60 protein-coding genes (1 of these 60 running past the window's edge) are annotated in these 55,820 nt (G+C 64.2%); 29 read left to right on the top strand and 31 right to left on the bottom strand.

From position 1 onward, the window contains the following. Positions 1-838: the 3' portion of an XdhC family protein gene (locus WFP78_RS18125; protein ID WP_139181622.1), read on the top strand. Its footprint begins 140 nt before the window's first position; only the last 838 of its 978 coding nucleotides appear in the window; its start codon lies beyond the left edge, outside the window; its stop codon occupies positions 836-838. A 502-nt stretch (positions 839-1,340) separates the two neighbouring features. Then, a complete protein-coding gene (locus WFP78_RS18120) occupies positions 1,341-2,609 on the top strand; it encodes a nucleoside deaminase (RefSeq protein WP_191225136.1) in 1,269 nt (422 codons plus the stop codon). A 61-nt stretch (positions 2,610-2,670) separates the two neighbouring features. Here the strand turns inward: WFP78_RS18120 and WFP78_RS18115 are convergent, their stop codons facing one another. Beyond that, positions 2,671-3,579: a LysR family transcriptional regulator gene (locus WFP78_RS18115; RefSeq protein WP_070932360.1), complete on the bottom strand. Its 909-nt coding sequence runs from the start codon at positions 3,577-3,579 to the stop codon at positions 2,671-2,673. Between the two features lie 242 nt (positions 3,580-3,821). Between WFP78_RS18115 and WFP78_RS18110 the strand changes: the two genes are divergently transcribed. From WFP78_RS18110 to WFP78_RS18015, 20 genes are all read left to right on the top strand, one after another. Further along, positions 3,822-4,556, top strand: a complete 735-nt coding sequence (locus WFP78_RS18110; protein ID WP_191225137.1) for an ABC transporter ATP-binding protein — start codon at positions 3,822-3,824, stop codon at positions 4,554-4,556. Beyond that, positions 4,546-5,343 carry an ABC transporter permease gene (locus WFP78_RS18105; protein ID WP_191225138.1) on the top strand — a complete coding sequence of 266 codons (798 nt, stop codon included), beginning with the start codon at positions 4,546-4,548 and terminating at the stop codon, positions 5,341-5,343. The genes WFP78_RS18110 and WFP78_RS18105 overlap by 11 nt, the downstream gene beginning before the upstream one ends. Before the next feature lie 34 nt (positions 5,344-5,377). Then, positions 5,378-6,394, top strand: coding sequence for an ABC transporter substrate-binding protein (locus WFP78_RS18100; RefSeq protein ID WP_336965537.1), 1,017 nt, complete (start codon positions 5,378-5,380; stop codon positions 6,392-6,394). 1 nt (position 6,395) lies between these two features. Continuing rightward, positions 6,396-7,223: a nucleoside phosphorylase gene (locus WFP78_RS18095; protein WP_070932367.1), complete on the top strand. Its 828-nt coding sequence runs from the start codon at positions 6,396-6,398 to the stop codon at positions 7,221-7,223. Between the two features lie 82 nt (positions 7,224-7,305). Continuing rightward, complete coding sequence (gene deoC, locus WFP78_RS18090) at positions 7,306-7,965, top strand: deoxyribose-phosphate aldolase (protein ID WP_070932369.1); 660 nt, start codon at positions 7,306-7,308, stop codon at positions 7,963-7,965. A gap of 321 nt (positions 7,966-8,286) precedes the next feature. After that, positions 8,287-12,849 carry a molybdopterin cofactor-binding domain-containing protein gene (locus WFP78_RS18085; RefSeq protein ID WP_070932371.1) on the top strand — a complete coding sequence of 1,521 codons (4,563 nt, stop codon included), beginning with the start codon at positions 8,287-8,289 and terminating at the stop codon, positions 12,847-12,849. 284 nt (positions 12,850-13,133) lie between these two features. After that, positions 13,134-13,313, top strand: a complete 180-nt coding sequence (locus tag WFP78_RS18080) for a DUF4089 domain-containing protein (protein WP_070932373.1) — start codon at positions 13,134-13,136, stop codon at positions 13,311-13,313. Then, positions 13,310-14,683: an AtzE family amidohydrolase gene (locus tag WFP78_RS18075; RefSeq protein WP_070932375.1), complete on the top strand. Its 1,374-nt coding sequence runs from the start codon at positions 13,310-13,312 to the stop codon at positions 14,681-14,683. The genes WFP78_RS18080 and WFP78_RS18075 overlap by 4 nt, the downstream gene beginning before the upstream one ends. Further along, complete coding sequence (locus WFP78_RS18070) at positions 14,680-16,260, top strand: gamma-glutamyltransferase family protein (protein ID WP_070932377.1); 1,581 nt, start codon at positions 14,680-14,682, stop codon at positions 16,258-16,260. Before WFP78_RS18075 ends, WFP78_RS18070 begins: the two co-directional genes overlap by 4 nt. Beyond that, entirely contained in the window at positions 16,254-17,495 is a 1,242-nt protein-coding gene (locus WFP78_RS18065; protein WP_070932379.1) for an allantoate amidohydrolase, read from the top strand. The genes WFP78_RS18070 and WFP78_RS18065 overlap by 7 nt, the downstream gene beginning before the upstream one ends. Positions 17,496-17,536: 41 nt before the next feature. Beyond that, complete coding sequence (locus tag WFP78_RS18060; protein WP_084653437.1) at positions 17,537-18,724, top strand: pyridoxal-phosphate-dependent aminotransferase family protein; 1,188 nt, start codon at positions 17,537-17,539, stop codon at positions 18,722-18,724. Then, positions 18,721-19,593: an allantoinase PuuE gene (gene puuE / locus WFP78_RS18055; RefSeq protein WP_070932382.1), complete on the top strand. Its 873-nt coding sequence runs from the start codon at positions 18,721-18,723 to the stop codon at positions 19,591-19,593. Before WFP78_RS18060 ends, puuE begins: the two co-directional genes overlap by 4 nt. Positions 19,594-19,616: 23 nt before the next feature. Further along, positions 19,617-19,997: an oxalurate catabolism protein HpxZ gene (gene hpxZ, locus WFP78_RS18050; RefSeq protein ID WP_070935437.1), complete on the top strand. Its 381-nt coding sequence runs from the start codon at positions 19,617-19,619 to the stop codon at positions 19,995-19,997. Continuing rightward, positions 19,994-20,449: a 2-oxo-4-hydroxy-4-carboxy-5-ureidoimidazoline decarboxylase gene (uraD, locus tag WFP78_RS18045; protein WP_070932384.1), complete on the top strand. Its 456-nt coding sequence runs from the start codon at positions 19,994-19,996 to the stop codon at positions 20,447-20,449. Before hpxZ ends, uraD begins: the two co-directional genes overlap by 4 nt. After that, the gene (locus tag WFP78_RS18040) at positions 20,446-21,867 is read left to right on the top strand and encodes an NAD(P)-binding domain-containing protein (protein WP_070932386.1); all 1,422 of its coding nucleotides are present in this window, start codon (positions 20,446-20,448) and stop codon (positions 21,865-21,867) included. Before uraD ends, WFP78_RS18040 begins: the two co-directional genes overlap by 4 nt. Beyond that, entirely contained in the window at positions 21,864-22,205 is a 342-nt protein-coding gene (uraH, locus tag WFP78_RS18035) for a hydroxyisourate hydrolase (RefSeq protein WP_070935439.1), read from the top strand. The genes WFP78_RS18040 and uraH overlap by 4 nt, the downstream gene beginning before the upstream one ends. A gap of 76 nt (positions 22,206-22,281) precedes the next feature. After that, on the top strand, positions 22,282-23,259 hold the full coding sequence (locus WFP78_RS18030; RefSeq protein WP_070932388.1) for a bile acid:sodium symporter family protein: 978 nt from the start codon (positions 22,282-22,284) through the stop codon (positions 23,257-23,259). Between the two features lie 27 nt (positions 23,260-23,286). Beyond that, positions 23,287-23,751 (top strand): beta/alpha barrel domain-containing protein, encoded by a 465-nt coding sequence (locus WFP78_RS18025; RefSeq protein WP_139181626.1) that lies wholly within the window; start codon positions 23,287-23,289, stop codon positions 23,749-23,751. Positions 23,752-23,787: 36 nt separating this feature from the next. Then, on the top strand, positions 23,788-24,699 hold the full coding sequence (locus tag WFP78_RS18020) for a LysR family transcriptional regulator (protein ID WP_070932390.1): 912 nt from the start codon (positions 23,788-23,790) through the stop codon (positions 24,697-24,699). Positions 24,700-24,784: 85 nt separating this feature from the next. Beyond that, positions 24,785-25,120, top strand: a complete 336-nt coding sequence (locus WFP78_RS18015; RefSeq protein WP_473829056.1) for a hypothetical protein — start codon at positions 24,785-24,787, stop codon at positions 25,118-25,120. A gap of 19 nt (positions 25,121-25,139) precedes the next feature. On the opposite strand, the gene WFP78_RS18010 is transcribed toward WFP78_RS18015, so the two are convergent. The 30 genes from WFP78_RS18010 to WFP78_RS17865 all read right to left on the bottom strand — a co-directional run bounded on the left by WFP78_RS18010 (position 25,140) and on the right by WFP78_RS17865 (position 50,588). Then, positions 25,140-25,352 carry a DUF2274 domain-containing protein gene (locus tag WFP78_RS18010; protein WP_070932394.1) on the bottom strand — a complete coding sequence of 71 codons (213 nt, stop codon included), beginning with the start codon at positions 25,350-25,352 and terminating at the stop codon, positions 25,140-25,142. Then, positions 25,349-26,572, bottom strand: coding sequence for a TraB/TrbI/VirB10 family type IV secretion system protein (locus tag WFP78_RS18005; RefSeq protein ID WP_070932396.1), 1,224 nt, complete (start codon positions 26,570-26,572; stop codon positions 25,349-25,351). The genes WFP78_RS18010 and WFP78_RS18005 overlap by 4 nt, the downstream gene beginning before the upstream one ends. Continuing rightward, entirely contained in the window at positions 26,572-27,594 is a 1,023-nt protein-coding gene (gene trbG, locus WFP78_RS18000; RefSeq protein ID WP_070932398.1) for a P-type conjugative transfer protein TrbG, read from the bottom strand. Before trbG ends, WFP78_RS18005 begins: the two co-directional genes overlap by 1 nt. Beyond that, positions 27,591-28,274, bottom strand: a complete 684-nt coding sequence (gene trbF, locus WFP78_RS17995) for a conjugal transfer protein TrbF (protein WP_070932400.1) — start codon at positions 28,272-28,274, stop codon at positions 27,591-27,593. Before trbF ends, trbG begins: the two co-directional genes overlap by 4 nt. A gap of 5 nt (positions 28,275-28,279) precedes the next feature. After that, entirely contained in the window at positions 28,280-29,632 is a 1,353-nt protein-coding gene (gene trbL / locus WFP78_RS17990; protein ID WP_070932401.1) for a P-type conjugative transfer protein TrbL, read from the bottom strand. After that, positions 29,629-30,027: a putative entry exclusion protein TrbK-alt gene (gene trbK-alt / locus WFP78_RS17985; RefSeq protein ID WP_070932403.1), complete on the bottom strand. Its 399-nt coding sequence runs from the start codon at positions 30,025-30,027 to the stop codon at positions 29,629-29,631. The genes trbL and trbK-alt overlap by 4 nt, the downstream gene beginning before the upstream one ends. 13 nt (positions 30,028-30,040) lie before the next feature. Then, positions 30,041-30,760 carry a P-type conjugative transfer protein TrbJ gene (gene trbJ / locus WFP78_RS17980; protein WP_336965504.1) on the bottom strand — a complete coding sequence of 240 codons (720 nt, stop codon included), beginning with the start codon at positions 30,758-30,760 and terminating at the stop codon, positions 30,041-30,043. Beyond that, positions 30,757-33,246, bottom strand: coding sequence for a conjugal transfer protein TrbE (trbE, locus tag WFP78_RS17975; protein WP_336965501.1), 2,490 nt, complete (start codon positions 33,244-33,246; stop codon positions 30,757-30,759). Before trbE ends, trbJ begins: the two co-directional genes overlap by 4 nt. Continuing rightward, a complete protein-coding gene (locus tag WFP78_RS17970) occupies positions 33,243-33,524 on the bottom strand; it encodes a VirB3 family type IV secretion system protein (protein WP_021244356.1) in 282 nt (93 codons plus the stop codon). Before WFP78_RS17970 ends, trbE begins: the two co-directional genes overlap by 4 nt. Continuing rightward, positions 33,521-33,832 carry a TrbC/VirB2 family type IV secretion system protein gene (locus tag WFP78_RS17965; RefSeq protein WP_070935441.1) on the bottom strand — a complete coding sequence of 104 codons (312 nt, stop codon included), beginning with the start codon at positions 33,830-33,832 and terminating at the stop codon, positions 33,521-33,523. The genes WFP78_RS17970 and WFP78_RS17965 overlap by 4 nt, the downstream gene beginning before the upstream one ends. Before the next feature lie 53 nt (positions 33,833-33,885). Then, positions 33,886-34,872 carry a P-type conjugative transfer ATPase TrbB gene (gene trbB / locus WFP78_RS17960; protein ID WP_070932410.1) on the bottom strand — a complete coding sequence of 329 codons (987 nt, stop codon included), beginning with the start codon at positions 34,870-34,872 and terminating at the stop codon, positions 33,886-33,888. 229 nt (positions 34,873-35,101) lie between these two features. Continuing rightward, positions 35,102-35,530, bottom strand: coding sequence for a ribbon-helix-helix domain-containing protein (locus WFP78_RS17955; RefSeq protein WP_070932411.1), 429 nt, complete (start codon positions 35,528-35,530; stop codon positions 35,102-35,104). Between the two features lie 9 nt (positions 35,531-35,539). Next, positions 35,540-37,522 carry a conjugal transfer protein TraG gene (locus tag WFP78_RS17950; RefSeq protein WP_070932413.1) on the bottom strand — a complete coding sequence of 661 codons (1,983 nt, stop codon included), beginning with the start codon at positions 37,520-37,522 and terminating at the stop codon, positions 35,540-35,542. A 15-nt stretch (positions 37,523-37,537) separates the two neighbouring features. Continuing rightward, complete coding sequence (locus WFP78_RS17945) at positions 37,538-39,304, bottom strand: relaxase/mobilization nuclease domain-containing protein (protein WP_070932415.1); 1,767 nt, start codon at positions 39,302-39,304, stop codon at positions 37,538-37,540. A 238-nt stretch (positions 39,305-39,542) separates the two neighbouring features. Then, positions 39,543-40,124 carry a hypothetical protein gene (locus WFP78_RS17940; protein ID WP_070932417.1) on the bottom strand — a complete coding sequence of 194 codons (582 nt, stop codon included), beginning with the start codon at positions 40,122-40,124 and terminating at the stop codon, positions 39,543-39,545. Next, entirely contained in the window at positions 40,121-40,765 is a 645-nt protein-coding gene (locus WFP78_RS17935; RefSeq protein ID WP_254684530.1) for a lytic transglycosylase domain-containing protein, read from the bottom strand. Before WFP78_RS17935 ends, WFP78_RS17940 begins: the two co-directional genes overlap by 4 nt. A 246-nt stretch (positions 40,766-41,011) precedes the next feature. After that, positions 41,012-41,344: a DUF736 domain-containing protein gene (locus tag WFP78_RS17930; RefSeq protein ID WP_070932419.1), complete on the bottom strand. Its 333-nt coding sequence runs from the start codon at positions 41,342-41,344 to the stop codon at positions 41,012-41,014. Beyond that, complete coding sequence (locus WFP78_RS17925) at positions 41,325-41,903, bottom strand: S26 family signal peptidase (RefSeq protein WP_070932421.1); 579 nt, start codon at positions 41,901-41,903, stop codon at positions 41,325-41,327. The genes WFP78_RS17930 and WFP78_RS17925 overlap by 20 nt, the downstream gene beginning before the upstream one ends. Further along, positions 41,900-42,487: a DUF2840 domain-containing protein gene (locus WFP78_RS17920; RefSeq protein WP_084652898.1), complete on the bottom strand. Its 588-nt coding sequence runs from the start codon at positions 42,485-42,487 to the stop codon at positions 41,900-41,902. The genes WFP78_RS17925 and WFP78_RS17920 overlap by 4 nt, the downstream gene beginning before the upstream one ends. Beyond that, entirely contained in the window at positions 42,484-43,827 is a 1,344-nt protein-coding gene (locus WFP78_RS17915; protein ID WP_084652900.1) for a DNA cytosine methyltransferase, read from the bottom strand. The genes WFP78_RS17920 and WFP78_RS17915 overlap by 4 nt, the downstream gene beginning before the upstream one ends. Further along, positions 43,827-44,975, bottom strand: coding sequence for a phosphoadenosine phosphosulfate reductase domain-containing protein (locus tag WFP78_RS17910; protein WP_070932425.1), 1,149 nt, complete (start codon positions 44,973-44,975; stop codon positions 43,827-43,829). Before WFP78_RS17910 ends, WFP78_RS17915 begins: the two co-directional genes overlap by 1 nt. A gap of 304 nt (positions 44,976-45,279) precedes the next feature. Further along, the gene (locus tag WFP78_RS17905; RefSeq protein ID WP_070932427.1) at positions 45,280-46,161 is read right to left on the bottom strand and encodes a replication initiator protein A; all 882 of its coding nucleotides are present in this window, start codon (positions 46,159-46,161) and stop codon (positions 45,280-45,282) included. Next, the gene (locus tag WFP78_RS17900; RefSeq protein WP_070932429.1) at positions 46,158-46,424 is read right to left on the bottom strand and encodes a helix-turn-helix transcriptional regulator; all 267 of its coding nucleotides are present in this window, start codon (positions 46,422-46,424) and stop codon (positions 46,158-46,160) included. The genes WFP78_RS17905 and WFP78_RS17900 overlap by 4 nt, the downstream gene beginning before the upstream one ends. A gap of 130 nt (positions 46,425-46,554) precedes the next feature. Continuing rightward, positions 46,555-47,103, bottom strand: a complete 549-nt coding sequence (locus WFP78_RS17895; protein ID WP_419722997.1) for a DUF2285 domain-containing protein — start codon at positions 47,101-47,103, stop codon at positions 46,555-46,557. Between the two features lie 13 nt (positions 47,104-47,116). Beyond that, positions 47,117-47,320: a transcriptional regulator domain-containing protein gene (locus WFP78_RS17890; RefSeq protein WP_084652902.1), complete on the bottom strand. Its 204-nt coding sequence runs from the start codon at positions 47,318-47,320 to the stop codon at positions 47,117-47,119. A 155-nt stretch (positions 47,321-47,475) separates the two neighbouring features. Next, positions 47,476-47,742 (bottom strand): DNA -binding domain-containing protein, encoded by a 267-nt coding sequence (locus tag WFP78_RS17885; protein ID WP_070932432.1) that lies wholly within the window; start codon positions 47,740-47,742, stop codon positions 47,476-47,478. 480 nt (positions 47,743-48,222) lie between these two features. After that, positions 48,223-48,447, bottom strand: coding sequence for a hypothetical protein (locus WFP78_RS17880; protein WP_139181628.1), 225 nt, complete (start codon positions 48,445-48,447; stop codon positions 48,223-48,225). Positions 48,448-48,482: 35 nt separating this feature from the next. Then, positions 48,483-49,154 carry a DNA methyltransferase gene (locus tag WFP78_RS17875; RefSeq protein ID WP_070932435.1) on the bottom strand — a complete coding sequence of 224 codons (672 nt, stop codon included), beginning with the start codon at positions 49,152-49,154 and terminating at the stop codon, positions 48,483-48,485. 476 nt (positions 49,155-49,630) lie between these two features. Then, on the bottom strand, positions 49,631-50,158 hold the full coding sequence (locus WFP78_RS17870) for a DUF736 domain-containing protein (protein ID WP_254684350.1): 528 nt from the start codon (positions 50,156-50,158) through the stop codon (positions 49,631-49,633). A gap of 7 nt (positions 50,159-50,165) precedes the next feature. Further along, on the bottom strand, positions 50,166-50,588 hold the full coding sequence (locus WFP78_RS17865; protein ID WP_336965463.1) for a DUF6429 family protein: 423 nt from the start codon (positions 50,586-50,588) through the stop codon (positions 50,166-50,168). A gap of 142 nt (positions 50,589-50,730) precedes the next feature. Here WFP78_RS17865 and WFP78_RS17860 point away from each other — a divergent pair, with 142 nt between their 5' ends. The 7 genes from WFP78_RS17860 to WFP78_RS17830 all read left to right on the top strand — a co-directional run bounded on the left by WFP78_RS17860 (position 50,731) and on the right by WFP78_RS17830 (position 55,671). Beyond that, positions 50,731-50,973 carry a hypothetical protein gene (locus WFP78_RS17860; protein WP_336965461.1) on the top strand — a complete coding sequence of 81 codons (243 nt, stop codon included), beginning with the start codon at positions 50,731-50,733 and terminating at the stop codon, positions 50,971-50,973. Continuing rightward, positions 50,970-51,380, top strand: a complete 411-nt coding sequence (locus WFP78_RS17855) for a type II toxin-antitoxin system TacA family antitoxin (RefSeq protein WP_217494707.1) — start codon at positions 50,970-50,972, stop codon at positions 51,378-51,380. The genes WFP78_RS17860 and WFP78_RS17855 overlap by 4 nt, the downstream gene beginning before the upstream one ends. 3 nt (positions 51,381-51,383) lie before the next feature. Then, positions 51,384-51,893 carry a GNAT family N-acetyltransferase gene (locus WFP78_RS17850; RefSeq protein ID WP_070932442.1) on the top strand — a complete coding sequence of 170 codons (510 nt, stop codon included), beginning with the start codon at positions 51,384-51,386 and terminating at the stop codon, positions 51,891-51,893. A 45-nt stretch (positions 51,894-51,938) separates the two neighbouring features. Then, complete coding sequence (locus tag WFP78_RS17845) at positions 51,939-53,621, top strand: recombinase family protein (protein WP_336965451.1); 1,683 nt, start codon at positions 51,939-51,941, stop codon at positions 53,619-53,621. A gap of 94 nt (positions 53,622-53,715) precedes the next feature. Further along, positions 53,716-54,600, top strand: a complete 885-nt coding sequence (locus WFP78_RS17840; protein WP_336965448.1) for a hypothetical protein — start codon at positions 53,716-53,718, stop codon at positions 54,598-54,600. Positions 54,601-55,111: 511 nt separating this feature from the next. Further along, the gene (locus tag WFP78_RS17835; RefSeq protein ID WP_336965446.1) at positions 55,112-55,390 is read left to right on the top strand and encodes an antitoxin of toxin-antitoxin stability system; all 279 of its coding nucleotides are present in this window, start codon (positions 55,112-55,114) and stop codon (positions 55,388-55,390) included. Then, positions 55,387-55,671, top strand: a complete 285-nt coding sequence (locus WFP78_RS17830) for a type II toxin-antitoxin system RelE/ParE family toxin (RefSeq protein ID WP_336965444.1) — start codon at positions 55,387-55,389, stop codon at positions 55,669-55,671. The genes WFP78_RS17835 and WFP78_RS17830 overlap by 4 nt, the downstream gene beginning before the upstream one ends. Positions 55,672-55,820 lie beyond the last annotated feature (149 nt).

The following is a 55,820-nucleotide window of genomic DNA, read 5'->3' as shown; positions in this document are numbered from 1 at the left end:
TCAACATGCCTTAAGGCACGCGGCGATCGCGCCGGCCGCCCTCTGCACGATCGTCGGAATAGACGGCAGCTTCTCCCGCCGTTGTGGCGCCCAACTTGCCATCGGCCAAGACGGCGGGATTGTCGGCAGCCTCGCCGACAGTTGCCTCGAGGCCGAACTCGCTAACCAAGCCAGCATCGCCTGGTCTGAAGGAAAAGCTCGGTTGCTGCGTTATGGGAGGGGCTCGCCATACATCGATATTCGCTTGCCCTGCGGCGGCGGACTGGATGTCCTCATCGATCCTTTTCCCGACCAACGATCCTTGCAGGAGGCTGTGGACCGGATCGACGCTCGGGCCGTCACGGGTATCAAACTTGCGCTTCCCGAACATGCGTCGCCGGGATTATTGACCACACGATGTTATTTACCGCCGCTGCGCATCGCCATATTGGGAGCGGGTCCGGAATGCTGGGCACTTAAAAAGCTCGCGGCCGCCTTCGGTATCGATGCGATCGTGCTTGGCCCGGAAACCGGCCTTGCACTCGGAAGGGAACCTACCTCTCTCCGCGTCGATCGTTGGACGGCTCTCGTGATGCTATTCCATGACCACGATTGGGAAGATGCTTTGCTGAAGTGGGCGCTGCAGACGCCCGCATTCTTCATCGGAGCGCAGGGAGGAGCAGGCGTGCGTGAGGCGCGGCGCCGCCGATTGGTCGAAGCAGGCTATGGCTTGGGTGAAATCGCGCGGATCAACGGCCCAATCGGCGTGATCCCCCATGCCAGGGATCCGGGGGTGCTGGCATTATCAGTCCTTGCGCAAGTGGTCGACGCCTATCAAGCGCTGCATCCCCACCCGTAGGCTATTGGAAAGCGGTAAAATCCCCTATCTGACGTTGGAGCGATGCCGCACTTTGACGGATGAGGCGGCGCTTTCGATCTGCTCGTTTCGAACGCGGCTTGTGCAGCGTTGGTCTCGCCCCAAGTCGTACAAGATCACGTCGTCAATCGGATCGGTGTCTACGCAAGTGCGGTCGTATGCACCGTCAGCAAATAGATGCTTGGTTCAGAGCCATTGTTTAGCAGCGGACGCGACGATCGCTTGAGCGTCAGGCCTGTCGGAGACGCCGGCGGCGGTAAGATTGACCATGAGCATCCCAGAACCGTAAGATATTGCTTCGCTTTAGGAGCTTCCGTGTCAGGCGCTAAGACGTCATAGACGCCGCGTGACAATTTCGAGCAGTCGATTTCTTCGAGCAGGTCGCGCTCAAAACTGTTCTAGCCCTCCGTCGCGCCCTTTGCTCTCCTTGAGGAAGGAGGCCCTGTGGGGAATCCCTTGGGCGTGCATTTATGAGGAGATGGAAATGGCATCGGAGAAGGCGACAATCAGTTCAGTCGATGAAGCCGCCAAGCTCTCAGCGGAACAAGCTATCATTGCCTATTGCAGCGGCACATTCAGTGTCGGTGGCATCATGGTAGCCAAGGATGGAACCATCGTTAAGCAGATGCACAATGCCGTAATCGTCGATGGATTTCCCCACGATCCAACCGCGCACGGCGAGAGGCAAATGGTCGACTGGTACTATCAGCAGATATATGGTGGCGTGATGCTCCCGCCGCCGGAGGATCTCACCATAGTGACTTCCCTAGATCCGTGTTGCATGTGTACCGGCGCAATTCTCACCGCTGGTTTTCGGGCTGTTACGGTTGCCGAAGATAATACCTCCGGTATCAATTTCGACAGTTCAGATACGTTCAATACGCTGCCATCGGTACTCCGACCCCAAGCCAAGGCGACATTTTCCTACCCCGCTATCGGTGGAGAGACCTGCTTTGCCCGGCCAAGCAAAGGCGCTTCTATCTTGTTCCCGGTGGGCGATGGGGTGATCGATGACCAGACCGCTGCACTTTGCGAGGTTATCTTTGATGATACGCTGCAGACTGTGCGTGACGATATCAATCATGATCTTCCACCCGACAAGCTCAAAAACATCGCCGATCTGCCAGAGGATAACTATATTCGAAAAGCCGTTTCTGACGTTGATGAAAGGGCGCTACAATATGAATTCCATGGAGAAGCCCAGCCACGCGATCAGGTAGCATTTGCGAATGCAATGGCCGACACGATGCGACAAGATCATGCCAATGGAGGGCCGGGCGAGGCCATAGCACTTATAGACCCCTTTGATAACTTTCTCTTCATGACCTCTGGGGCCTTGAATGTCAGCAAGATAATGACGGCCTTCATGATCCTCACTCGCGGTTATGCGAAGCTAAGGTACACTCTTCATCAGGCGCATCAGGCCGATCCCGACCAGTACCCAGAAGATCCACTCGAATATCTCGCTCATCCGAAGTATTGTAGATTCTTAACGGCCCTTAGCCCCAACGAGTCCAGCCAAAGCTACATGGGACTCGGTGCCTACGGCTCTACCATGGAGGGCCCCTTCGACACAGTGAAGCAATATCAGTACGCTGTGCCTCGCATATCGCAATCGGCCATTGATGCAATAACTCAGGGCATGCCGCCGCTTTACAGCCAAATAATCAAAGTCAAATTGAGCGAGATAGAAGGGGTCGGATTCTTCCGGCAAATAATTCAAGATACTTGGATTTCATTGGGAGGCGGATAATTTATATTGAGGAGGACTGCGAAACCCCGCCATTTCGTGACTGCACGAGGGAAGTCACTGCCTAACTTTCTTGTAAATTTCTCAGCTCTTCCTTGAGAATTTCAATGAATACACTCGTGTAGATAGACGGCGACTTCCCCCGGGCGATCATCAGCGCCACGATGGAGGGCTTAACGATCCCCGGGGCCATAGGCGTCCATGCAAGCTTTCCTTCCTCTACGTCTTGCTTGACGCCAAGAGACGATAGGAATGCAATGCCCAAGCCAGCTCTGACAAGCGATTTCAGCATTCCCGGACGTTCGGCTCGGGCGACTACACGACGAGCCGTGGCATCCTGGGCGAAGAGATCTTCCAATCCGCTATGCCGAAGCCAGTCATCACCCGGCGCAATAATTGGAAATGCGGCACAATCCGCCAACGAAATTCTATCTAATTTGCTCAAAGGATGATCAAGTGTGGTTACGACACCGATATCAGACGTGATAGTATATATTATGTCAGCGCGCCTACTTGCCTTTGCATCATAGGCAAGAACGATGTCCGCTTCCTTGGCAAGTAATTCAGATGTGATCCGATAATTGTCGCCCGATATAAGCGAAAAGTCGACAAGCGGAAAGCGGACTTGGAGCGCACTCATGGCATGGGGCAGCACTTGCTCCGTCAGGCTCTCGGCGGCCGCTATCCGGATCGTACCCCGGATACCACCCCGCAGCCCGCCGATCTCTTGCTTGAGCGCGATCGCCTCCCGGTTCCATCGACGGACATATCCTAAGACCGCCTCACCAGCGGCGGTTGCCCTTATTCCCCTCGGAAGACGTACGAACAGCTCAACACCGAGTTCATGTTCAAGCTGAAGAAGTTGTCGATTCACGGCGGAAGACGCGACATGCAGGTTGTCCGCAGCCTTTCGGATCGAACCATCCTTCACCGCTTGATCGAAATACAGCAACGCCGTTCGGATCATTGCCATCGACGATTCCCTTCTTTCATTCCGCTGCTAAAATTCGAGCACTTTGTCGCAAAAATGCTGCTGGTGCGAAAGGGCGAAAATGCTTCATTATCGTGAGCATGTTTAGTGCGGATCGGTCACGATGCGCGCGGAGCTATGTGTGTGAGCTACAAATGGGGGCGCTAGTGCAGTCTGATTCCGTCTCAAATATCGCTCCCACTTCTTCATCGGCGGTTCCTGCGGTAGCGCTAAGGCATGTGTCGATGTCCTTTGAAGGACGCAGCGGTCCCGTCCAAGCGCTGTCGGAAGTCAACCTCGAAATTCAGCAAAGAGAGATTGTTTCTATCGTCGGCAGAAGCGGCTGTGGAAAGTCAACGCTGCTCCGGATCATTAGTGGTCTGGCTAAATCATCGGGAGGGCACCTGTCGATTATGGGAACAACCACCGAGGATTATCAGCGCCATACCAAATTCGGCTTTGTCTTCCAGGAGGCCGGGCTCTTTCCATGGAAGACCGTTCTTCAGAACATCCTCTTGCCTCTCGACATTGCAGAAATCGGCCAGCCACATACACGCCTTGATCGTGCGCGATCGCTGCTTGACATGATGCGGCTTGGCGATTTCGCCAATCACTATCCGGCTCAGCTTTCGGGCGGCATGCGCCAGCGCATCTCGATTGCTAGGGCGATCTCCTACGAGCCGGAGATCCTGCTCATGGACGAGCCGTTCGGTGCTCTCGACGATTTCACGCGCCGTGAAATCCATGATGAGCTGATTCGGATATGGAGCAGGCGGCCAATGACGATCATCCTCGTCACCCATTCACTCCCGGAAGCACTGCATCTGTCGGATCGGATCGTCATCATGGCGCCACGGCCGGGCAGGGTTCGAGAGATCGTGGCGGTGCTCAACCCGCGTCAGGCAAGCGGACGGGGCCAGCATGGAGAGAACTACCTCGCCCAGCTCGACCAACTCGAGGCGTCGATCCATGCGGCCTGAGCAGTCCGCCTTTATGCCGCGCTTTGCATCGCAACTCCGAAGTTCCGCGCCAGCGTTCGCCCTGTTCCTGTCAGTCGGCGTAGCGTGGGAACTGATCGTCCGCACCTTCAATATCGCAACCTACCTTCTGCCGGCGCCTAGCGCGATCCTGACGAAGATGATCGAAGCGCGTGCGATGCTCTTTCAGAATCTCGTTTCGACGATGGCGGCAAGCATGGCCGGCTTCCTGATCGGTACCCTTCTAGCGATCCTGACCGCGGTGGTTTTTCTCTATTCGCGGACGCTGGAACGTGCGCTCTTCCCATGGGCGCTTATCATCAAGGCGGTTCCAATCCTGGCGATTGCGCCACTGCTTACCATATGGCTTGGTTTTGGGCTCGCACCGAAAATCGCGATCTCGGCTATCGCATGCTATTTCCCGGTTCTCGTCAACGCAGCAAAGGGCTTGAGGACGGTCGGACGCCCGGCAATGGAGTTTCTAGCCATAGTCGGAGCGAGCAAACGCCAGAGTTTTTTCCATGCCCGCTGGTTCGCGGCGCTCCCTTACATCTTCGCCGCAGCGAAGATCAGTTCAAGCACCGCAGTAATCGGCGCCATCGTCGCAGAGTTCACAGGAGCAAATCTCGGCATCGGAACGGTAATCGTCACAGCCGGCTATCAGCAAGACACCACCATGCTTTTCTCAGCAATCGTGATCTCTTCCATAGCCACGATCATCCTCTTCTACATCGTGGTTCTGGCGGAAAAACTCTGCCTCTATTGGCCTGAAGCGCAGGCGGAAGATTGATGGTCTGGCAAGTTCTCGGCGGGGCGCATCGGATATGAGCCGCTATCGCAAGCTCGGCCTGACCGCCCTCGCATTGGCGTTTCTGATTGCGATGGGACTGGCGCTGCGCGCGACCGAGATGGCCGGCGTCCGATCGGGCGCGAATGGCAAAGCAATCTCGCTCCGGTTGCCCTGGCTCATCAACGCGCAGGCTGCTGGCTATATCATGGCCAGAGAGAAGGGATTTTATCGACAAGTCGGCCTCGATGTCGACATCCTGCCCGGCGGGCCAAACCTGAATTCCGCCGCATTGGTGGCCTCAGGAGCCAATACCTTTGGCACCAACGATATTGGGAACATCATTCTTGGCGTCAGCCAAGGGATGGACCTCAGGATCATTGGCGCCTGCTTTCAACGCTATCCCGTTGGCGTCATTTCACTAGCGAAGTCGCAGATACATACTCCTCAGGATCTGGTCGGCCGAACGCTAGCCTATAATGAGGGTGGCCCATGGACGTTCATCAAAGCCATGCTGGCGAAGCAGAAAGTATCTCTGAGCAAGATACATCTGGTGGTTTCCCCCAGCACCGAACTGCTCATAAACGGTAGCGTCGACGCCCGAACCGGCTTTACTGTGAATCAGCAACTGGCGCTGGAGCGCATGGGATACAGCACGTCTGCGATCCTGCCTTCAGACTATGGGGTGAATAGTTACGCCGAGGCCATTTTCACCCGCCCGCAAATCCTCAAATCCGACCCCGATCTGGTACGCCGGTTCGTCGCGGCCACCGTGCGCGGTTACGATTATGCCTATAGCCATCAGCAGGAAACTGTAGGCGCGCTGATGCTCGCGAACCCTCAACTCGATCCGGCTCAGCAGGCCGCCCAACTCAAGCACCAGGCCGCCTACATCTACACCGAATTCTCGCGCGCCCATGGCACCTGCGCATTTCAGCCAAGTGTTATTAGCCAGACGCAGGACATTCTGACGCAATTCGGTGGATTGAAGCGACGGGTCGATATCCAGAACATCTATTCCACCGATTACCTGCCATCGAAAAAAGGACAATAGAATGAGCGTTACCGATTCCCCTCTTCACCCGGGCGGCCTACAGATGCATCTGAAGATTCGTCCGGGAGATGTTCCGCGATACGTCCTCACCCCGGGCGATCCCGGTCGCGTACCGGTTCTGGGCAAGGCGTGGGACAGCTACGAGGACGTCGCTCATTTCCGTGAGTATCGAACCGCGCGCGGGACGATTGATGGCGTCGAGATTGGCGCTTGCTCACATGGTGTTGGCGGCCCGTCCACCGACATCGCCATTGTCGAGCTTTCGAACTGTGGTGCCGACACTTTCATCCGCGTCGGATCATGCGCGGCGCTACAACCGGAGATGGAGCCTGGTGACCTTATCATCTCGACGGGTGCTCTCAGGCTCACCGGAACGGTCGATGCCTATGTCGACAAATCCTATCCGGCGATCGCTAGCTACGAAGTCGTAATGGCCTTGATCCAGGCTGCAGAAGAACTTGGCGAGAAGTACCATGTCGGCCTCTCCGCCAGCGTTGACAGCTTTTACGCAGGCGAGGTGAATCAGATGCCGGGGGGGTTCCGGCAGGCTCGCATGGATCATGTGATTGACGACCTAAGGCAAGCGAAGGTCGCCAATTTCGAGATGGAAGCAGCGACGATTTTCACGCTCGCTCAGTTGTTTGGTTTCCGGGGCGGCATGATCTGCTCCGTCGGTGCCAATCGAATCACGGAGCAGCGCGCGGACACCACTCCTTCGATCGCGAGGTGCGCGAAAGTTGCCGCCAGGGCCGTTGCTATTCTCGCGGGGTGGGACAGTAAGAAGGCGGAGAAGGGCAAGGCGTACCTGTATCCGGCCATAGCCGCTTAGTCCCCAGGCCCTTTGTAAACCAAGCATGTCGTAGTTCCGGCTCGCCCTGCATGGGCGGGCCGTGATCCAACAGGAAGAATGAATGTCGCTTACGCGAGAGGCCCTGGCGGCCATGATCGATCACACCCTCTTACGCCCCGACGCGAGAGGAAGCGAGGTGGAGCACTATTGCCGTGAGGCCCTGACCCACGGCTTCAAGGCAGTGTGCGTGAACCCTCTGTACATCCCGCTGGTTGCCAGCAGCCTGCAAGGCAGCACCGTACTCCCATGCGCGGTCGTAGGTTTTCCGCTCGGTGCCGTGCCGAGCGTCCTCAAGGCGTTCGAAACCGAATGGGTCATTCAGCAGGGCGCCCGCGAAGTTGATATGGTGATCAATATCGCCGCCGCGAAGGAAGGAAATTTTGCAGCGATCACGCAGGAGATCGCTCTGCTAAAATCGATTTGCCACGGCGTATGCCTCAAGGTCATTCTTGAGACGTGCCTGCTGACAAATGCGGAGATCGCCTCGGCCTGCCACGGGGCGGTCGAGGCCGGCGCCGATTTCGTGAAGACGTCCACTGGATTTTCTCATGCTGGGGCTTCGCCTGAGCATGTGTCGCTTATGCGCGCCGCCGTCGGCCCATCCGTGGGCGTTAAAGCTTCTGGAGGCATCCGAGACCGCTCACAAGCAGAGGTGCTGATTGATGCTGGAGCCAATCGTATTGGCACGAGTAAGAGCGTTGAACTCATCGGAATAAATTAAGCCAAAGCTTCGTGAACAGCGGTAGTTCTAACGCTACCTCGTCCTTGAATTCGGATACCAAAACCCTACCGGTCTCACAGCAAGAAAGCGATCCACCGCTTGCGCAGAATTGGTGCCGAGCGAGCGAATTGATAGAGCAGGCTGGCCGCAAAATGGCGCTGGTGAATAACATTCTGAGGGCACAATTTCCTTCAGAGGAGCCAACTTCGCGCGTCCGCAAGCGCCGTAATTTTTCAAACCAGGAACAAGCTAGAGCTATTTCCGGCAGGCCCACGCGATTGTTGCTACTTCATTGAAGGGTTACCAAAACAGGAGCGGCAGATGTCGGGTGAGCTTCACTTTATTCTAAACGGGAAAGATATATGGATATCCAACCCCTCGCCCGAAACGCTGCTGGTTGATTACCTGCGGTCGCCTGACGTGGGGCTTACCGGAACGAAGAAGCCATGTGGCCAAGGCGGCTGTGGTGGTTGCACTGTTATCTTGTCCACGCCGATATTTGGCGGGCAAGCCGGGCAAGATGGCAGAGTGGAGCATCGCGCCATCAACTCCTGTCTCAGGCGGCTCTGTTCTCTCAACGGTCTGGCAATCACCACCATTGAGGGCACCGGCTCCATCCCACCCAACCCAAGCCGCTACTTGCTCCACCATCCGACAGGTTCCCGTGCCGGCCCGAGGATAGACGATCCTATCGCGCCAGCGCTTCTCGACACGATCACACTTGCCCGACAGCAGAATGCAACAGCCTCGGCGAGTATTGCAGGGCAAAAAGCGGTGGCAGCTAGCGATCACCCCAATCCCGTCGCTCACGCACTGGCTAAGAACAACGGTAGTCAGTGCGGTTATTGCAGCGTAGGTTTTGTGATGAACATGTCCGAGTTCATCAGGACCAACCCGTCACCGAGCAAGAAAGAGATCGAGGACATATTCGACGGAAATCTATGCCGATGTACGGGATATCGTCCGATTCTCACCGGCATGAAAAGTTTTGCCAAAGACTGGGAGGAAGACCCTGAATCGCAAACGGTAATGCAGTGCCTGGAGGACCCGCCGGTCGATGATCCCCTTGGTAGCACCGTCTCGATCCCCGTTCCGAACAAGTGGCCGAAGGTCATCCCGTTGTCCACGGACGGTGCCGACGGCATTCCGGCTTGGCATGCTCCGACCACTGTAGAAGAACTGATGGTCCTCTGGCAGGACGATTGGTGGAAAAACCCACCGCGCTTCATTCATGGGGGAACATCTTTCGGGATATATGACCAATGGTTTACCCGTGACGATGCTCCGGCGGTAGTTGATCTGCGAGGCATATCGGATATCAATATTGCTCCTAGTTTTGCAGGAGATTCATTCTATTTCGGGGCGACGTTAACATACAGCCAGTTCATAGATCATGTTCTGACCTATCCCGGCATTGGACAGGTAATTGACCCGTCTCTTGAAGCATTGCTCTACATGGCACGTCGTACCGCTGGACGGATTGTCCGCAATGCCGCAACAATTGGCGGCAATACAATGCTCGTGCTCCATAACATCCACGGAGATACGCCATTTCCGTCCGACTTCGTGACAACACTGTTCGCGCTCGACGCGGAGGTTGAATATTATGAAATCGTCCTGCAGCCGGATGGCAGTGCACAGGCTGTCAAGCAGAGCAGTACGCTTGAGGCAATGGTGCAGAAGATCGTCGCCAACCCTCCGCCATCGGAACAGAGTCAGAACCTGCGGCGCTATATTCTAATGTCATATTCTGTTCCGCTAAGCAAAGACAATGGGGTGGTCCTCTCGCAAAAGGTGGCGCTTCGTGAGGTGAATTCCCATGCGATCGTTAACGCGGCTACCAACCTCTCTTTTGGTGATGGCCTCAATGTTGCTACGGCCAGGTTGATCTTCGGCAATATCGCTTCTTTCCCTTGGCGTGCGTCTAGGACGGAAAGCGCTCTCCAGGGCAACGAGCTTTCCCTGGACCTCATAAGCAAACTTTGCAGCATACTCGATGAAGAGGTTCGGGCCGCACTTGCACAGTGGCAAGATGCATTTGCCAATGTTCCTGACGAAGGATTTACGGACAATTACAAAGCCTCGTCAGCAGTCAGCATGTTTTACAAGGCGATGCTGAACGCTCTCGTTAAACGAGGCGGGAAGGTTCCGCCGCATCTGGAATCGGCTGGAAACGAATATTGGGGAAACTGGCCTAGCAGCACTGGGCGCCAATATTATACCGTTCAGGATTTCAAGAAGCCTGTATCCCAACCCTATATTAAAGGTACCGCTCTGGCTCAATGTTCTGGACAGACCCACTATACACAGGAGATCGCGCCACCTCCCCGCACGCTCTATGCGGGCGTGGTTCAGGCGAATGCCGCATTGGGCAAGGCCGCTTTTAAGCGGCCTGGTGACCTAGACGCCACACTGACCATGGATGATCTCTCTGAATATTTACGAGAACAGTTCCCCGAATTTGTTAGTATTATATCATATAGCGACATACCAAAATACGGCGTCAACTATCAAGGAATTGGACTGGATCAACCGCTATTTGCAGACGCCATTGTTCTATATGTCGGCCAATGTCTCGGGCTTCTTATTGCAGAAACAGAAGAGGCAGCGCTAAGAATCACCCGGTTGGTCAATGAGCAGTGCGTGGATGTGACGCAGGCCGAGTGGGATCAGCCTTGGAACTTGCCTGTCCTGACGCTTGAAGATGCCATCGATCGCGGCAGCATCTTCCCGGATTCGCCCGCGACTGCGCCATGGGTGATGCACGTCTGGAAGATTACCCGACCACACAGCCAATTTGATTGGATGGCCACCGAAGATGGCGCTCCGCGACACCCCGATATAGTTGTCGCCGAGCATATCGACGTTGGCGGCATATCCTGCACGCGTATTGCGAATAGCCAACGGACCGGTGGGCAAGCGCATTTTTACATGGAAACGCAGGCGGCTCTGGCGATCCCATCGGACGAAGGGCGCATGGTTGTGCATTCCTCCACCCAAAGCCCACTTGAGATACAGCAGTCTGTCGCAATGGCGCTGAGCAGCCACTATAACAAGGTCAAGATCCAAACTGCCTTGCTGGGAGGGGGCTTCGGAGGCAAGACTGAGCAGACCAGGTTTGTTGCTGCGCCAACAGCGGTCGCGGCCCGCGTATTGAACCGGCCTGTTCGTTTGATCGTGCCGAGAGATCAGGACACGGCCCTCATCGGCAAGCGCCATGCCCTCTATGGCGAATGTCAGATCGCCGTGGACGATGGTACGGTTGACAACAAGAACAAGGGGCTGATCCGCGGCCTTCATCTCACTATGTGGGCCGACGGCGGAGCCTATTATGATTGCTCCTATATCGTCTCGAATTGCATCCAGACGCGCATTGACAACGCATACATGATCCCGAATTTCGAAAGCCAGATCGACGTTTGCCGCACCAACACCGCTCCCAACACGGCAATGCGCTCCTTCGGAGATATTCAGGGAAAGACGGTCCTCGAAAACGCGATCGATGATGCGGCCGCTCAGCTTGGTATTCGTCCGGAAGAAATACGCGAAAAGAACTTCTATGTTCGAGGAGATATGGCTCCCTACGGGCAGGTACTCACAGCCTGTTATATCAAGGAGGTCTGGGCTTATCTCAAGGAGAAATGCGACTACGACAAAAAGGTGTCGGATGTAGAGGATTTCAATAGTAAAAATAAATGGCGGAAGCGCGGCATATCGATGATACCGGTGAAATATGGTTCAGGCTACAACTTCGAGCAGCTGAAACAATCCACCGCCATCATTGTTGCGAACCAGGCGGATGGCTCGATTGTGATCCATCAAGGCGGAGTCGAAATGGGACAAGGCCTGCTGACTCAGGTTCAGCAAGTGGCTGCCTATGTCCTCAACATTCCTCTTGATCTCATTCACGTCGAGAGCCCGCAGACGGATACCACCCCGAATACCACCAGCAGCGGCGCCTCGACGGGAACGCCATACAGCTGCGAAGCAGTGAAGCGCACCGCTGAAATTCTGCGCAAACGACTTATGGATTTCGGATATCAATTGCTAAAGGACAATGGCGACGATTGGTGTAAAGCTCATGGCATTGATTTCTGGAATTATGGCTTGCAGGGCTGGGCGGCAGAAGTCAGCCCTCCGAATATGGCACCCGCGCTTATCTGGCAGAATATTGTTAATCTAGCCTATGTTTACCGATTGGGCCTGACCGCTACCTTTAACATTGATATTCCGCAAGGTGATTTCGACATGCCGGTACTTGGGTTCAAGCCGGCGGACAAGCAGCCGCAAATCCCAGGGATCACACCGAGTTCGACAGATCCGAGCGGGGTACTTAATCAGTTCGTCGGCTACACCTACTCGGCTGCCTGCTCGGTCGTCGAAATCGACGTGCTCACTGGTGAGACGAAAATCCTGAGTTCGGACATCGTCTATGACATGGGCTGGAGCCTCAATCCGGCACTCGACATTGGCCAGGTCGAAGGCGCTTTCATACAGGGAGTGGGTTACCTTCTGACAGAAGAACTGGTCACACAATCGAAGCCCATCGCCGCGAACTACCGTGAGGGCAAGCTCAATACGGTAAACACCTGGCGGTACAAAATACCTGCTCATGTAACCATCCCACTGGAAATGAATGTCTATCTTTTCCCACGCAACGATCCATCGGTCATAAACATTCCGCCTGATGATCAGGGAATTTTTTCGGCCAAGGAAGTCGGAGAGCCGCCGCTCGTTCTGGCTATTTCTGTATTCTTTGCCGTCAAGGACGCGGTCCGCGCTTCTCGTAAGGAGCGTGGCAAACTGGCGCTGTTTCGTCTTGACGCTCCCGCCACGCCGCAGGAGGTCAGGCGTGCATGTGACGTCACATTGAGCGATCTATGAGTTTGGTGCGACTAATTCGGGGCGTCGCGTCAGTGAGGAAAGTCTGCTCCCATGGAGCGGATTCAGTTTTCCGAGCCAATACCCTGTATTGCGGTGCGGCAGTGAAACCACTGCCGCCAGTTGGGGTCTGATACAACCCGAATCGAAGGCGCGGCGTGTCAAACCCTCCACCGCACTAATTTTGGCATCGATGAGAGCGAGAAGTTGAGCTTCTTGGCTGAGAGGACTTTGGGCACATCTATACCCGGTTGCCGACTTGGTGTGAGTGCGGTCAGGGTGAGTAAATGTTGCGCGAGAACCATCCGGAATATGTTCTGGCTACGGCACGGCTGCTGGACTTGACGATACCGCCGGAGTGCATGACGGGGGTTCTGGCTAACCTCGCTCTCCTTTTGAGCCACGCCACGATAGTCGCCAAGGGTGATGATGCGCTGCTCGATCCTGCGGAAGTGCTGCAGCCGTGAGCGCACGTTCGATCATCGCAAAAATCCGCAGCGCCGGAACGGCTTCGAGCTGGGCCAGAGACGCGCTTTGTCATATCGAAGCCGACCGGCATCTCAATTGCTTCACCGCCGTTCTCGAAACACGGGCCACCGAAATGGCCGCCCGGATCGACGCTGAGCCTCATCGCTTTCCTTTGGCGGGTCTACCTTTCGCCGCGAAGGACTTGTTCGATGTCGCTGGCCGGCCGACGCTCGCCGGTTCACGGATCAATCTCGACCATCCGCCCGCGCGGAGAGACGCCACGGCGATCGGCCGTTTGACAGACGCTGGCGCGAACCTGGTCGGTCTGACCAACATGGACGAATATGCCTACGGTTTCAGCACCGAGAACGCCCATTATGGTCCCACACGCAATCCCCACGATCCCACGCGCATAGCAGGAGGATCTTCAGGTGGGTCGGCCGCCGCCGTCGCGGCAGGAATCGTGCCAGCAGCGCTTGGCTCCGATACCAACGGGTCGATTCGCGTACCGGCCTCCCTATGCGGCATATATGGTTTGAAGGCCACTTATGGCCGGCTTTCGCGCGGAGGCTCCTTTCCCTTCGTGGCGGATCTCGATCATATCGGTCCGTTAGCGCGCGACCTCAACCTGCTCGCTGTGGTCTATGACCATCTGCAGGGCCCCGATCCCCTGGATCCGGCTTGCGCGGAGCGACCGTGCGACCTCGTCGCGCCGCTGCTGGAAAGGTCATTGCCGGACTTGCAAGTGGGGGTTCTGGAGGGATGGTTCCGCCAAGGCGCGAGTGACGAGGCATTGGCCGCCGTCGACCATGTAGCCTCGGCTTTTCCGCAAATCAGGAAGGTCGTGCTCGAAGGGACCGAGGCCGCACGCTCCGCCGCCTTCTGCCTGACCGGCATGGCTGGCGGAAGCCTGCATGCGAATCGCTTGAAGAACCGGGCCATGGATTTCGATCCGGCAGTACGCGATCGTCTTCTTGCCGGTCTGATGCTTCCTGCAAATCTCACGTTTCAGGCGCGTCGTGTGCGCCGGAAATTTATGCGGGAAGCGGTAGACCTCTTTCGCGAGGTCGACGTCCTGCTTGCACCGGCGACGCCTTGCACCGCGCCCAGGATCGGTGAATCGACCGTCATGATCGCCGGCCGTGAGATTCCCGTCCGCGCCAATCTCGGCCTCTATACACAACCGATCAGCTTCATCGGGTTACCCGTGATCGCTGCTCCGGTCCGGCTGCCGGGACTGCCGATCGGCGTGCAGATCATCGGCCCGCCCTGGGGGGAGGTGAAGATTTTTCAGGCGGCCGCCATACTCGAGCGCAGCGGCCGCGTCGGTACAACTGCTCTCCCGAGCCGAGGCGAGGCGAGCACATGACCGGCACCAGAGCGTCCAGTCACGGCATCGTCACCGCGCCGCACTATCTTGCGGCGGAGGCTGGGTTATCGGTGTTGCGCGACGGTGGGACGGCAGTGGAAGCCTGCGTCGCCACCGCTGCAACCTTGGCTGTAGTCTATCCGCATATGACCGGGATCGGCGGCGACGGCTTCTGGCTGATCCATGAGCCGGACGGGCATGTTCATGGAGTCCATGGCTGCGGGGCGGCGGCCAAGGCGGCGACGCTAGATCTCTATGCCGGGCTGGATGCGATCCCCTGGCGCGGGCCACTGGCCGCGAACACGGTCGCGGGCACCGTCTCGGGTTGGGCGGTGGCGCTTGGAGGCGACAGCGGCACCCTGCCGCTCGGCCGGCTGCTGCGCGACGCCATCCATCATGCGACCGAGGGCGTCGCCGTCACTATTGGTGGAGCGGGCATCGCGGCGGCCAAGAGCGCAGAACTGCGCGTCCAGCCCGGCGCCTACACCGCAATCTTCGAGCCGGAAGGCCGTCCGTTGACGAAGGGCGACCGTATCCGCCAGCCCGCGCTGGCCGCCACGCTGCACAGGCTGGCAGAAGAAGGACCGGAGAGCTTCTATGCCGGCGCGCTGGCCGCCGACATCGCTGCGGACCTCGCCGGGCTGGGCAGCCCGGTGTCCGCCGATGACCTCGCCCGCCACCGCGCCACCCGGTCGGCGCCTCTGCATGTCGCCATCCGCCAAGGCACCCTCTTCAACAGCGCACCGCCGACGCAAGGCATCGCTTCGCTGCTGATCCTCGCCCTATTCGACCGGCTGGAGGTAAAAGCGGTGGACGGGTTGGCCCATATCCATGGGCTGGTGGAGGCGACCAAGCAGGCCTTTCTCTGGCGCGACCGTCATTGCGGCGACCCGGCCTTCATGAAAGCCGATCCGCAAGCCCTGCTTGACGATGGCGCCGCGCTGGACGCCATGGCGGCGCGGATCGATCCGGCGACGGCCCTGCCCTGGCCGCCGCCGCCGCAATGGGGCGATACCTGCTGGTTCGGGGCGGCGGACGCGCGCGGACAGGTCGTGTCGTGCATCCAGTCGACCTATTTCGAGTTCGGCTCCGGGCTGGTGCTGCCCCGGACCGGCATCACCTGGCAGAACCGGGGCGCGAGCTTCCGGCTGGCAAAAAGCGGCTGGAACGCCCTGAAGCCTGGACGCAGGCCGTTCCACACGCTCAACCCCGCGCTCGCCAAGTTCACCGATGGACGGGTGATGGCCTATGGCACGATGGGCGGCGAGGGACAGCCGCAGACGCAGGCCGCCCTGTTCAGCCGTTATGCGCGCTTCGGCGTGGATTTGCAGGAGGCGATCAGCGGCCCGCGCTGGCTGCTCGGGCGGACCTGGGGCGAGCAGTCGACCAGCCTCAAGATCGAGGATGGGTTCGCCGACGCGCTCTATGAGGAGCTGGCGGCGGCCGGGCATCAGGTCGAGCGCGTCGGGCCGCCGACCGCGACGATGGGTCATGCCGGCGCCGTGGTGCGCCATGCCGACGGACGGCTGGAAGGGGCGACCGATCCGCGCAGCGATGGTGGCGTCGCGGCATGGTGAGCGATCCGGCCCCCGGCGGCGCGCGGGCCGTGGCACGGTGCACCGCACTGGCCGTCGCACCTTATAGCGACATGGACGGCCGCCTTTATCGCGGCTGGCTGACCCCGGCATGGCGCGCCGCAACGGAAAGACTGGCGGAATGGATGGCGGAGGCCGGCATGACCGTCTCCACCGATGCGGCGACCAACATCATCGGTCGCTACGAAGGCACGCAGGACGGCCCCGCACTCATCATCGGCAGCCACATCGACAGCGTGCGCGACGGCGGCTGCTACGACGGACCGCTGGGCGTGCTGCTGGGGATCGAGACCGTGGCCGCGCTCCATGCGGGAGGCCGACGGCCGCCCTTCCCCATCGAGGTGATCGCTTTCGGGGATGAGGAAGGCTCGCGCTTTCCCGCCGCGATGCTGACCAGCCGCGCGGTCGCGGGGACGCTGGACCCCGTTCCCGACATGGCGGATGCGGCCGGCGTAACGCTGGCCGACGCGCTGGAGGCGGTCGGCGCTACGCCGGACGGCATGGCCGAGGCGCGGCACGCTCCTGCGCTCGCCTATCTGGAAACGCATATCGAGCAGGGTCCGGCGCTCGAAGCGCAAGGTCTACCGGTAGGAATCGTCACCGGCATAGCCGCGCAACTACGCTATGTCGTCACCCTCACCGGGACGGCGGGCCACGCCGGCACCACGACGATGCCGCTGCGCCGCGACGCGCTGGCCGGCGCGGCGGAGATGATGCTGGCGGCAGAGCGGATCGCGCGCGACGACGCCTCCGATCTTGTCGCGACGGTCGGGCGGATCGAGGTCGCACCGGGGGCGCCGAATGTCATCCCCGGCCGCGCTGTCTTTACGCTGGACATACGCGCCGGGAGCGATGCCCGGCGCGACGCGGCGGCGGCATCGATCCTCGCCGGGCTCCGCGCGATCGCCGACCGGCGCGGACTCGCCATCGCGATCGAGCAGACCAATGATCTTGCCGCGTCTCCTTGCGATCCGGCGCTGACCGATCTTCTGGAAGCGGCGGTGGCGGAACAGGGCATCGCGCCTTTCCGGCTCGTTTCCGGCGCCGGGCATGACGCGATGGTCATGGCGGCTTTGTGCCCGACGGCGATGCTGTTCGTCCGCTGCAAGGGCGGGATCAGTCACAACCCAGCCGAACATGTCGAGGCCGCGGATTCCGACGCCGCGCTGGCGGTCATGCTGGGCTTTATCGAACGACTGGAAGGACGCGTCTCGTGACTGCGACCTATGGCGAGATCGACCCGCCGCAGCGGCTGCTGATGGGACCAGGCCCCGTCAACGCACACCCGCGCGTGCTGCGCGCGATGTCGGCCGACCTGCTGGGCCAGTTCGACCCGGAAATGACCGCGTACATGAACGAGGTCATGGCGCTCTATCGCCCAGTGTTCGGGACGCAAAACCGCTGGACCTTCCTCGTCGACGGCACAGCGCGGGCGGGGATCGAGGCGGCGCTGGTCAGCATGGTGGCGCCAGGCGACACGGTGCTGGTGGCCAATTTCGGGCGCTTCGGGCTGCTCCTCACCGAAATCCTCGGCCGCATCGGCGCGCGGATCGAGACCGTGGACGCGCCGTGGGGCGAGGTGGTGCCGCTCGGCGCCATCGCCGATGCGATTGCCCGCACGGGACCGAAGCTGGTGGCGACCGTCCATGGCGACACATCGACGACGATGGCGCAGCCGCTCGACGGGCTGGGCCGGCTCTGCGCTGACGCAGGCGCGCTTTCCTATGTCGATGCCACCGCGACCATCGGCGGCATGGAGATCGCCGCCGATCGCTGGGGTGTCGATATCGTCACCGGCGGCTTGCAGAAATGCCTCGGCGGTCCCTCCGGCTCGGCACCGATCACCATCTCGGATCGCGCGGCGGCGCACATTCAGCGCCGCAAACATGTCGAACAGGGAATCCGCCGCGACGACATCGACGATGGCGAGGGCGTGCGCATCGGCTCCAACTATTTCGATCTCGCGATGATCATGGATTATTGGAGCGAGAAGCGCCTCAACCACCATACAGAGGCGACGACGATGCTCTACGGCGCGCGCGAATGCGCCCGGCTGATGCTCGAGGAAGGGCTGGAGGCCCGTTACCTGCGCCATCGCCGGGCGGGTGCGGCGATGACGGCGGGGCTGCGCGCGCTGGGGCTGCCGGTGTTCGGCGACGATCGTTACCGCATGCCCAACGTCACTGCCGCCAGCATTCCTGACGGCATCGATGGCGAGACCGTGCGCCGCCGGATGCGGGAGGATTTCGAGATCGAGATCGGCACCGCCTTCGGCCGTCTCGCCGGCAAGATGTGGCGCTTCGGCGCGATGGGCTACAATGCGCGCAAGCACAAGGTGCTGCTGACGCTGGGCGCGCTGGAGGCGGTGCTGCGCGCGGAAGGCTATTCCTGCCTGGTGGGCGAGGCGGTGCCGGCGGCGCTGGCCGCGTGGGAGGCGGCGCCATGAGCGCGCGCGATCTCGTCGGCTATGGTGCCACGCCTCCACAAGCCCGCTGGCCTGCGGGCGCGCGCGTCGCAGTCAACATCGTCGTCAATTATGAGGAAGGCGCTGAAAACAGCGTCCTCAACGGCGACGCGCTGTCGGAAGGTTTCCTGTCCGAAATGGTCGGCGCCGCGCGCCACTCCGCGCGCGCGATGGCGATGGAGAGCCTCTACGAATATGGCAGCCGCGCCGGCTTCTGGCGGCTGCACCGCATGCTGACCGAACGCCGCGTGCCGGTGACGGTATTCGGCGTGGCGAAGGCGATGGAGGCCAACCCGGCGGCGGTCGAGGCGATGCTGGCCGCAGACTGGGAAATCGCCAGCCATGGCCTGCGCTGGATCGACTATCAGGACGTGCCCGAGGAAGTGGAACGCGCGCATATTGCCGAGGCGATCGCGCTCCATACGAAGCTCACTGGCCAGCGCCCACTCGGCTGGTATCAGGGGCGCACCTCGCCCAACACCGCGCGGCTGGTGCGGGAGGAAGGCGGCTTCGCCTATGATGCCGACAGCTATGCCGACGATCTGCCCTATTATTATCGCGGCCAGTTGATCGTGCCCTACACTCTGGACGCCAACGACATGAAGTTCGTGGCGCTCAATGGCTTCACCGAGGGCGAGCAGTTCTTCCGCTACCTGCGCGACACGTTCGACCAGCTTCGCGGGGAAGGCGGGCGGATGATGTCGGTCGGGCTGCATGGCCGCATCGCCGGGCGCCCCGGCCGCGCCCGCGCGCTGGCGCGCTTCATCGACCATGTCATCGCCAGCGGTGACGCCTGGATCGCCCGCCGCATCGATATCGCCCGACACTGGCTGGAGGTTCACCCGCAATGATCGACCCGGCAATGACCGATGACGTGACGATCGACGATCCCGTGCTTCTCACCGAAGTGACGGCGGCGTCCCACGAATATGAGCGCGCGCTGATGGAAGACGACATCCCGGCGATGGACCGGCTGTTTCACGATGCGCCGACCACCAATCGTTTTGGCGTCGGCGAAGTGCTGTATGGCATCGAGGAGATCCGCGATTTCCGCAAGGGGCGTGGCGGATCGCCGCAGCGCAAGCTGGGGAAAGTGGCGATCACCGTCTATGGCGACCGGTTTGCGACGGCGGACGCGGAATTCTTCCGCGAAGGCTCCGACCGGCGCGGCCGGCAGACGCAGAGCTGGGTGAAGTTTCCGGATGGCTGGAAGATCGTGTCCGCGCACGTCAGCCTTGAGGGCAACACGCATTGAGCGCCCCAAACCATCAGGCATTGTTCGAGCATTCCCCCTGGGTGGAGCAGCGCGCCGACGCACGGGCCTCGTCCGGCGACCGCCATGCGGACCTGATGGCGGTGGTGGCGGAAGCGACCGATGAGGAACGTCTGGCGCTGATCCGCGCGCACCCGGAGCTGGCGGGCAAGACGGCAATCGACCGCACGCTGACCGATGCGTCAGCGGCGGAACAGGCGTCGGCCGGACTCGATCGGCTGACGCCTGAGGAGTTCGCGCGGTTTAACGACCTGAACGCGGCTTATCGGACTCGTTTCCGCTTCCCCTTCATTATCTGCGTCCGGCTGACCGACAAGGCGGGCATCCTCGCCGCGATGGAACGCCGCCTCGCCAACGACCGCGACACAGAAATCGCCACCGCCATTGCGGAGATCGGCAAGATCACCGCCCTGCGCCTGAAGGATATGCAATGACCCTCGCCGACCTCGATGCGCGTGTCGCGCGCGATCTGGAACTGATCCAGTGGCGCGGCCCCGACTGGACGATCGCGCGCGACCGACCAGGCGGCCATATATATGACGTGCTGATTGTCGGCGGCGGACAAAGCGGGCTGGCAGCCGCGTTCGCACTGCAGCAGGAGCGCGTGAACGATGTCCTGATCCTCGACGAAAATCCGCAAGGGCTGGAGGGACCGTGGCTGACCTATGCGCGCATGCGCACGTTGCGCACGCCCAAGCAACTCACCAGCATCGACCTCGGCATTCCCAGCCTGACCTTTCGGGCCTGGTATGAGGCGCAGTTCGGCGTCGAAAGCTGGACAGCGTTAGGCAAGATCCCGCGGGCGCAGTGGATGGACTATCTGCGCTGGTATCGCCGGGTGCTCGCCCTTCCGGTGCGCAACGAGGCAAAGGTGGTGGCAATCGAACCGGTCGAGCCGGTTCTGTTCCGTGTGGCGCTGGCAACCGGCGAAACGCTGCTGGCGCGCAAGGTGGTACTGGCGACCGGCATCCAGGGCGGCGGCGAATGGCATGTGCCCGATTTCGTGAAGACCGCGCTGCCGGCCCATCTCTATGCCCATACGTCCGCAGCGATCGATTATGCCGCGCTCGCGGGTAAAAGGATCGGTGTGCTGGGGATAGGCGCCTCGGCGTTCGACAATGCCAATGCCGCGCTGGAGGCTGGCGCGGCGCAGGTGGATGTGTTCGCGCGGCGCAGCGAGCTACCGCGCATCAATCCCATCCGTTTCATGGAGCGGGTCAACCTGGCACCGCGCTATCCCGCGCTGAGCAATGCCGACAAATATCGCGCGATGGCCGATTTCCTCGCCAAGAACCAGCCACCGACGACCGATATGTTCGAAGCAGCCTCGGCGCATGACGGCTTCGCGCTGCATCTGGGCGCGCCCTGGCTGGCGGTGGAGCAGGTCGGCGAAGGCGCGCGAGTGACGACACCGCTGGGCACGTTCGATTTCGATTTTCTTGTGCTGTCGACCGGCCTGCTCTCCGATCCCGGCCTGCGCCCGGAACTGGCCGCGCTGGCGCCCAGGATCGCGCGCTGGGCCGATCGCTACACGCCGCCTGAAGGTCAGCGAAATGCGCTGCTCGATGCGCACCCCTATCTGGGACCGGCATTCGAACTGCTGCCGCGCGATCCTGCGGATGCAGACCTGCTCCACGGCCTGTTCGCCTTCAACTATTCCGCGCTTGCCAGCATCGGGCTGTCGGCATCGGCACTGTCCGGGCTGCGCCACGCGCTGCCACGCCTTGCAAGAGGGGTCGCCGACCAGCTGTTCCTCGACGATGCCCCGGCGATGGTCGACGCCTTCCTCGCCTATGACGAGATCGAGTTCACAGCGACCTGGCCGTGCGACACTACGGGGGCGGCGGCATGAGTGGCGCGACCCTCTCCACCCATGTGCTCGATACCGCCGATGGCGTGCCCGCCCGCGATATGGGCGTTACGCTTCTCGGCCCGGAAGGTCCGATCGGCGCAGGAAACACCGACAATGATGGACGCTGCCCCGGCCTCGTACGTGCGCCGTTGATGCCCGGTCGCTACCGGCTGGAGTTCGATGTCGCGGGTTATTTCCGGAAACGCGGCGTCTCTCTCCCCGCCCCGCCGTTCCTCGACCTGGTGCAGATCGATTTCGGCATCGCGCCGGGCGGCGGCCATTATCATGTGCCGCTGCTGGTCTCGCCCTATGGCTATTCGACTTACAGGGGAAGCTGATGGTGATCCGCTTCCTCGACGATGTAGCCATCGTCGACCAGCTTGCCGGGCTCGATGCCTTTGCAGCGGGCGCCGCATGATTCGTCGCATTCTTGCTTTTGTCGAACCGTTCATCATTGCACTGCTGGGCACGGTGCTGCTGGCAAGCGTTTTTCCCGCACGCGGAGTCTGGGCAACGGTGGCGGATCGCACCGCGGATGCGGGGATCGTGCTGCTGTTTTTCCTGCATGGCGGCAAGCTGTCACGCGAAGCAATTCTGACGGGGATGCGCAACTGGCGGCTGCATCTCGCAACCCTCGGCGTGACGTTCCTGCTGTTCCCCTTGCTCGGACTGGCGTTCCGGCTGCTGCCCTTCGTACCCGCGACGTTCGCCGCCGGTCTACTGTTCCTGACTCTGCTGCCATCCACGGTTCAATCCTCGATCGCCTTTACCGCCATCGCACGCGGAAATGTTGCTGCGGCAGTCTGTGCAGCCTCTTTCTCCAACCTGTTCGGCATTATCGCCACGCCCGCGCTCGTCGCGCTACTGATGGGCGGGACGACGGGCGGAGTGTCCTGGGCGTCGGTCCAGAGGATCCTGCTCCAGCTCCTGCTGCCGTTCGTTCTCGGCCATCTGCTGCGGCCGTGGATTGGCGGCTTCGTTGTACGCAACAAACAATGGCTGGGGCGGGTGGATCGCGGGTCGATCCTGCTGGTGGTCTACGCCGCATTCGGCGCAGCGGTGAAAGAGGGACTTTGGCAACGCATTGCGCCGAGCGGCCTAGCCCTGCTCACCGTCCTCTGCCTGATCCTGCTCGGCATCGTCCTTTGGATTACGACTCTGCTTGGTCGTGCCATGGGTTTATCGCGCGAGGATGCCGTAGTGCTGCTGTTCTGCGGATCGAAGAAGAGCCTCGCGTCCGGCGTGCCTATGGCGGGCGTGCTGTTCCCGGCAGCGCAGGTCGGGATCGTGCTGCTACCCGTCATGCTGTTTCACCAGTTGCAACTCATCGCCTGTGCATTGATTGCGCCGCGTCTCGCCGCACGCGCCTACGCGGTCGCAACACCGGACTGAACAACGCCCAGGGAGAGGCAGAAAACCATGAAGTCCTTTGTTGATACCGCCGACAAGCAGGAGATCCGCGACCTGGCCACGACCGATCTCCTCGATGGCGTCCCCATCAATCCAAGCCCCATTCACAAATCGACCTACAAATTTCTTGAACTGGAAGAGATTGGCGGCATCCTCTCCAGTGCCCGCAGAGTTCATCGCGCGCGATCATACAACGACGATGAAGGAAGACGCCACTCTACGGTAGATCGACCACAACGTGATCAAGGTACGCTCACCATCCACGGACTCAAGACCTACAAATCGATGTCCGCAAACGGTCTTATGGTCAATGTACCGCTCCACTTCTCGGCCAAACGGGCGCTGTTCGAGGCCGGGGGCGCGCGCAACTTTCATTTCGCCGTTCGGCGGCCGCCACAACGGCGGGCGCAAACACGCCCTCGTCGCGCCCGTTGGCTCCCATCGGGCGCTCTCATCCCTGCGATCGCCATATAGCAGCCACTCTCAATCACTGCATTTCTTGAGATACTCGTGCCGTTCGACATCCGCCAGCTTCGCTACGCAATTGCAGCCGCCGATCACGGCAGCTTCTATCGCGCATCCCGAGCATTAGACGTCGAGCAATCAACTCTGAGCCGAGCCATCCTGAAGCTGGAGCGCGTGGTCGGTGGCCGGATTTTCAACCGCTCGCAAGGCGGCGTTAGCTTGACGCTTGCCGGTGCGCAGTTCATCCGCGCGGCGCGACCGATGGTGGCGAGCGCAGAGAAGATAGTAGCAACGATGCGGGCAGCGGGCCAGGGTCGCGCTGGCGGCCTCATGATTGGCCACAACAGCGCGATCTCGGCTGGCCATCTGCGCGCGACGATGATGGGCTGGCGGGCGGGCCATCCCGATGTCGAAATGGACGGCGTGGAAGCCGACCGGAGCGCGTTGCTCGCGGGTCTCGACACAGGCGAGATCGACATCGCCATCCTCATCGGCGAAGCGAGCCATGCCGATCTCCGGCGCGCGGCCTTCTGGAACGAGCGCCTGATGGTCGCCATTCCGGCCGATCATTCACTTGCCGCCCACGATGCCGTCCATTGGACCGATCTGCGGCGAGAGCGCTTCCTGCTACCCGCCGCCGATCCCGGCCCTGAAATCCGCGATCTGCTGCTCGGCCGGCTGATGGTGGCGGGCGAGCCTCCCGACATCAGGATGTACCAGGCGAGCCGCGAGGCGATCCTGAGCGTGCTGGGCGGCGGCCTGGGCGTCTCGATCGTTTGCGAGGGCGCGACGGGCGCGCGCTATCCCGACGTCGTTTATCGTCCCGTCCTGGGCGAGCAGGGACCGGCGTTCGTCCATTATTCCGGCTACTGGCGGGAGGACAACTGCAATCCTGCGTTGCGGCGGTTCCTCGCCTTCGTGCGCGACCGCTATGCGCTGCCCTTCGATATTCCATGAGGTCGAGATAGCTCGCCGTGATTCGCGACGGCGCCACGGACATACGACGTTAACAGGCGCTATCGCAACGAGCAGACAGCCTGATTTGACCACCTTTGGGAAAGGAACCGTCATGACACAAGGCAAAACACTCATCATCGCGCTGGTGACGCTAGTCATCGGGTTTGGGGCAGGTTTCATCCTGCGCCCGGTGATCGCGCCGGTCGAGCCGACAGCAGCGGTAGCCAGTCCGCCGCCCGCCGCCGCCGCGCCCGCGGAGCCGCGCGGCAAGCAATATTTCGCGGCGCATCTAGACGAAGCCCGGCAGGTTCTGACGCAGTGCGCGAAAGGCTCGGTTCGCGGCGACGAATGCTTCAATGCCGAGATGGCCGTCACCGAGGCAGACGGCAGGGCGCGGCACAAGCGGTTCTTCGGAAATTGAGGCCGGATTGGCGCGGCCTTCAGTTCCCCTGCGCGCGGTGCCGGCGAAAGGCCCGGTCGGTGGCCATGAACCGCTCCAGCATCGGCGCGATCAGCCGAGCGGGCGGGATCGGGCTGCCCTCGCCTAAAATCTCGCCGTAGCGCCGCAAATCCTCGAACAGCGGCGCGGGCAGTTCCACGGCGAGTTTGACGGGCTTGTCCTCGGGGATCGGCCCCAGCTTCAGTTTCGTCATCGTGCGCCTCCAACGGGCTCCAATACAAGGTCGCGGGTCAGGACGATCCTGAGCGGATGCCCCGGCCCGATGGTGAGCGTCGGCTGGACATTGAGCTGCCGCCGCACGATCTGCTGGCCGGTCTGGTTGATGGTGTCCTGCGAGCCGCGGCGCAGCGCGCGGGTCAGGTCATCCTCGCTATCGGCGCCCAACTCGGCGCCGACGCCGAGCAGGGTCGAGACGGCGGCCGCCTTGAGCAGGTTCCCCCAATGCTGGTTCACGCGATCCTGTAAGCCGGCATAGCCGGCCGCATCGGCACCGGGCTGGCGCTCGAGAACGATCGAGCGGCCATCCGGCAATATCAGCCGGTCCCAGGCGAGCAGCACGCGGGTCTGCCCCGCGGCGACCTCGCTGTCATATTCGCCGATCAGCCGCGCACCCTGCGGAATGAGCAGTACACGCCCGGTGATGCTGTCATAGACGTTCTGCGTCACCTGGGCGGTGATCTGACCGGGCAAGTCTGAGCGGATGCCGGTGATGAGCGCGGCGGGGATGATGCTGCCGGCCTGCACGATGTTGGGCGATGCGGGCGCTGTCAGCCGCTCGGCGCTAACAATGCGCTGATTGGCTGCCTGTGCCATGAAGGCGCGCTTTCCAGCCTGGTCGCCCTGCACTGTCTCGGCAGGCTGCGGAGCAGCAGCGTCCGGCGCTGCAATTGCGAGGTTCGGCAGAGACGGCATCGCAGCGGCCCCGGCGCCGCTGCCGCCGAGGAACATAGTGCTGGTGCGGGCGGCGTCGCGTTCCTGCGCGATGCGCTGGCGCGCGGCTTCGGCGGCCTGGACGCGCGGATCGGGCTGCGTGCCGACCGGGGGCACGGGCACATTCTCCCCGCGCTCCCGCGCCGCGACGATTGGCCCGCCGAGATCGCCGGGGAGCGGCTTCCCGAGCTTCGGGACCTGGCCATAGTCCTTCGGCCCCGATGTGATGGTTTCGGACGCGGCGCGGCTGTCGGTGCTATAGAGTTCCTCCGCTTGCCTTTCGCCCGGCGGCTTGAGCGCATAGATCAGCGAGCCGCCGATACCGAGCCCAGCGACGACGCCGAGCGTGGCCAGCGCCTTCCTCGACAGGCGCATGACACGTGGTGTCGGCCCGCGAAGCTGGAAGGCGGCGGGATTCGCGGATGCGGGTTGCGGGGATGCCTGCGGCACCGGCTGGACGCGCGTATCGGCGGGATCGGTCATCACCGCCCCCTGCGGCGCGGTTCCGCGCCGTCGCGCACGATGCGGACGCGCCGCTCGGTGCGCTTGTCGCCGAGGCGCAGTTCCGCGCTGGCGAACAGCCGGTCCACCACCATGTAGCGGCCCTGCACGCGGTAATTGACCAGCTCGGCATCGCCGGCCGGGCCGGTCACGAACAAGGGCGGCATCTCGCCCTGCGAGATCCCGGCCGGGAATTCGATGAACACCTGGGAAGAATCGTCGAAAGCGCGCACCGGCTTCCACGGCACACGGTCGCCCGCGATCCGATAGCGGAAATTGAGCGCCGCGATGTCGATGCCGGTGGCGACCGGCGCGGCGGACGCTGCGGCGGCATTGGCGCCGCGCAGGGCGATGAGCTGGTCCTGCGGATAGGTCCAGGAGACCGACGCCATGTAAGTCGAGGCCGTCGCGCGCAGTTCGATGTGGTAGGTGCGGCGGTCGGTATTGATGACGAGATTCGTGGAAATGTCGGGCCGGGTGGGCTTCGCGAGGATATGCACGCGCGCGGTCGGGCCGCTGCCGCTCACCGTGTCGCCGATGATCCAGCGCACGGTGTCGCCGGCCGCGACCGGCCCCGGTCCCACGAGCTGCTCGCCTTCCTGCAAGGCGATGTCCGTCACCTGGCCGGGCGCGGCGTAGACCTGATAGAGCGCCCCGTCCGTCCACGGATATTGCTGGATCGCATTAAGGAAGCCGTCGCGCACAGGCTGCACGCGGGCGGCGGCATTGGCCGCGCCGACGCGGCTGCGCGGATCGGCGGGCTCGGACGGCCGCGCGCCGGTCCCGACCGGCTTCAACTGGCCGGGCAGCGGCAGGGGCTCGGGGATCGTCACCACTTCGACGGCGCGCGGCGGCTGCGCGGCCGGCGTCGCGGCGATCTCGCGCGGCGGATCGTCATAGGCGATGGCCGGCGGCTTTGCCGATGTGGTGGCGCAGCCGGCAAGCGCGGTTGCGGAAAGCAGCATTGCCGCGCTGGCGGCATGGCGGGCGGATTGCCAGGTCATTGCGACAACTCCTTGCTCCAGTTGATGGCGTTGACGAACAGGCCGAGCGGGTTCTTGCGCAGCGCATCGGGGGTGCGCGGCGGCTGCACGACGACGGTGAGGATCGCCGACCAGCGCGTCGTCTCGGCGAGGCTGCCGTCCTGATAGCGCCGCTCGGTCCATGCGACGCGGAAGCTGTCGCCCGATGCCCGGATCACGCTCGACACGTCCACCGCGACTTGGACCTTGCCAACCTGAGCGAACGGGTCGTTGGCGCGGGCATAGTCATTGAGCGCGAGCGCGCCCTTGTCGGTGGTGAAGTCGTAGGCGCGCAGCCAGTTCTGGCGCACGATCACCGGATCGGCAGGGATCGCGCGGACCTGCTCGATGAAGCGGGCGAGATGGAACGCGATCTGCGGATCGGTCGGACGGTAGCCGGATTCAGCGGGCGCGACCGCCTGCGCCTCGCCGAGCCGGTCGACCTGGACAACCCAGGGCACGATATGGCCGCGGGCGGATTGCCAGACGAGGCCTGCGGTGAGTCCGCCCGACAAGGCAAGCGCGCCGAAAAAGGCAAGCCGCCAGTTACGCGCCTGCACGCGGGAGGAACCGATGCGGTCGTCCCAGACCTGCGCGGCGCGCTGGTAGGGCGTCGCGGGTTCGGGGGTCTGGCTGTAGCGGATGGTGGGACGTCGGAACATGGGCGCTACTCTCTTTCCTTGATGTCGGGACCGCCGCCCCCGCCGTGGCTGTCGCCCGCCTTCATGGTGTGAGCGAGGACGGTCGCGCCGTGGGTTGCGGACTGGCGCTGCTTCATGGCCGATGCCCATGCGGGCGGGCCGGAAGCCGGGGCTGCCGGCGATGCCGCTGGCGCGGGGCTGCCCGATGCGGGCGCGACGCCCAGCCCGGCGCGGGCGCCCGTGCGGAAGTTGTCCTTCATGGATGCGCTCGCCTTGCCGGCCATCCGGCGCAGCGGCGAGAGCGCGGCATTGACGGCCCCGCTCGCCGCCGTCTGCCCGACAGCGGCCATGCCGCCCGCGACAGCGCCCGCGCCGCTCTTGCCGAGCGCGCCGACGCTGTAGGCGCCCGCCGCGCCGCCTGCCATGCGCGCGCCGCCACGCGCGGCGGCGCCCGTCATCCGGCCCGTCGCGCCGATAGTCGAGGCGGCGGCGCCCACACCCAGCTTCGCGGCCGCGGCGCCACCGACCAGCGCGCCGCCCGCCGCCAGCACGGTGCCGGCCGCCGCGCCCGCGCCGAGCTGCGGGCCGCCCGAGACGATGCCGTTGGCGATGCCGGGGGCGAAGATCGACAGGCCGAGCAACGACAGCGCGCCGAGCGCGATCGCCAGCACTTCCCGCGCATCTGGCTCGGGACCGACCGTCGCCGTGAACGTGCTGAACAGCGTGGTGCCGATCCCGGTGATGACCGCGAGCATCAGCACCTTGATGCCGGAAGAGACGATATGACCAAGCACCTTCTCGGCCATGAACGCGGTGCGGTTCCAGAAGGCGAAGGGCAGCAGGACGAATCCGGCCAGCGTCACCAGCTTGAACTCGATCAGGGTGATGAAGACCTGGATGGCGATGATGAAGAAGGCGAGGACGACGATAAGGTAGGCCAGCAGCAGCACGGCGATGATCGCGACATTGGCGAACACAGACCAGAGGCTGTTGTAGGCTTCCATCGCGTCGATCAGCGGCTGGGCGGCGTCGAGCCCCTTGGCCGCGATGCTGCCGGGCTTCATGAACTCCGCGAGGCTGAGCGCATCACCACTCGCCTTGAGGCCCAGCCCCGCGAAGCTCTCGAACAGGATCGTCGCCAGCGTCTGGAAATTACCGATAATGAAGGCGAAGGCGCCGATATAGAGGGTCTTCTTGACCAGCCGCTGGATCACGTCCTCGTCGGCGCCCCAGGCCCAGAACAGCCCGGCGATGGTCACGTCGATCGCGATCAGGGTCGAGGACAGGAATCCGACCTCGCCGCCCAGGAGGCCGAAGCCCGAATCGATATAGGTGGTGAAGGTGTCGAGGAAGGTATCGACGATCCCGGTGTCGCTCATCGCGTGCCGCTCCCGGCCTGATCGGCGGGAACAAAGGGGCCGGGAAGCTCCGGCCGGATCGCCTCATTCGCCCGGTTGCCGTCGCTGTCATCGTTCGTGCTGTCATATGCGGCGGGAAGCGCAGGATGCTCGCCCGGCGCGGGCGCGTCGGCATCCTTGCCGAAGAAACGGCGGCGCTTCTCCGCCCATGCCTGCTCGCACCCGGAGTCCGGCATGGTGAGCGTGGCGCAGCGCTCCAGTTCGCGCGCCAGCCGCTTCTGCTGCTCGCCCTGCTCACGGGCGGGCAGGACCGCTTCGCGCGGCAGGCCCTGCGGTTCGCGTGAGGCCACCACCGCCACGGCCAGCATGATGCCGCCGAGCGCGGCGACACCCGCGATCTTTGCATTGCGCGACATCGGACGGCTCCTGTCAGTCGCGGCCGAAGAAGCGGCGGAAGCGTTCGCGCCCCTCCGCCTCGATCGCGGCCTGCCGCGCGGCGTCGAGCGACTGCGCCCGGCCCTGCGCGGCGACCGCGGCGGTGAGGTCGGCGAGCTGCTGCGATTGCAGCGCGAGAAGCTGGTTGCCCGCTTGCGCGGCCTGGAGCGCGCCGGTCGCCGACTGGCTGGCCGAGACCAGGCCGTTCATCGTGGTGCGCGCGCCCTCGATATTGCCGACCACGCCGGCCTGCACCTGCAAGGCGTCCTGGAACGCGCCGACGCTGTCCTCCCAGCGCGCGTTGGCGTTGGCGATCATCTGCGCGTTGGTGCCGGTGAGCGCCGTCCCCTTGTAGCGGTCGGTGAAGGCGCTCTGGATGTCCTGGACATCGTAGGCGATGCGCTGGGCCTGCCCGAGCAGCTGCTGCGTCTGCCGGACCTGCTGCTGGAGCGTGTCGACCGTCGAGAGCGGCAGGCTGGCGAGATTGCGCGCCTCGTTGATGAGGCTGGTCGCCTGCTGCTGGATTTGCTGAATCTGGTTGTTGATCTGCTGAAGTGACCGGGCGGCCGTCAGCACGTTTTGCGCATAGTTGGTCGGGTCGTAGACAATTCCGCCGAACTGGGCGTGCGCGGGCGTCGCGGCGGTGATGCCGACCATGCTGGACGTGGCGATGGCGCCGGCCAGCATGGCGCGGCGCAGGAGGGAGGCTCTCATGGGATCATGTCCTTCAAGGCAAGGGGGAGCTGGCCGGTATCTTCCCGGTGTCCGGCCAGCGGGTCGGATCGGGGTTCGGGAAGAAGCTCGACCGCCCAGGCGCAGCCGCGATGCCGCAGCCATTCGGCGGCGAACGCGGCCTGGCCGTGGGCGGTGATGATGTCGGCGATGGCGAGCTGGTCGGTCTTCGACGAGGCGGCGGCGAAGGCCAGCGCGACCTCGCCCAGCCCCAGCTCGAACAGCCGGTTGCCGCGGCGGCTCTGGCAATAATAATCCCGTTTCGGGGTCGCCCGGCTGAGGATTTCGATCTGGCGGTCGTTGAGCCCGAAGCGTTCGTATACGCCTGCGATCTGCGGCTCGGCCGCCCGCTCGTTGGGCAGGAAGATGCGCGTCGGGCAGGACTCGACGATGGCGGGCGCGATCGGACTGCCCTCGATCTGCGCGAGCGATTGCGTGGCGAAGATGACGCTGGCATTCTTCTTGCGCAGCGTCACCAGCCATTCCGAAAGCTGTTTGGCGAACGCGGGCGATCCGAGCGCCAGCCAGCCTTCGTCGATGATGATAAGCGTGGGGCTGCCGTCGAGCCGCCCCGCGATGCGGTGGAACAGGTAGGACAGCACGGCGGGCGCCGCGCCGCTCTCCATCAGTCCCTCGGTCTCGAACACCTGGATCGTGGCTTCGCCAAGCCGCTCGGTCTCGGCATCGAGCAGCCGGCCCCATGCGCCGCCGACGCACCAGGGCGCGAGCGCCTGCTTGAGCTGCTGGCTCTGGAGGAGAACGGCGAGCCCGGTCAGGGTGCGTTCGGCAACCGGCGCGGTGGCGAGCGAGGTCAGCGCAGACCAGATGTGATCCTTGGCCTGCGGATCGACGGTGACGCCTTCGGAGGCGAAGATCGCGGCCAGCCATCCCGCCGCCCAGCTGCGCTCGGCCGGATCGTCGATCCGCGCGAGCGGCTGGAGCTGCACGCCGTCGCCGGCCTCGTCGGCGAGCATCCCGCCCAAATCCTGCCAGTCGCCGCCCATGCCGAGCGCGGCGGCGCGGATGCTCCCGCCGAAGTCGAACGCGAAGACCTGCGCGCCCGGATAGCGGCGGAACTGCATCGCCATCAGCGCGAGCAGGACGCTTTTGCCCGAGCCGGTCGGCCCGACGATCGACATATGGCCGACGTCGCCGACGTGAAGGGAAAACCGGAACGGGGTCGAGCCTTCGGTCTTGCCGTAGAGCAAGGGGGGAGCACCGAAATGCTCGTCCTGTTCCGGCCCCGCCCATACCGCTGACAGGGGGATCAGGTGGGCGAGATTGATGGTGGAGACCGGCGCCTGCCGGACATTGGCATAGGTGTGGCCGGGGAGACTCCCCAGCCATGCCTCGATCGCGTTCATCCCTTCGGGGATCACGGTGAAGTCGCGGCCCTGGATGACCTTCTCGGCCAGCCGCAGCTTATCGGCGGCAACGGCCGCATCGCGGTCCCACACCGTCACAGTCGCGGTGACATAGGCCATGCCGGCATAGTCGGCGCCAAGCTCCTGCAAGGCGGTATCGGCATCGGCGGCCTTGTTCGAGGCGTCGCTGTCCAGCAGCGTCGATGCCTCGTTGGTCATGATTTCCTTGAGGATCGCGGCGACCGACTTGCGCTTGGCGAACCACTGGCGGCGGATGCGCGTCAGCAGTTTGGTCGCGTCGGTCTTGTCGAGCATGATCGCGCGGGTTGACCAGCGATACTCGAAGGCGAGCCGGTTCAGTTCATCGAGCAGGCCCGGAAAGGTGACGCTTGGAAATCCGGTGATAGTGAGCGTGCGGAGATGATGGTCGCCCAGCTTCGGCTCCAGCCCGCCTGTGAGCGGTTCATCAGCCAGCAGGGCGTCGAGGTGCATCGGCGTTTCGGGGACGCGCACGCGCTGGCGCCGCGTCGAGATCGTGCTGTGCAGGTAGGTCAGCGTCTCGGCGTCATCGAGCCAGCGAACCTCGGGCACGAAGCCATCGACTAGGTTGAGCACACGGTCGCTGCGGTCGGTGAAGCCCTTGAGCAGTTCCCAAGGATCGACGCCCGTGCCGGAACGGCCTTCATAGAGCCAGGTTTCGGCGCGGGCGGCGTCCTCGGCCGGGGGCATCCAGAGTAGCGTCAGATAATAGCCGCTCTCGAAATGCGCGCCTTCCTCGCGGAACTGTTCGCGCCGCTCCATGTCGACCAGCGCCGACACAGGATCGGGAAACTCGGATTCCGGGTAGTCGAGCGCGGGCGTGCGCTGCGCCTCGACGAAGATCGCCCAGCCCGAACCGAGGCGGCGGAGCGCGTTGTTCAGCCGCGCGGTGGTCGCCACCAGCTCGGCCGGCGTGGCGGAATCAAGGTCCGGTCCCCGGAAACGTGCGGTGCGCTGGAACGAGCCGTCCTTGTTGAGAACGACGCCCTCGCCGATCAGCGCCGCCCAGGGCAGGAAGTCGGCCAGATGCGCGGCGCCGTTCCTGTATTCGCGCAAGGACATCATGGCTGCATCCATGTCGGGTAGCGAAGGTGGCGCCGGGCCACGTCCACGAATTGCGGATCGCGCCGCGCGGCCCATACCGACAGCGCATGGCCGATCGCCCAGATAGCGAGGCCGGCGATCCAGAGCCGCAGGCCGAGCCCGATCGCGCCCGCCAGCGTCCCGTTGACGATGGCGAGTGAACGCGGGGCGCCGCCGAGCAATATCGGCTCGGTCAGCGCCCGATGGACTGGCGCGAAATAGCCCGCGATGGGCTCGCCATGATCGGCCGCGCCGGTCATGCCACCATCGCTCCGCCGCCGAACGAAAAGAACGAGAGGAAGAAGCTCGACGCGGCGAACGCGATCGAGAGACCGAACACGATCTGGATCATGCGCCGCGCCCCGCCCGACGTATCGCCGAAGGCCAGGGTCAGGCCGGTGACGATGATGATCATCACCGCGATGATCTTGGCGACCGGCCCCTCGATGCTTTCGAGAATGGACTGAAGCGGCGCTTCCCACGGCATCGACGATCCGCCCGCATGGGCGGGCATCGCGTAGAGCAGGCCGGTGGCGGTGATGCCGATATGGCCGAGGCGGTCGAGCATGGTGCCGCCGAGCAGGCGGCCCTTCATGGTCCTGACAGGTTTGGGATCGTTGGTCATGGCAGGTCTCCGGTCTGGGGGGTGGTGAGCGGCATGAGGCGGTAGTCGCCGGTCGCGGCGTCGAGCCCTTCGGCGCGGGCCAGCTCGGCGAGGCGGCGGCCGTGTCCGTCGCGGACGAGCACGGCGATCAGGTCGATGGTCTCGGCCAGCAGCGCGCGCGGGACCGTGACGACGGCCTCCTGGATGAGCTGTTCCATGCGGCGCAGCGCACCGAGCGCGGTTCCGGCATGGATGGTGCCGATGCCGCCCGGATGGCCGGTGCCCCAGGCTTTGAGAAGGTCGAGCGCCTCGGCGCCGCGCACCTCGCCGATCGGGATGCGGTCGGGGCGCAGGCGCAGGCTGGACCGCACGAGATCGGACAGCGTTACGACGCCATCCCTGGTCCGCATGGCGACGAGGTTCGGCGCGGCGCATTGCAGCTCGCGCGTGTCCTCGATCAGGACGATGCGGTCGGTGGTCTTCGCCACCTCGGCGAGCAGTGCGTTGACCAGCGTGGTCTTGCCGCTGCCGGTCCCGCCCGCGACGAGGATGTTGGCGCGGGTTTCGACGCCGTGCCGCAGCGCCTCGGCGTGAGCCGATGACATGATCCCGGCTGCCACATAGTCGTCGAGGGTGAATACCGCGACGGCGGGCTTGCGGATCGCGAAGGCAGGCGCGGCGACGACAGGCGGCAGCAGCCCCTCGAACCGCTCGCCCCCTTCAGGCAGTTCGGCCGAAACGCGGGGGCTGCGCGCGTGAACCTCGACGCCGACATGGTGCGCGACCAGGCGGACGATGCGCTCGCCATCCGCCACGCCCATCGTCATGCCGGTGTCGGAAATCCCCTCGCCGAGCCGGTCGATCCAGAGCCGGCCGTCCGGGTTCAGCATCACCTCGATCACGGCGGCATCGTCGAGCCAGGCCGCGATCGACGGTCCCAGCGCCGTGCGCAGCATCCGCGCGCCACGGGTGAAACCTTCGGATCGGATCGGCTGGACGGACAAGTAACGGCCCCTGAATTGGGCCGGGCGAACCGCCGCCCGGCGTCAGGGGCACATCAAGAGAGACAGGAAATAGCGCGAGGCAACAACTATGTCAGGGCGTAGTAGTGACGGCGGTAGATAAGTGCGCGTTGCGGTGGGGCACTTTAATCGCCGATATCCGCCCACACTATTTTCGCGAGTATAGCTGGCCGAGTCGCGCATGGCCGGCTCCGGTTGGTTCGCTGCACTGTCATGTGTCGGCGGAGCCGCCCTCACGACCTGTAATATCCTCGGGGATTTCGTCGAGCAGGCTCTTGCCGCTGGCGTAGCGTCGGCCGAGCGTCTCGACAAATCCCTCATAGCGCTTGCGGCCCTTCACCTGGGCCGCCGCCTGATCCTCGTCGGGCAGCGGCGGCGTGACCGCCAGCCAGAAGCGGACGAACAGCGCCAGCGCCTCGGTCGTGAGGCCCGTGTTGCGTTCGAGCCGCTGGACCTGGCGCGAGAGCCGGTCGAGACGGCGTGCGAAGGCAGCCTCCATCCGGTCGGCGCCGTCCGGCGACATCCAGGAGGTGACGGCCGCTTCTACGATCGCCGAGCGCGAGATGCGGCGGCGGATCGCCAGCTCGCTCACCTGGCGGGCGAGGTCAGGCGGAAAATAGACGTTGAGACGGACGCGCATGGGATGCTCCTACAATTCGATGCCGTCGTCGGGATCGAGCGAGGCCTGCCGCGCGATGCCCTGCATCCGGCGCCGCGCCGCCGCCTGGCGCGCGGCGTCCTCGGGCTCGTCCTCGACGATGGAAAATTCCTGCGCGGGCGGCGCGGGCGCCGTCTCCTTCACGATGGCGACATGATCGGGAAGCTCGGGCTCGCGGCGCAGCCCGCTGTTGGCGGCATCCTCCTGGCGCCGGATGATCGCCGCGATCTCGGCGGGATCGGCCGAAGCGGCGAGCCCCGTCCAGTCGTCGGGACGGATTTCCCGAGCCCCCGATGCGGCCGGATCGGGCGGCGGCATGATCCGCGCGGCGAGACGGGGATCGGCGTAATAGGCCGCCTTCTTCGCGCGGATCGGCTGGACGCCCGACACCATGACGATTTCCTCGTCGGGCGGCAGTTGCATGACCTCGCCCTGCGTCAGCAGCTGCCGGGCGGTCTCGGAGCGCGAGACCATCAGATGGCCGAGCCAGGGCGAGAGCCTGTGCCCGGCATAATTCTTCATGGCCCGCATCTCGGTCTTGGTGCCGAGCGCCTTCGACACGCGCTCGCCCGTCTTCTCGTTGTTGGTCGCGAAGCTCACCCGGACATGGCAGTTGTCGAGGATGGCATTGTCCTGCCCGTAGGCTTTCTCGATCTGGTTCAACGACTGGGCGATGAGGAAGGATTTCAGACCATAGCCGGCCATGAACGCCAGCGCGGACTCGAAAAAATCGAGCCTCCCCAGCGCGGGAAACTCGTCGAGCATCAGCAGCAGGCGATGCCGGTTGCCCTGGTTCAGTTCCTCGGTCAGCCGCCGCCCGATCTGGTTGAGCATCAGGCGTATGAGCGGCTTGGTCCGCGAGATGTCGCTGGGCGGAATGACGAGGTAGAGCGTCGTCGGCTGCTCGCCCGATACGAGATCCATGACGCGCCAGTGGCAGGCGCGCGTGACCTGTGCGACGACGGGATCGCGGTAAAGCCCGAGAAACGACATGGCGGTCGAGAGCACGCCCGAGCGTTCGTTGTCGCTCTTGTTGAGCAGTTCGCGTGCGGCGCTGGCGACGACGGGATGGACGCCCGCCTCGCCGAGATGCGGGGTCGCCATCATCGCGGCCAGCGTCTGCTCGATTGCGCGCGCCGGATCGGACAGGAAGGCGGCGACGCCCGCCAGCGTCTTGTCGGGCTCGGCGTAGAGAACATGCAGGATCGCGCCGACCAGCAGCGCATGGCTGGTCTTTTCCCAGTGGTTGCGCTTCTCTAACGAGCCTTCCGGGTCGACCAGCACGTCGGCCACGTTCTGCACGTCGCGGACTTCCCACTGGCCGCGCCGGACCTCCAGCAGCGGGTTGTAGGCGTCCGAGGCCGCGTTGGTCGGGTCGAACAGCAGGACGCGGCCATGCCGTGCGCGGAAGCCCGCCGTCAGCGTCCAGTTCTCACCCTTGATGTCATGGACGATCGCCGACGCCGGCCAGGTCAGGAGCGAGGGCACAACCAGCCCGACGCCCTTGCCGCTGCGGGTCGGCGCGTAGCACAGCACATGCTCGGGGCCGTCGTGGCGCAGATATGCGCGGCCAAGCTTGCCGATCACCACGCCGTCGTCGCCGAGCAGTCCGGCCGCGCGCACCTCGTCCTCGGTCGCCCAGCGCGCCGAGCCATAGGTTTCCGCGTTCTTCGCCTCGCGCGCGCGCCAGACCGACATGGCGATGGCGACGGCGACCGCCACGAAGCCGCCCGACGCGGCGATCCAGGCGCCGGTCTGGAAGATGGCGGGCGCATAGGCGTCGTAGCTGAACCACCACCAGAAGAAGGCGTAGGGCGGATAGACCGGCCAGCCGAGCGCCATGAACCAGGGTTCGCCAAGCTCGGGCTGATACGCCAGCGCCGTCGCCGTCCATTGCGTCGCGCTCCAGATCGCGGTCAGCACGATCAGGAAGACGACGATGATCTGTCCCCAAAGGATTTTGGTCGCGGGCATGGCTTGTCTCCTTGTTCAGATGCCGAGGCCGCGCTTGCGGCCCAATGACCAGCCGATGCCGCCGCCGTCGCGGGCGACGCCTGCGATCTGCCGGCCGAGCTGGCGTTCGAGGTCGTTCGACCAGGGGACGAGCCGGAAGCCCAACCCGTCGTCGATCATGGCGAAGCGGCCCGAGGCGAGCGCGAGGCGCTGGCGGCATGTGCCGGCGACCTTGTCGCCGGGATTGGTGGGCCGGTATGCGAGCCCCGTCCGGCCCGCGATCTCGGCGCCCGCCGCATCCAGTTCACGGCGGCGCAGGGTGTCGAGAAGACCGCGCTGGAAGACGACGCGCTCGCCGTAGCGCCGCGCCAGTCCTTCGCGCACGAGATGGTCGGTGCGCTCGTCCATCGCCCGGCGCACTTCCGCCCCGAAGCCGCCGTCCGCAACACCGGCGCCGCGCTCGATCAGGCGATGATCGAGCCAGGTCGCGCCCGGCGCCTTCATCTGCGTGGCAAGGTCGAGATCGGAGCGCGTGGCGAGGCGCAGAGTCGGATTCCGCTCGCCCGGCTTGGCCGTAGCGCGCAGCTCGACGATGCCGCCGATGTCCGGGCTATGCTCCAGCGCCTCGATGCCCGGAAACCGGACATGGTGGGTGCGCCCGTCGATGCCGTCGATCACGGCATAGGCCGAGCCATGCAGCTCGTCGTGGAGCCCCTTGTCGATCAACCGGCCGACGATGGGCTTTTGCGGCGCCCCGCTGACGATCTCGTAGCTGTCGAGCGGGCGCTGCAGGCCGCGATCGTTCAGCGCCTTGCCGATGGTGCGGATGATGTCGCCGCGCGTGCCCAGATCGCGCAGCTTGGCCTGCGCGCCCTCGGCCTTCACCCATTGGCCGGGTTCGGCCTGGGCGGCGAGCCCCATCGTCTCCAGATGCTGCAACCGGCCTATCATCAGGCGGCGCACGCGGGGATCATCCGGGCCGGGATGCTCGGGGCGCAGATCGACGACACCCAGCTCGTCGGCCGAGCGCGCGATCTCGGAGTCCAGCCTCGTCCAGCGTTCGGCCGTCACCTCCCGGTCGAGCGCGCGCTGGATTTCATGCTCGGGCTTCGGGCCAAGCTCGGCCCAGGCCAGTTCTTCGGCGCGCGAGCGCAGATTGTGGCTGATATACTCCCGGTTGATGACGAGGTCGGCGCCCTGGTCATCGACGCCGCGGACCAGCAGATGGACATGCGGGTTGTCGGTGTTCCAGTGATCGACCGCGATCCATTCGAGGCGCGTGCCGAGATCAGCTTCCATCTGGCGGACGAGATCGCGGGTATATTCGCGAAGGTCGGTGAGGTCCGCCGCATCCTCGGGCGAGACGATGATCCTGAAATGATGCCGGTCGTCCTTACACCGATCGGCGAAGGCGCGGTCGTCGGCGCCATCGCCATTGGCGTCGAACATCCGCGCGGGCGATCCGTCGCGGGTGACGCCCTCGCGCTTGAGATAGGCGATGTGCGCGGACAGCGGCGCCCTGGGGCGCCCATTCCGGTGAAAACGGGTGACGGGCACGATCTTGACCAGCACGCGCCGGCCCGATCCGAACAGCCGGCTCCGCGCGAAGGACGTGCGGCCCCGGCCGAAATTCGATTGCCCGCGCTGGCGCGATCCGCCCCAGCCGGCCGTTCGCCGGCCGCCGCCGCTGCGCGCGGCGACGCGGAGCACCTGAACGACAAGTCCTTGCGCCTTGCGGCCGTGGCCGGCTCCCCTGTTCCTGACCTTGCCCGGCCGGACGCGGAAATCCTCGTCCTCGCTCACGGCCGGGCCGCTTTCCGCCGGAAATGGCCTGTGGTGCCATTGCGCGCTTTGAATTTGCTTGCTTTTTTCTTCCGAGCGGCACGCTCGCCGACGGACGCACCCGCGCCAAATCGTTGAAAGACAAAGGCTTTCAGCGAATTTGGGGTGCGCTTTCTATCTTGCCGTCCCTTCCTTCGGCCTTTTCCTGCCCTTCCAGCTACTTGATCCCTGACTTGCGCCAATCTGAAAACGGGGGCGGTCATGGCGTGCCGGCCCCCTCCCGACGTGCAGCCGCCGTGCAATTCGGCCGCGGCGGCGCTGCAACGGGATCGTCCGGCAGCGCGAACTTGAGGCGCCAGGTCCGCCACGCTTCGGCGACGGCGCCGGTGCCGGGAAACAGGTCGTCGAGCGTGTCGTCGGGACGCGCTGCGACCGTCTCGAAACACCAATGGCAAACTGCTTCGGGCTTCGCTCCGGTGAGACCGCGACGCAGCGTGATCGGGCATTCGATCCAGTCGCGCAGGACCAGCCGCTTGCTCACGACCGGCTTGCGCGCGGGCTTCACGATGACCGGCTCCCACGCCCAGGCGACCGGCACGTTGCGCTTGAACGCGGCGAATCCCTTGACCCAGGCCATCCACCGCGCGCCGGTTTCGCGCACGAGCGGCGCGAGCACGGCGACCGATTCCGGCGTCGCGGCGGCGTGCAATATCCAGCCGTCATAGTCGCGCTGGAGCCGCTCCATCAGCGCGGCATGATCGACCTCGCCCGCATAGTCGGGGTGGCCGCGATAGAGATGCGCGCAGCCGATATAGGGCGGATCGGCGTAGGCGATCTTCACGGCTGCCTCCGCCCCGACAGCGCGACGAACAGGCTGCTCGCGGGCGGTTCGACCGCGCCGCGCATGTCGGCCGCGCGCTCGCGCGGCGACGTTTCCGGTGCGGCCGGACCGTCGTTCGGCCGCGCCGCGAACAATGCGGCCCGGCGCCAGGCGAAGCGGTCGGACGGCGGCGCGGCGGCAAGCTGGCTGTCGTCCGAACCGCCTGTGATCGCCGCCAGCTTTTCGAGATAGGCGCGCGTCTCGGCGGGCAGAGGACGGCCGCGCGACAGATATTCGTCGTAGCGGCCCGGACCCGCATTATAGGCCTCCAGCATCGCGGTCGCGTTGCCGTAGCGGTCGTGCATCGCGCGCAGATAGGCCGCGCCCGCCATGATGTTGTCGCGGACATTGTAGGGATCGCGCCCCAGCCCGTGGCGTGCGCGCAGGCTGGCCCAGGTCGCGGGCATGATCTGCATCAGGCCCATCGCGCCCGCGGAGGAAACGGCGCGGGAGTCGCCGTTGCTCTCGACGCGAATGACGGCCCATATCCATGTTTCGGGGATGCCGAAGCGCCGGGCGGCGTCGGCGACGTGACCGGCATAAGGATGGCTGGTTGCCGCGCGTTCGGCCGGTGTGTCCTGCGCCAGCGCGGGAGCGGACATGGCGCCCGGTGCGAGCAGCAGGACCGCGAGCGTGGCGGTCAATCCGCCCCCGCTCCGCCGCCAGCCTGCCAGCGTGCTCGCTCCGGTAAAGGGTGCGCGCGACGCGTCGGCCGACCTGCGACCGAGCGGGACGGATGGGGTGAGCGGTGACGGCGGCGAAGCTGCCGACAAAATGCTCCGGGGGAGCATTTTGAACCGCGAACGCTTTTCCGCGAACGAAGGGATGATGATCGGAACAGCCACCGATCAGCTCCGATCGTCGCGCGGTCGGAGACGCTTCCACGTCAGGCGGAACGTCCGGCCATCGTCGTCGGCGCGGAACAGCACCGGCCGGAATGGCGAGCCGAATAGCGGGCTGTCGATCTCCAGCGCGATGTAATCGCCGGCCCGTTCGCCGACGCGTTTCCACGCGCCGCCGACTTCGGGGCCGTCCTCGTCGTCGAGGTGGACGCGGTAGTCGGGCGCGTTCTCGGCGTCGCCCGGATCGATCGCGACAAGCACGATCGACTCGTTGATGCCGAAGTAGCGAGCGCGTCCGGCATAGCCGTTGGCGGTGGATTCAAAGATATTCACTTGCATGGCCGATCTCCTTGGCTTGGGGGGGCGAAGGCGGTTGCGACGGCGCGCGCAGATGCAGCGGCGTTGCGCGGCCGATGACGGTCGAGGCCGGAAGCGGGCCGAAATAGCGGCCGTCCAGGCTGTCCGCGACGGACGGGTTGAGCAGGAATAGCTGGCCGGATTCGAGCGTGCGGCAGCCCTGCCAGACCGGCAGCGGGCGGCCACGGCCGTCACGCGCGCGGGCGCTGGCAACGGGATGGCCGTCAACACTTACCACGGCGCCCTTGCGGCAAATCCGCTGCCCGGCTTTTGCCGCGACATGCTTCAACAGCGGCACGCCCTCGGGCAGATAGCCGCGCGCAGAAAGCCAGCCGGAAAGCCGCTCTGGCGGCATGATGGCGACCAGCGTCCCGATGGCAGGATCGCGGTCGGGATGGATGCGGTAGAGTCCGATCGGCGCGCTGGCGCTGGCGTTCCAGATCACGCGCGGGAAAGGATCGGCGACGGCGATCGCGACGAACGCCGCGGCGACGGCGGACGCGGCGATGGCCGTCGCGATGACATAGCGGCGGCGCGTCATCCTTCGATCTCCCGGCGCTTGAGCCAGGCGCGATGCCGCTCCAGCGTGTAAGGGCGCGGCTGGTGTCCCGCGGCGATGCGGTTGTGGACGTGGCGCCAGTGGTCAGGCGCGGCGTCGCAGGGATCGACGCCCGCCATCTCCACCGCGTCGATCGCGGCGAGCACCTGTTGGACCTTGGGCCAGCTCTCGATGTGCAGGAGGATGTCGCCACCCGGACGGACGAAGGGCAGTGTGGTGTATGGCTCGCCCGGTGCGACCGCGCGCACCACGTCGATGCGCGAGGTGACGGTGCCATAGTCGTTGGCGGTCCATCGGACGAAGGCGAAGATGGCGCCCGGCCGGAAGCTCATCACGCGCGTCCGGCGCGTGAGGATGCGTTCCTGCGCGACGCGGCCGAAGCGTATCCAGTGCTCTTGTCTTTTCTCGATCCAGCTCAGTTCGACCTCGGTCAGCCGGGATCGGGAGGCGTTGGCGGTTGGAACGGTCGGCGTGCGCGCGGCTTGCGCCCGCTCCGCCGCCTGTCGGCGCAGCGCGGCTTCAAACCCGCTGAAGTCGATGCGCTCCGGGCGCGCGGGATCGCTCATCGTTCGTCTCCGGTGCTGTCGATGGGGGTACGCCCGAACGCGAGGTCGAGTGCGGCTTCGGTGCGCAGGATGGCGCGGCCGATGGCTTCGGGGATTTGCGGAAGAACGGCGTCGCCGAACGCCTCGACGATCAGACTGGCCGCAGCCGTCCCGCGTGGACCGCCGAGCGCAATGCGCGTGCCAGCCACCCAGGCGGAAAGCCCATCATCCAGCCATAGGTGATGGGCAAGGCCGCCGTTCCAGTCAGCCCACGGCTCCGCAGCATCGCCGCCAGCGCGCGGGCGCCCGCCCATTTGTCCGGTGCGCGATCCGTCATGGCGCCGTCCATCACCGCATCCATCGTCGGCGATTTCCTGCGATCGTAGGCCGGACTCCAGCTGTCCATCCGGCTGTCCCGCTTCGTCGGGGTGGGGAGGATTTCCGCCGCATGGCGCAGCAGGTTCGGTGTGTCGATCTGCGCCTTCGCGCCGTTCGCCCGGCGTCCCGTTTCGATCTCCCGCGCGCTCAATCTGCGCCCGCCATTCGGCTTCACCGGCGTCGGCATCATGCCCGCATGGCGGCTCGCATGGCCCTGCAACTGGCTGAGCACGTCGCCCCGGCCACCCTTGTCCGCATCCGATTTGCGCGGCGTGGCCAGGATCATCCGCAGCGGATATGTCGATCCCGCGCCCCCCCCGGCTCCGTCCGTCATCCCGTCCGTCGCCATCGGGGTCGGGAGCCTGTTCAATGCCGCGGGGTGCATCATCGTCGGCAGGTTCATGCCCGTCCGCTTCTCGCCCCGGACCTTGCACATCTCCGGGCCATGCGCCGCATCGCTGGTGCGCGGCGTCGGCAAGCTGGCCGGGGTCGTAGCCAATGAGCCATGACCGCTTGCGGACATGGTTGGCGCCGACATTTTCAGCAGCCACCACGCACGGTTCGCAGGCGTAGCCGAGCGTTTCCAGGAGAAGGAGCAGCCGGTCAGCGCCGCGAGTTCTGAGATTAGCGCTGTTCTCAAAAGCGAACCAGCGAGGGCGGCACTCTCCGACCAGGCGGACGGCTTCGAGGTAGAGGCCGGATCGCTCGCCTTCGATGCCCCGGCCCTTGGTGTTGGCGCTGGAAATGTCCTGGCACGGCGGCGAGCCGACGATGATGTCGGGAAGGAATCCAAGGTCTGAAAGAAGTCGAGCTGCCGTGAGGTCGCGCACGTCGGCGTAGAGGCGGACATGGGGGTTGTTCTCCGCGTAGAGGATGCGGCGCCACTCGACGATCTCGCAGGCGGCCACGGTGACGAAGCCGGCGCGGTGCAGGCCGAGCGACCAGCCTCCGGCCGCCGCGCTGAACAGGTCGAGCGCGCGCATCACTCGCACAGCCCGTATTCGCTGTCGCAGAGCAGGCCGTCCTCGTCGGCGTCGCGCTGCTCCTGCGCGAGGAACAGGTCGTAGTTGCGGCCGCCCCTGCTGGTGCGCGACCAGTCGATCGCCCTGTCGATGGTCGCCCGGCCGTGATCGTCTGGATCGCCGGGGACCGTCGCCGCGGCAAGCAGCGATGCCGGCGTGCCGAGCGCCGCCGTGCGCCGCGAAACGATGCCGACCAGCCGTTCCCATTCGCGCACCCGGTCGACCTCGGCCGGGAAGCGCATGGCCCATTGGCGCAGCTCGCGCTTCCTGACCATGATGCAGGTCGAGCAGCCGACGCGGCTCATGCCCATCGTGTAGAGCGGGTTATGCCTGAGGCCGTGGCGCGCGGAGATGGCGAAGGCGTCCGCCGCCGACCAGCGGAAAATCGGGCGATAGAGGATATTGCGCGCGCCGGACGGGTAGCGCACCGACTGGATGGGCTTCTTCCTCGCCCGCGCCGGACTCTCGTCGGCGCGCTCGCCGATCCAGTCGATCACCGAAACGCCAGCGTCGAGCAGCAGGCGCTTGCGGTGCATGAGGGGAATGAGCTTGGTGTCGCTGGTGCAGAAGCGGACTTTGGTGCTGGGAAACCGGCCGTGCAGCATCGCCATGTCGAGGAACGGGATACCGGTCGGATGCAGCAGCTCGAGCGCGCGTTCGATCAGATGATCGGGGACGGGCGGTGACACCATGACGGGGCATTCGCATGCGGCGAGCCATTCGCCTTTCGTGATCGCGCCGGCCCGCCATGCGTCCCGGTGCCGATTGCAGGCGCCCTTGTGGCGGGTGCGGCGCTTCTCCTTCGACCATTCCTCGCGCAGCATCGCGCGCTTGCGGGCGAAGGCCGCCGCATCGGTGAGGCCGGGCACGTCGTTCGCCGAAACCGTCTCGATGCGCAGGCCGAGACGCTGCCCCAGCCAGTCGTCGAGATAGGCGATATGGTCGAGCGTGATCGGATTCTCGTGGCCGTTGTCGGCCGAGAGGAAGCGCGGCGCGCGGTTGCCGAACGCGGCAAGCCCCTTGCGCTCGATCCGCTCGACCATCCGGCACAGCACGGCCTGGCTGTCCTTGCCGCCCGAGATGCTGCCGAAGTGCTGGACGGCGATCATGGCCGGCGTTCCGGCCCGCGCCGCGCAACACGACGCCGGGATTGATCGCCGCACGCAAAAGGCGTAGTAGCATAGCGTAGGGGAAACGGCGGCTTTACTGCCTGATACTTCGCGTCGTCTCGCGAATTATCCACAACGCGAAACCGCGTTAGCAAGAATACGAAGTATTCTTTACTGTTAGCATAGTTAGAAGGGAGCCGATTCCGCGAGCGATTCCAGAGGCTTGTGCGGGGGTCGGGTTTTTTATAGGCCGAGTCAGCGGTTTTTAATCGGCCGAGTCCGGCGGTTTTCAATAGGCCGAGTCTCATGGCCGGTTATCCACAGCCAGCCCCATGCGCCGCGCTGCCTTCTCGAACGGATCGGCGGGCACGGGCGCGAAGGTCAGCCGCTCGCGGCCGAACGCCCGCTCGATCGCCAGCGCGTAGCCCGGCAGGGACTGGCGGCGGACGATGCCGCGCAGCTCGAACGCGAACTGCTTCAATGGCGAGAGCGCGCCGGATTTCAGGTGAAGGTGCGAGACGTCGAAGCTCCAGCCGCCTTCCTGCTGGCCGCCATGCTTGCGCACGATCCGGTAGAGCCAGCGTTCCAGCCCGCCCGTCAGGTCGAAATAGGCCCGGTCGATGGTGAGCACGAACGTGCGGTCGACCACCCCGGCATAGAACCAGTCGGGCAGGATCAGCTCCAGCCCAAGCGGCCGGCCGTCGCCGTCGAGCCGCTCCTGCCATTCGTTGATCCACGAGAAGCGATGGCGGCGGCGCTGGTGCTGCTGGCGGATCGAGGTGGCGACCGTCGTCGATTGCAGGCGGTCGAGCGCGGCCTTCAGCCGGTCATAATGGTCTTTGCCGGTGCCCCGTCCGGTGAAGGTGAGGATTTCGTGTGGCGTGGTGGCCATCAGCCGCGAGGTCGGCAGCCCCGCGTCGCGCGCGGCGACGATCTGGCTCGCCGCCCATATCAGCACGTCGGCGTCCCAGATGGTCGCCATGCCGTGCTCGGGCACGGCCTCGACCGATATCCAGGTCGCGCCCATGCGGAAATCGATCGGCGTCACCCGCCTGCGCTTGGCGAGGCTGAAGAACGGCCAGGCCATGAGGTCCTGGGCATCGCGGGGCGCGATGTCTCCGCCGAGAGACGGAAACAGCGCGAGCTGGGCGCGCTCGCCCGAACGGGGGGCTGCGTGCGGCGTCATCGGCGGCTCTGCGTGATCGCCGCATCCCGCTGCGGCATGAGATCGTTCTGGCCGGGGTCGGACGTGGAATATTTGGTGCCGAGGTCGGCCCAGGCGCGCAGATCGTCCACCGAATAGACCACCCGTCCGCCGATCCGGCGATAGGCCGGACCGCTTCCGAAATAGCGGTGCTTCTCAAGCGTGCGGCCGGAAAGGCCGAGGAAGCGCGCCGCTTCGGGCGTCCGCAGGAAGCGGGGCGGAAGGGTGACGGGCGGTCTGGACAAGGGGCGTCTCCTGCGAAGCGGACTGGCAGGAGGCGATCATGGCGAAGTGCTCACGGCAGGGTGGGGAACGAAGATTCGTAACCGCGCCGATGTGCCCACCCCCTTGGAGGTGGTCGCGCGGCCGGCGCGATCAGCGGAAGCGCAACAGCTTGCGGTAGTCGCCCTTCATCATGGCGGTGGCGTCGCGCACCAGGCGATAAACAAAGGATCGGACGTCCGAGTTCTTGAAGTCGGACGCCGAAAGATGCGCGGCTTCGCTCTTGCCGAGCGCGATCGCGATTTCGCGATAGGTCGCCCCGCCGAGACGCAGATCGAGCGCGCGAAGCATCAGTTCGAGCCGGGCCGCCCGAATCGCGGTGAGTGGCCATCCGCGTGGCAATGGGCCAGCCCGCTTTCCAGACAGGAAGCGATGGAAGCGCAGCAAGCTGAGGATGCGCTTGAGAAAGTCCTTGTCGAGCGGGACGATCGCAGCAAGCGGCTGGCCGGGCGTCGGATCGCGTAGCCACAGCCGATGCTCGCCGGCCGCGTCTGCCACGACGATATGGCGGCCTTCGATCCCGGCCCGGTCGGCGAGCAGCGCGCCGAGCGTCAACGGGTCGATCGCCTTTGCGCCGGCATATCCTTCCGGCGCGGCGTCGAGAATTACGGTGACGGCGGTCAATTCCGGTCGCCAGATCACCGTGTTCGACAGTTCATCGGGCTGATAGGCGAAAGGATAACCCCCATCGACGGGCAAACGCCATTCGTTCGTTCGCCGCAGCGTCGCGGTTCAGACGCGCCTGGTCGGCGCGATACTGGCGGTTGCGTTGCAGGAACGCGGCGGCGAAATCGGATCGTCCCGGCGTGTCCGGCGCACGGCCGGCACGCCGCACGCGCCCTTTGGGCGTTTTCGGCATGGAATCATCCTCTCCAGCCGCTCATTGTGCGGAGTCTGGATCATCGAGGATCAGTAGAAGCGCTTTGTCCCGACAGCGCGAAGGCCGCGCCGGGCGATGCCGGCCGCGCATCGGAATCCACGGCCAAAAAAATCCATTTCGGTCCGAATGTTAACCTATTCGGTGGCGCGCGGGCCGAGCAGATATGCGTAGCCCACTTCGGTCATCCAGCGCGCGCGTGCGAGATGGCTGGCGTGCATCGCCTTCGCGCGATCGGGTTCCGCAGCGGGATCGATTCCGAAAACGAGCGCGGCTGCATCGGACCAGTCGGCGCCATCGTCGTCCGCATCAAGCAGGCGGATATAGTCGGCGAGGTGATCCTCGTCATAGGCGGTGAGCCGCGACGCGTCGGGCGCGCGATCCGCGAAATGTTTGCCGGTCATGACGCCCCCGTTCCTCCAACCCCGTTAACCTTTTAGACCGAAACGGAGACGATTCCATGCGCGCGGCGGGCATGGCTCCGCGCGTCCTCCGCAACGGTCGGCATCCGCGCGAGAAGCGGTTAGTCTGCGGTGCGCCCCCGCAAACTTGCTCCTGACCCTGATCGGGGAGTGGTAAACCGCGTTCAATCGGCCCTGTGACCTTTAGCCCGGAAGCCTGTTGCATACGTCACAGGCTCCCCGACCATGTGGTCAAGGATGGCGGCGCCGTCACGGCCGACGCCAAACCGCTAAACGTGGGGCTACCAACCCCAGGCCGCCGCGTAGCGGCCCACATCCTTCTTAGGACGGGGATGCCGTTCTGGCTACTGTCTCTTGCGAGCCGGGCGACGCCCGGCGAGCGCGCGCCATGACGGCCGAGCGGACCTTAACGCGTAGTGGCAAGCCCGGCCCCCTGCGAGCCGGGCTTGCCCGCCGACGCCTTCATTCAAGCCAGAACTGCGTCGGACTGATCGCGTAAAGACGCCTGCTGTCGTCGCCCGGACTGATCCAGTATTCGTAGGTCGTCCATCCTGGTTCGATCCCGTATTGCCTCGCTCCTTCAATGGTCTCGCCTGTATATCTGGTGCGATAGTAGGTCACCCCTTCCGGCGTGGTGATGGTCCTGGGCATCCGCTCAGGGGGGAAGGTTCTGATAATATCCGTCATGGTCTTGCCTCCGGGTTGCGGGAGAGAGGGACGGCCTATGCGGCCGCCCGGTGATGCTGCCGCGCGGCAAGCCGCTTGCTGGCGGTGTGGTAGTGGCCGTTATCCAGTTCGATGCCGGTCCAGTCGCGACCGAGCTGCTGGGCTGCCGCCAGTGTCGAGCCGCTGCCGCTGAACGGGTCCAGGACAAGCTCGCCCGGCTGCGTGAAAGCCTCGATCAACGGAGTCAGCGCCTCAACCGGCTTTTGCGTGGGGTGAAGGCGGTTGCCCGAATAGGGGAAATCCAGAACATCGGGGATAGGACGCGCGGGCCGGGCCGGGTTGCCCTTTGCGAGCAAATAAGCCTGTTCGTGCTCATAGCGGAGAAAGCGGGCCGACGACGCATAACGCTTGCGAAACACAAGATGGCCGACGACGCGGAAACCCGCCGCCTTCCATGCTTCCATGAACAAATCCACCTTGTTCCAGCCATAGAAGGAAACCGCAAAGCCGCCATCCTTCAGGACGCGGTGCATCTCGCGGAAAGCCGGACGAAGCCACCGGCCGTTATCGTCATTGGCGACCTTCCGGCCCTGGCGGTCCCGGTAGCGGGTCACATAGGGCGGATCGGTCAGAATGAAATCCACCGTGCCGCTATCGAAAGCCTGCATCACGTCGATGCAATCACCGTTGAAGATCACATTGCGGGGAGCCTGTGCCTTGCTGGTCATGTCTCAAATCCTTTGGGTCTGAAGTTCAGCGAAGCGGAATGCCGCGCCTGAACTTCTGCCCGGCGGCGAGCCAAGGGTAGCAACGGGGCAAGGGCGGCCGGGGCGGAGGGGAATCACCCGCCTGCACAAGCGAAGCGCGGAAGGTGGGGATACCGCCCCGGACGGTTCCACTTCCCTTGACCGGCGCGAGGACAACGTCCTTAGCAACGATCGCCGCTCTGGCGGCGCACGGGAAAACCTGCCCGCTTGGGCGGGCTCACTCCGCGGGCCTGTCCCGCCCTCTTTTCCGCTCACGCAAATGATAGCCGGGATACCGGCTCGGCCATCAGGCCGATCCCTGCCCGGTCAGCCCCGGCCCAGGATTTCGATCATTGCGCGGCGGGCCACCAGGGTGATCGGCGCTGGCGGATATAGCGAAGATCCGTCCGGGACCGGAAAGGGAGCGCCCCGCCATTGCTGGCGGGACGCTCTCGCGATCAGTCGACCTTCAGCTCGAACTTGCCGGTTGTCTCGGTCGAGACAAGCCGAAGATGAACGTCAGGCGCCAGGACCGGATTGAGCTTGAGTGAAGCGTAAGGCTTCTGGTCCTTGGTGGCCTTTAGCCAGCCCACACCGAATTCGATGCGCTCATCGTCGGCGGCGACGATGCGATAGTCGGGCGACTTGTCGCTTGCCTTGTCGTCGATCCGAAGGATTTCCACCTTCTCGCTGAGGCCGAAAAACCGGATTTCGCCGTGGAAGCCGCGATCGGTCGCCGTGAAGTTTCCGCAGATCATATCGTCTGTCCTTTCTTGACTCGGGACCGCGCCCTTCGCGGCCTCGTGGCGTGTCGAAGATCGGGGACAGTCGGCTGCGCATCGCTGCCCGGGGTTCCCGTCGCGCTTGCGCGGCGGGGTGGGCTTGCGGCCCAGGGACGGCCGAAGGGCAGCTTTTTTGCTTCGCGATGCAAAGCCGAAGGCGGCGGAAAAAAGTTGCCCGGCGCCGTTGCGCCGCCAGGTGGACACGATCAGATCAAGCCATGAGGGAGGCCGCGAGGGTCGGTCGGGCAGGCAGGACGGGAGACAATGATGCACCCGGCATTTCAGCGGAGCCGGCAGCGATGGCCGGGTTATGGCTTTCGCATCGGCGTGGCAGGATTCTGGGGCGAGCGAACAGCGCGTTGAACAGGCGCTCGGCCTCGGCCATGCCTTCGTCGGTCAGATGCACCGACTTAGCCTTGCGCGCCGGATCGGAGATCAGCCCGCGTTCGTGCAGTCGATCCATCGCATTCCAGTCGAAGCCTTTCCAGGCCGTGCCGGTGGTGCTGAGGTTGAGCCACAGCAGGGCAAGCACCGCCTCGTCGATTCTGTCGGTGTCGATGTCCGTCCGCGAGTCCATGTGCGGGAGGATAGCAAACCGGGATGCGCACGGCATCCGCGATCCCGCCGCGAGCACGTATCTCTGCTACGCTACGCTTCGCTTTCTCCGCCTCGCGCCGCCGTGCGCCGAATCCCGCCGCCGCCGCTACGGGTCCGACATGTGTGCGCCCGAGGGCGATTTTGCTGGATTCCCGGGAGATGCGCGGCAGCTTGAGCATATGGCACTCTCTCGCAAACGTCGCCGCCGCGCACCCCGCGGCTGGTCGCAAGGGCTGGAAGACCTGCACGACTACATGCAGCCGCAGCCGACGCGCGCGTCGGCGCGCAGGAGCGCCACCAGCACGCCGATCGTCGTCATCGACGACTGGCCCGAGCAGGTTCCCATCGGCGATGCCGAACTGCGCGTCATCGAAGGCGCTTTTCGCGAGGAACTGGACGCCCTGTTCGGGTCGCTGCCATGATGAAAATCGTCCCTGCTGCCCCCTGTTTCTACGATCGGATGATGCGGCCGGTGCGCTTCGGCGAAGTTGACTGGCACGGTATTATGCCGTACATTTTTGGTCAAAGGAGATCGGGCATGTCAGCCGTTCAGAAACGCCGGAAACCGGAGCGCGAGATCAAGCGCGAGCGGATCGAGCTGCGCGTAAGCGCCTCGGCCAAGGATTTGATTCAACAGGCGACGGCGGTCACTGGCCTGACGGCCGGCGATCTGGCCTATGAAGGCGCACGGCGCGTGCTGGACGAGCATCAACGCCTGGTGCTGTCCGGCGCAGATCGGGATGCCTTCTTCGAGGCGCTGATGAACCCCCCGGAGCCGTCCGAGCGGCTTATCGCGGCCATGCGCCGTCACCGCGATCTCGTGGGTTGACGATTGGCGATCGTCTTCGAAGCTCTCGGCAAGCACCATGATCGGTCGCGCTTTTCTTGCGGGCAGGCCGATCTGGATGGCTGGTTCCGACGACGCGCCGGTCAGGACGACCGCCGCGATGTCGCGCGCGTCTTCGTCGCCACGGATTCGGAGCTGGGCGTCGTTGGCTTCTACAGCCTGAGCGCCTTCAAGCTGGAACTGGGCGAATTGCCGGAGGAAATCGCGCGGAAGTTGCCGCGCTACGAGAGCGGTTATCCAGCGGCGCTGATCGGACGCCTTGCGCGGGACGTTCGGATGCGTGGCAAGGGCTTCGGTGAAGTGCTGGCGGTGGATGCGATACGACGCATTCTCGGCGCCGCCGAGACGCTGGCTGTGTTGGCCATCATCGTCGATGCCAAGGATGAACGCGCGGCGGCATTCTACGAGGGCCTTGGCTTTGTGCCGTTCCCGCGGCGGCCGAACCGGATGTTCCTGCTGGCGTCCTCGGCGCTGCGAGGACTGGAAAAAATGTAGTCGCGGTCGCCGCTCTGGGCCGCAGATTGATGAAAGGATGGTGTCATGGCGATTGTCGCCCCCGCCGAAACCGAGGAGCCGCCAGTCGTGGCGACCGCTCGCGCCGCGCTCTATCTGCGCGTTTCCACGCCACGCCAGGCGGACCATGACCTGTCGATCCCCGATCAGCGCCGCCAGCTTGAGGGATATTGCCTGTCAAAAAGCTGGGAAGTCGCAGCCGAGTTCGTCGAGCCGGGCGTTACCGGCACCGATGACCGTCGCCCTGCTTTCCAGGAGATGATGGACGCGGCGATGGAGAAGCCTCCAGCGTTCGACGTGGTGGTCGTGCATAGCTTCTCGCGCTTTTTCCGCGATCAGTTCCAGTTCGAGTTCTATGTCCGCAAGCTGGCGAAGAATGGTGTCCAGCTTGTCTCCATCACGCAGGTTCTCGGCGATGATCCCGCAAGCGAGATGATGCGAAAGATCATGACGCTGTTCGATGAATATCAGTCGAAGGAAACCGCCAAGCATACGCTGCGCGCCATGAACGAGAACGCGCGCCAGGGTTTCTGGAACGGCGCCCGCCCGCCGATCGGCTACCGCGTGGTCGAGGCGGAGCAACGGGGCACGAAGATCAAGAAGAAGCTGGAAATCGACCCGATCCATGCCGAGACTGTGCGCCGGATTTTCCGTCTGGCGCTGGAAGGCCCCGATGGACGCGGGCCGGTTGGGGTCATGGCGATCGCGTGTTGGCTCAACGAGAACAATATCCGCACCCGCTATGGCGGGCGCTGGGGCAAGGGCATGGTGCATCAGGTGCTCACGCGGACGACATATATCGGCCAGCACCGCTTCAACACCTATGAGGTCAAGAAGAAGCGTCACAAACCCGAGGCCGAGCACGCCATCATGGAAGTGCCGCCGATCGTCACCGTGCCCGAGTTCGAGGCCGTGCAGCGATCATTGAAGGCGCGCAGCCCGAAGATGATGCCGCCGCGCGCGGTAGGCGGATCGACGCTTCTGACGGGCATCTGCTTCTGCGCCTGCTGCGGTGCCGCGATTACGTTGCGCACGGGCACCAGCCGGAGCGGTCAGGAGTATCGTTACTATACCTGCGCCACCAAGGCCACGAAGGGAAAGACGGGCTGTCCCGGCGTCTCGCTCCCGATGGACCGGCTGAACGAGGCGGTGATCGAGCATCTGGAAAAGCGCCTGCTCGATCCCGTACGGCTCGGAGTGATGATGGACCAGCTTATCGACCGGCGGGAAGAATGGGTGACTGAGCGCCGCCAGCATGTCGCCGAGATGGAACGGCGGGCGACGGAGGCGGATACCAAGCTCTCGCGGCTCTATGAGGCGATCGAGAATGGACTGGTCGATATGGGCGATCCATCGCTCAAGGGACGCATCGCGGAGCTGACCGCCATCCGCGACCAGGCCAGAGGGGATGCCGAGCGCGCGGTTGCGCATATTGAGCGGATCAGCCCGGAGATCACGGTCGAGAGCCTTCACGCCTTCGCGCTGGCCGCCAAGCATAAGCTGCGCCATGACGACGGTTCCTATGCCCGAAATCATGTGCGGGCCGTGGCTCAGCGGGTCGAGGTCCATAGCAAGACGGACGTGCGAATCCTCGGCACGCGCACCGAATTGCTGCGGACCCTCACCGCCGCCTCTGGCGTAGAGGCGGCGGTGCTAGGGACTCGGGCTTTTGGACCGAAATGGTGCCGCTTACAGGACTCGAACCTGTGACCCCCGCATTACGAAAACATTCAGTCACCAACGTTTCCGGGATGTTTTCGCTTATGCGGCCTATCTGACCATGCCCTGAAAACCGCACATTTCCGTGCGCATTTTTGCGCTGCACCGGAAACGCGCCGGGAGCCAGATTCAGCACCAGCAGTACCGTCCGCGACGCATTCGAGCACCTGCGTCGCGCCAATCGACTCCTGAACCGGGGGGCCGACGTGACGTCGCTGTTTTTCCAGATTTCCCATTATCACGCCATTTTCACCAGCCTCATCAACGAAGGAGCGCCGGCATGACCGCGCTCTCCTTTGGCGATATCGCCGCCAGCTTCGCGGACAGGAAAGATCCCGATCGCAAGCGGACACCGCGCCGCAACAGCTATGACGTCGACGATCAGCGCGCGCAGGTGTTCAAGCCCATCCGTGATGGGTGGGACTGGATCGGCGCCATGATGCAGGCTTTTGACGAACTGCTGCATGATCAGCGCACCACGCGGTACAAGGGCGCCGATCGCCTTCAGGATGGCGATCGGCGCATCCTGCTCAGCTTCCTGAAGCTGGTCGACTTCAAGACCGGGCAGCTGGACCCCAGCTATCAGGAGCTTGCCGATCGGGCGGGATGTCATCGGGCGACGGCCGTGGAGGCATGCAAGCGCTTTGCAAGGTGGCTCGGCCTGAAATGGGTTCGCCGCACGGTCGTTGCCGAAACGGCTGGCCTGGCCGGGCCGCAGCGCGAGCAAATCAGCAACGCCTTCTATTTCGACATTTGCAGTGCCCCTCGACGTGTCTGGCTGACCTTCAGGGCCGCATTGAAACGCAAGGCGATCAAGAAGCACGGTCGCACGCCCCAGCAGTTCATTACCAAACCGAAACGTGAAGATGACCCGACACTCCTGGCGGTCCTCGACGCCATGGGAAATGCCCTCGATAATCGGGATAGCGCTAGTCGGAAGTCCCGACACTATCCGGGGGTAGAAATATAAAGGGGGAAAAGGACTGGCTTCGCCAGGCTTGGATTTGAGGGAACCACCATCACCGTTGCCTGAAAAGGCCATCACGCACTCTCGCAGCACCGGCGGGGGACGGTGGCGCTTGCGCGCCACCGGGGCTGCCAAGGGGCGCCCAGGGCGAGATTGCATGCCATTCACGACCGGACCCGCCAGAGGCCCGCTAGCTGCATCAAAATGCATCAACCGACAGCGCCGACAATCCGGCCGCCGGCCCAGGACTTAGGCCGGCAAACCGTGATCCGCCCACTGCATCAAAAGGGACACGAAAAGCGCGCGGGCGAGGCGGGGGATTAAGCGCGCATTCGGGGGTGACAGCCCCGGCCTCCTCACCGCATGGAGGATGTTCAGCAGGTCTGGGCATGCTGGCAAGGCGCCGCTCGACCGCACGAAGCGCATGGGCTGAATATCGATCGGCCCCAGAGGATTATCATTGTCCCGGCCCTGATAAAGGTATATACGTCGTCAGTACAAAGACGAGGACGCCATGTCGAAAGCCGCTGTATTTACAATGAAGCTGGAACCCGAACTACGGGATGAGTTCATGGCGGAAGCCGAAGCCAGCCATCGGCCTGCGTCACAGGTCGTCCGCGAACTGATGCGCGATTTCGTCCAGCAACAGCGGGAGCGGCGCGAACATACCGCCTTCCTCCAACGCAAGGTCGATGCGGCACGCGTCTCGATCCATGATGGACAGGGCCGCTCTAATGACGCTGTGGAAGCTGACTTTGCCGCTCGCCGTTCGCGGATTACCGATCGGGCGTGAATATCGTCTGGACGCCAGAAGCGGAGCAGGACCGAGCCGCGATCTGGGACTATCTCGAAGCCCGCGACCCCGCTGCTGCCGTGCGAATGGATCGGCTGTTCAGCGATGCCGTCGCCCAGCTCGCCGACTTCCCCCTGCTCGGCCATTTGGGCGAAATTGTGGGAACACGCGAACTGACCCCACATCGCAGCTATCGCCTCGTCTATGAGGTGGTCGAAGATACAGTCTGGATTCTGGTCCTGATCCATAGCGCCCGGCAATGGCCACCCGCGCACGAATGAAGCCGACCGGCAACGCGCAGGCCCTGCGTGCCTGGGGGCCGCCACACCCGGCGGCCCCTCCCACCGTCACGCCTGTCAATCGGCGTGCAAACGGGACCCCTTATCGGCGCGCAAAAGGGACCCCCTGTCAGGATGGCGGAACGTTGATG

Source organism: Sphingobium aquiterrae (assembly GCF_037154135.1).
Taxonomy (GTDB): Bacteria; Pseudomonadota; Alphaproteobacteria; order Sphingomonadales; family Sphingomonadaceae; genus Sphingobium; species Sphingobium aquiterrae.
This window is presented reverse-complemented; position numbering and strand designations above follow the sequence as displayed.

What these genes read in the sequence shown, in the direction of transcription:
- WFP78_RS18120 (WP_191225136.1), top strand. Translation starts at nt 1,341, where the DNA reads ATGGCATCGGAGAAGGCGACAATCAGTTCAGTCGATGAAGCCGCCAAG.
- WFP78_RS18115 (WP_070932360.1), bottom strand. Translation starts at nt 3,579, where the DNA reads ATGGCAATGATCCGAACGGCGTTGCTGTATTTCGATCAAGCGGTGAAG.
- WFP78_RS18110 (WP_191225137.1), top strand. Translation starts at nt 3,822, where the DNA reads ATGTCCTTTGAAGGACGCAGCGGTCCCGTCCAAGCGCTGTCGGAAGTC.
- WFP78_RS18105 (WP_191225138.1), top strand. Translation starts at nt 4,546, where the DNA reads ATGCGGCCTGAGCAGTCCGCCTTTATGCCGCGCTTTGCATCGCAACTC.
- WFP78_RS18100 (WP_336965537.1), top strand. Translation starts at nt 5,378, where the DNA reads ATGAGCCGCTATCGCAAGCTCGGCCTGACCGCCCTCGCATTGGCGTTT.
- WFP78_RS18095 (WP_070932367.1), top strand. Translation starts at nt 6,396, where the DNA reads ATGAGCGTTACCGATTCCCCTCTTCACCCGGGCGGCCTACAGATGCAT.
- deoC (WP_070932369.1), top strand. Translation starts at nt 7,306, where the DNA reads ATGTCGCTTACGCGAGAGGCCCTGGCGGCCATGATCGATCACACCCTC.
- WFP78_RS18085 (WP_070932371.1), top strand. Translation starts at nt 8,287, where the DNA reads ATGTCGGGTGAGCTTCACTTTATTCTAAACGGGAAAGATATATGGATA.
- WFP78_RS18080 (WP_070932373.1), top strand. Translation starts at nt 13,134, where the DNA reads ATGTTGCGCGAGAACCATCCGGAATATGTTCTGGCTACGGCACGGCTG.
- WFP78_RS18070 (WP_070932377.1), top strand. Translation starts at nt 14,680, where the DNA reads ATGACCGGCACCAGAGCGTCCAGTCACGGCATCGTCACCGCGCCGCAC.
- WFP78_RS18065 (WP_070932379.1), top strand. Translation starts at nt 16,254, where the DNA reads ATGGTGAGCGATCCGGCCCCCGGCGGCGCGCGGGCCGTGGCACGGTGC.
- WFP78_RS18060 (WP_084653437.1), top strand. Translation starts at nt 17,537, where the DNA reads ATGGGACCAGGCCCCGTCAACGCACACCCGCGCGTGCTGCGCGCGATG.
- puuE (WP_070932382.1), top strand. Translation starts at nt 18,721, where the DNA reads ATGAGCGCGCGCGATCTCGTCGGCTATGGTGCCACGCCTCCACAAGCC.
- WFP78_RS18040 (WP_070932386.1), top strand. Translation starts at nt 20,446, where the DNA reads ATGACCCTCGCCGACCTCGATGCGCGTGTCGCGCGCGATCTGGAACTG.
- uraH (WP_070935439.1), top strand. Translation starts at nt 21,864, where the DNA reads ATGAGTGGCGCGACCCTCTCCACCCATGTGCTCGATACCGCCGATGGC.
- WFP78_RS18030 (WP_070932388.1), top strand. Translation starts at nt 22,282, where the DNA reads ATGATTCGTCGCATTCTTGCTTTTGTCGAACCGTTCATCATTGCACTG.
- WFP78_RS18025 (WP_139181626.1), top strand. Translation starts at nt 23,287, where the DNA reads ATGAAGTCCTTTGTTGATACCGCCGACAAGCAGGAGATCCGCGACCTG.
- WFP78_RS18010 (WP_070932394.1), bottom strand. Translation starts at nt 25,352, where the DNA reads ATGACGAAACTGAAGCTGGGGCCGATCCCCGAGGACAAGCCCGTCAAA.
- WFP78_RS18005 (WP_070932396.1), bottom strand. Translation starts at nt 26,572, where the DNA reads ATGACCGATCCCGCCGATACGCGCGTCCAGCCGGTGCCGCAGGCATCC.
- trbG (WP_070932398.1), bottom strand. Translation starts at nt 27,594, where the DNA reads ATGACCTGGCAATCCGCCCGCCATGCCGCCAGCGCGGCAATGCTGCTT.
- trbF (WP_070932400.1), bottom strand. Translation starts at nt 28,274, where the DNA reads ATGTTCCGACGTCCCACCATCCGCTACAGCCAGACCCCCGAACCCGCG.
- trbL (WP_070932401.1), bottom strand. Translation starts at nt 29,632, where the DNA reads ATGAGCGACACCGGGATCGTCGATACCTTCCTCGACACCTTCACCACC.
- trbK-alt (WP_070932403.1), bottom strand. Translation starts at nt 30,027, where the DNA reads ATGTCGCGCAATGCAAAGATCGCGGGTGTCGCCGCGCTCGGCGGCATC.
- trbJ (WP_336965504.1), bottom strand. Translation starts at nt 30,760, where the DNA reads ATGAGAGCCTCCCTCCTGCGCCGCGCCATGCTGGCCGGCGCCATCGCC.
- trbE (WP_336965501.1), bottom strand. Translation starts at nt 33,246, where the DNA reads ATGATGTCCTTGCGCGAATACAGGAACGGCGCCGCGCATCTGGCCGAC.
- WFP78_RS17970 (WP_021244356.1), bottom strand. Translation starts at nt 33,524, where the DNA reads ATGACCGGCGCGGCCGATCATGGCGAGCCCATCGCGGGCTATTTCGCG.
- WFP78_RS17965 (WP_070935441.1), bottom strand. Translation starts at nt 33,832, where the DNA reads ATGCTCGACCGCCTCGGCCATATCGGCATCACCGCCACCGGCCTGCTC.
- WFP78_RS17955 (WP_070932411.1), bottom strand. Translation starts at nt 35,530, where the DNA reads ATGCGCGTCCGTCTCAACGTCTATTTTCCGCCTGACCTCGCCCGCCAG.
- WFP78_RS17950 (WP_070932413.1), bottom strand. Translation starts at nt 37,522, where the DNA reads ATGCCCGCGACCAAAATCCTTTGGGGACAGATCATCGTCGTCTTCCTG.
- WFP78_RS17935 (WP_254684530.1), bottom strand. Translation starts at nt 40,765, where the DNA reads ATGTCCGCTCCCGCGCTGGCGCAGGACACACCGGCCGAACGCGCGGCA.
- WFP78_RS17930 (WP_070932419.1), bottom strand. Translation starts at nt 41,344, where the DNA reads ATGCAAGTGAATATCTTTGAATCCACCGCCAACGGCTATGCCGGACGC.
- WFP78_RS17925 (WP_070932421.1), bottom strand. Translation starts at nt 41,903, where the DNA reads ATGACGCGCCGCCGCTATGTCATCGCGACGGCCATCGCCGCGTCCGCC.
- WFP78_RS17920 (WP_084652898.1), bottom strand. Translation starts at nt 42,487, where the DNA reads ATGAGCGATCCCGCGCGCCCGGAGCGCATCGACTTCAGCGGGTTTGAA.
- WFP78_RS17915 (WP_084652900.1), bottom strand. Translation starts at nt 43,827, where the DNA reads ATGCGCGCGCTCGACCTGTTCAGCGCGGCGGCCGGAGGCTGGTCGCTC.
- WFP78_RS17910 (WP_070932425.1), bottom strand. Translation starts at nt 44,975, where the DNA reads ATGATCGCCGTCCAGCACTTCGGCAGCATCTCGGGCGGCAAGGACAGC.
- WFP78_RS17905 (WP_070932427.1), bottom strand. Translation starts at nt 46,161, where the DNA reads ATGACGCCGCACGCAGCCCCCCGTTCGGGCGAGCGCGCCCAGCTCGCG.
- WFP78_RS17890 (WP_084652902.1), bottom strand. Translation starts at nt 47,320, where the DNA reads ATGCCGAAAACGCCCAAAGGGCGCGTGCGGCGTGCCGGCCGTGCGCCG.
- WFP78_RS17885 (WP_070932432.1), bottom strand. Translation starts at nt 47,742, where the DNA reads ATGACCGGCAAACATTTCGCGGATCGCGCGCCCGACGCGTCGCGGCTC.
- WFP78_RS17880 (WP_139181628.1), bottom strand. Translation starts at nt 48,447, where the DNA reads ATGACGGATATTATCAGAACCTTCCCCCCTGAGCGGATGCCCAGGACC.
- WFP78_RS17875 (WP_070932435.1), bottom strand. Translation starts at nt 49,154, where the DNA reads ATGACCAGCAAGGCACAGGCTCCCCGCAATGTGATCTTCAACGGTGAT.
- WFP78_RS17860 (WP_336965461.1), top strand. Translation starts at nt 50,731, where the DNA reads ATGGCACTCTCTCGCAAACGTCGCCGCCGCGCACCCCGCGGCTGGTCG.
- WFP78_RS17855 (WP_217494707.1), top strand. Translation starts at nt 50,970, where the DNA reads ATGATGAAAATCGTCCCTGCTGCCCCCTGTTTCTACGATCGGATGATG.
- WFP78_RS17845 (WP_336965451.1), top strand. Translation starts at nt 51,939, where the DNA reads ATGGCGATTGTCGCCCCCGCCGAAACCGAGGAGCCGCCAGTCGTGGCG.
- WFP78_RS17835 (WP_336965446.1), top strand. Translation starts at nt 55,112, where the DNA reads ATGTCGAAAGCCGCTGTATTTACAATGAAGCTGGAACCCGAACTACGG.